The organism is Lysobacter arenosi (assembly GCF_016613475.2).
GTDB lineage: Bacteria > Pseudomonadota > Gammaproteobacteria > Xanthomonadales > Xanthomonadaceae > Lysobacter_J > Lysobacter_J arenosi.
In genome coordinates, this window is sequence record NZ_CP071517.1 from 3,122,921 (window position 1) to 3,179,187 (window position 56,267).

At 67.2% G+C, this 56,267-nt stretch carries 54 protein-coding genes and 1 pseudogene (1 of these 55 cut by a window edge); 37 read left to right on the forward strand and 18 right to left on the reverse strand.

The genetic code is table 11. The features are described from left to right. From HIV01_RS14370 to HIV01_RS14390, 5 genes are all read left to right on the forward strand, one after another. On the forward strand, positions 1-92 hold the end of the coding sequence (locus HIV01_RS14370; RefSeq protein ID WP_200608187.1) for a lysophospholipid acyltransferase family protein. Its footprint begins 715 nt before the window's first position; the window shows 92 of its 807 coding nt (coding positions 716-807); its start codon lies beyond the left edge, outside the window; the stop codon is at positions 90-92. Between the two features lie 77 nt (positions 93-169). Further along, positions 170-1,153 (forward strand): YheT family hydrolase, encoded by a 984-nt coding sequence (locus tag HIV01_RS14375; protein WP_200608596.1) that lies wholly within the window; start codon positions 170-172, stop codon positions 1,151-1,153. A gap of 104 nt (positions 1,154-1,257) precedes the next feature. Further along, positions 1,258-3,324 carry a tetratricopeptide repeat protein gene (locus HIV01_RS14380; protein WP_200608189.1) on the forward strand — a complete coding sequence of 689 codons (2,067 nt, stop codon included), beginning with the start codon at positions 1,258-1,260 and terminating at the stop codon, positions 3,322-3,324. A gap of 121 nt (positions 3,325-3,445) precedes the next feature. After that, positions 3,446-4,072 (forward strand): YbhB/YbcL family Raf kinase inhibitor-like protein, encoded by a 627-nt coding sequence (locus HIV01_RS14385; RefSeq protein WP_200608190.1) that lies wholly within the window; start codon positions 3,446-3,448, stop codon positions 4,070-4,072. Positions 4,073-4,132: 60 nt separating this feature from the next. Continuing rightward, positions 4,133-5,209 (forward strand): sensor domain-containing diguanylate cyclase, encoded by a 1,077-nt coding sequence (locus HIV01_RS14390; protein WP_200608192.1) that lies wholly within the window; start codon positions 4,133-4,135, stop codon positions 5,207-5,209. 13 nt (positions 5,210-5,222) lie between these two features. Here HIV01_RS14390 and HIV01_RS14395 read toward each other — a convergent pair whose 3' ends face one another. Together HIV01_RS14395 and HIV01_RS14400 are read right to left on the reverse strand one after the other, a co-directional pair. Then, positions 5,223-6,059 (reverse strand): META and DUF4377 domain-containing protein, encoded by an 837-nt coding sequence (locus tag HIV01_RS14395; protein WP_200608194.1) that lies wholly within the window; start codon positions 6,057-6,059, stop codon positions 5,223-5,225. Between the two features lie 83 nt (positions 6,060-6,142). Next, positions 6,143-6,997: an undecaprenyl-diphosphate phosphatase gene (locus HIV01_RS14400; protein WP_200608196.1), complete on the reverse strand. Its 855-nt coding sequence runs from the start codon at positions 6,995-6,997 to the stop codon at positions 6,143-6,145. Between the two features lie 301 nt (positions 6,998-7,298). Between HIV01_RS14400 and HIV01_RS14405 the strand changes: the two genes are divergently transcribed. From HIV01_RS14405 to HIV01_RS14425, 5 genes are all read left to right on the forward strand, one after another. Further along, positions 7,299-8,330 (forward strand): fimbrial protein, encoded by a 1,032-nt coding sequence (locus HIV01_RS14405; RefSeq protein ID WP_200608198.1) that lies wholly within the window; start codon positions 7,299-7,301, stop codon positions 8,328-8,330. 288 nt (positions 8,331-8,618) lie between these two features. Next, on the forward strand, positions 8,619-10,028 hold the full coding sequence (gene glnA, locus HIV01_RS14410; RefSeq protein ID WP_200608200.1) for a type I glutamate--ammonia ligase: 1,410 nt from the start codon (positions 8,619-8,621) through the stop codon (positions 10,026-10,028). Between the two features lie 227 nt (positions 10,029-10,255). Further along, positions 10,256-11,014 carry a TorF family putative porin gene (locus HIV01_RS14415; RefSeq protein ID WP_200608202.1) on the forward strand — a complete coding sequence of 253 codons (759 nt, stop codon included), beginning with the start codon at positions 10,256-10,258 and terminating at the stop codon, positions 11,012-11,014. 64 nt (positions 11,015-11,078) lie between these two features. Beyond that, positions 11,079-11,417: a P-II family nitrogen regulator gene (locus HIV01_RS14420; protein ID WP_158732090.1), complete on the forward strand. Its 339-nt coding sequence runs from the start codon at positions 11,079-11,081 to the stop codon at positions 11,415-11,417. 131 nt (positions 11,418-11,548) lie between these two features. Further along, positions 11,549-12,916 carry an ammonium transporter gene (locus HIV01_RS14425; protein ID WP_200608203.1) on the forward strand — a complete coding sequence of 456 codons (1,368 nt, stop codon included), beginning with the start codon at positions 11,549-11,551 and terminating at the stop codon, positions 12,914-12,916. Positions 12,917-12,961: 45 nt separating this feature from the next. Here HIV01_RS14425 and HIV01_RS14430 read toward each other — a convergent pair whose 3' ends face one another. Then, positions 12,962-14,329: an amino acid permease gene (locus HIV01_RS14430; protein WP_200608205.1), complete on the reverse strand. Its 1,368-nt coding sequence runs from the start codon at positions 14,327-14,329 to the stop codon at positions 12,962-12,964. A gap of 157 nt (positions 14,330-14,486) precedes the next feature. Here HIV01_RS14430 and HIV01_RS14435 point away from each other — a divergent pair. Together HIV01_RS14435 and HIV01_RS14440 are read left to right on the forward strand one after the other, a co-directional pair. Beyond that, positions 14,487-15,360 (forward strand): annotated as a pseudogene (locus HIV01_RS14435) (acid phosphatase). 188 nt (positions 15,361-15,548) lie between these two features. Then, positions 15,549-16,394, forward strand: coding sequence for a PIG-L family deacetylase (locus HIV01_RS14440; RefSeq protein WP_207526982.1), 846 nt, complete (start codon positions 15,549-15,551; stop codon positions 16,392-16,394). Positions 16,395-16,407: 13 nt separating this feature from the next. Here the strand turns inward: HIV01_RS14440 and HIV01_RS14445 are convergent, their stop codons facing one another. The 3 genes from HIV01_RS14445 to HIV01_RS14455 are packed head-to-tail and all read right to left on the reverse strand — an operon-like array spanning position 16,408 to position 18,348. Continuing rightward, positions 16,408-16,785 carry an Hpt domain-containing protein gene (locus tag HIV01_RS14445; protein ID WP_200608211.1) on the reverse strand — a complete coding sequence of 126 codons (378 nt, stop codon included), beginning with the start codon at positions 16,783-16,785 and terminating at the stop codon, positions 16,408-16,410. Beyond that, a complete protein-coding gene (locus HIV01_RS14450) occupies positions 16,760-17,404 on the reverse strand; it encodes a histidine phosphatase family protein (RefSeq protein ID WP_200608213.1) in 645 nt (214 codons plus the stop codon). The genes HIV01_RS14445 and HIV01_RS14450 overlap by 26 nt, the downstream gene beginning before the upstream one ends. Continuing rightward, positions 17,380-18,348, reverse strand: a complete 969-nt coding sequence (locus HIV01_RS14455; protein ID WP_200608215.1) for an ATP-grasp domain-containing protein — start codon at positions 18,346-18,348, stop codon at positions 17,380-17,382. Before HIV01_RS14455 ends, HIV01_RS14450 begins: the two co-directional genes overlap by 25 nt. A gap of 159 nt (positions 18,349-18,507) precedes the next feature. On the opposite strand from HIV01_RS14455, the gene HIV01_RS14460 reads away from it, so the two are divergent. From HIV01_RS14460 to HIV01_RS14490, 7 genes are all read left to right on the forward strand, one after another. Next, positions 18,508-19,986: a glycosyltransferase family 2 protein gene (locus HIV01_RS14460; protein WP_200608216.1), complete on the forward strand. Its 1,479-nt coding sequence runs from the start codon at positions 18,508-18,510 to the stop codon at positions 19,984-19,986. After that, positions 19,983-20,123, forward strand: coding sequence for a hypothetical protein (locus tag HIV01_RS14465; protein ID WP_200608218.1), 141 nt, complete (start codon positions 19,983-19,985; stop codon positions 20,121-20,123). The genes HIV01_RS14460 and HIV01_RS14465 overlap by 4 nt, the downstream gene beginning before the upstream one ends. Then, the gene (locus tag HIV01_RS14470; RefSeq protein WP_200608220.1) at positions 20,120-21,427 is read left to right on the forward strand and encodes a tetratricopeptide repeat protein; all 1,308 of its coding nucleotides are present in this window, start codon (positions 20,120-20,122) and stop codon (positions 21,425-21,427) included. Before HIV01_RS14465 ends, HIV01_RS14470 begins: the two co-directional genes overlap by 4 nt. A gap of 194 nt (positions 21,428-21,621) precedes the next feature. Beyond that, the gene (locus HIV01_RS14475) at positions 21,622-21,918 is read left to right on the forward strand and encodes a hypothetical protein (RefSeq protein ID WP_207526983.1); all 297 of its coding nucleotides are present in this window, start codon (positions 21,622-21,624) and stop codon (positions 21,916-21,918) included. Positions 21,919-21,985: 67 nt separating this feature from the next. Beyond that, a complete protein-coding gene (locus HIV01_RS14480; protein ID WP_207526984.1) occupies positions 21,986-23,224 on the forward strand; it encodes a sensor histidine kinase in 1,239 nt (412 codons plus the stop codon). Further along, entirely contained in the window at positions 23,199-23,552 is a 354-nt protein-coding gene (locus HIV01_RS14485; RefSeq protein WP_200608223.1) for a response regulator, read from the forward strand. The genes HIV01_RS14480 and HIV01_RS14485 overlap by 26 nt, the downstream gene beginning before the upstream one ends. Before the next feature lie 36 nt (positions 23,553-23,588). Then, positions 23,589-24,146: a DUF3228 family protein gene (locus HIV01_RS14490; protein ID WP_200608225.1), complete on the forward strand. Its 558-nt coding sequence runs from the start codon at positions 23,589-23,591 to the stop codon at positions 24,144-24,146. 48 nt (positions 24,147-24,194) lie between these two features. On the opposite strand, the gene HIV01_RS14495 is transcribed toward HIV01_RS14490, so the two are convergent. Beyond that, the gene (locus HIV01_RS14495) at positions 24,195-25,127 is read right to left on the reverse strand and encodes an alpha/beta fold hydrolase (RefSeq protein ID WP_200608227.1); all 933 of its coding nucleotides are present in this window, start codon (positions 25,125-25,127) and stop codon (positions 24,195-24,197) included. Positions 25,128-25,182: 55 nt separating this feature from the next. Beyond that, complete coding sequence (locus HIV01_RS14500) at positions 25,183-25,932, reverse strand: SDR family oxidoreductase (protein WP_200608229.1); 750 nt, start codon at positions 25,930-25,932, stop codon at positions 25,183-25,185. 103 nt (positions 25,933-26,035) lie between these two features. On the opposite strand from HIV01_RS14500, the gene HIV01_RS14505 reads away from it, so the two are divergent. Continuing rightward, entirely contained in the window at positions 26,036-26,959 is a 924-nt protein-coding gene (locus HIV01_RS14505; protein ID WP_207526985.1) for a LysR family transcriptional regulator, read from the forward strand. Positions 26,960-27,080: 121 nt separating this feature from the next. Beyond that, the gene (locus HIV01_RS14510) at positions 27,081-27,599 is read left to right on the forward strand and encodes a hypothetical protein (protein WP_200608232.1); all 519 of its coding nucleotides are present in this window, start codon (positions 27,081-27,083) and stop codon (positions 27,597-27,599) included. A 24-nt stretch (positions 27,600-27,623) separates the two neighbouring features. Here HIV01_RS14510 and HIV01_RS14515 read toward each other — a convergent pair whose 3' ends face one another. Continuing rightward, positions 27,624-28,997, reverse strand: a complete 1,374-nt coding sequence (locus tag HIV01_RS14515) for a DUF1214 domain-containing protein (protein ID WP_200608234.1) — start codon at positions 28,995-28,997, stop codon at positions 27,624-27,626. A gap of 234 nt (positions 28,998-29,231) precedes the next feature. Between HIV01_RS14515 and HIV01_RS14520 the strand changes: the two genes are divergently transcribed. From HIV01_RS14520 to HIV01_RS14535, 4 genes are all read left to right on the forward strand, one after another. Continuing rightward, on the forward strand, positions 29,232-30,320 hold the full coding sequence (locus HIV01_RS14520) for a two-component system sensor histidine kinase NtrB (RefSeq protein ID WP_200608236.1): 1,089 nt from the start codon (positions 29,232-29,234) through the stop codon (positions 30,318-30,320). Next, the gene (gene ntrC, locus HIV01_RS14525) at positions 30,317-31,720 is read left to right on the forward strand and encodes a nitrogen regulation protein NR(I) (protein ID WP_200608237.1); all 1,404 of its coding nucleotides are present in this window, start codon (positions 30,317-30,319) and stop codon (positions 31,718-31,720) included. The genes HIV01_RS14520 and ntrC overlap by 4 nt, the downstream gene beginning before the upstream one ends. 207 nt (positions 31,721-31,927) lie before the next feature. Then, positions 31,928-32,494, forward strand: a complete 567-nt coding sequence (locus HIV01_RS14530; RefSeq protein WP_200608239.1) for a superoxide dismutase family protein — start codon at positions 31,928-31,930, stop codon at positions 32,492-32,494. Between the two features lie 8 nt (positions 32,495-32,502). Then, the gene (locus HIV01_RS14535; RefSeq protein WP_245156817.1) at positions 32,503-33,015 is read left to right on the forward strand and encodes a GNAT family N-acetyltransferase; all 513 of its coding nucleotides are present in this window, start codon (positions 32,503-32,505) and stop codon (positions 33,013-33,015) included. A 19-nt stretch (positions 33,016-33,034) separates the two neighbouring features. On the opposite strand, the gene HIV01_RS14540 is transcribed toward HIV01_RS14535, so the two are convergent. Continuing rightward, the gene (locus HIV01_RS14540) at positions 33,035-33,952 is read right to left on the reverse strand and encodes a hypothetical protein (protein ID WP_200608240.1); all 918 of its coding nucleotides are present in this window, start codon (positions 33,950-33,952) and stop codon (positions 33,035-33,037) included. A gap of 117 nt (positions 33,953-34,069) precedes the next feature. Between HIV01_RS14540 and HIV01_RS14545 the strand changes: the two genes are divergently transcribed. Beyond that, positions 34,070-35,347, forward strand: coding sequence for an acetyl-CoA C-acetyltransferase (locus tag HIV01_RS14545; protein ID WP_200608242.1), 1,278 nt, complete (start codon positions 34,070-34,072; stop codon positions 35,345-35,347). A 46-nt stretch (positions 35,348-35,393) separates the two neighbouring features. Here the strand turns inward: HIV01_RS14545 and HIV01_RS14550 are convergent, their stop codons facing one another. The 3 genes from HIV01_RS14550 to HIV01_RS14560 all read right to left on the reverse strand — a co-directional run bounded on the left by HIV01_RS14550 (position 35,394) and on the right by HIV01_RS14560 (position 38,488). Next, positions 35,394-36,644 carry a heme biosynthesis HemY N-terminal domain-containing protein gene (locus HIV01_RS14550; RefSeq protein WP_200608244.1) on the reverse strand — a complete coding sequence of 417 codons (1,251 nt, stop codon included), beginning with the start codon at positions 36,642-36,644 and terminating at the stop codon, positions 35,394-35,396. 23 nt (positions 36,645-36,667) lie between these two features. Further along, the gene (locus HIV01_RS14555) at positions 36,668-37,570 is read right to left on the reverse strand and encodes a uroporphyrinogen-III C-methyltransferase (RefSeq protein WP_245156818.1); all 903 of its coding nucleotides are present in this window, start codon (positions 37,568-37,570) and stop codon (positions 36,668-36,670) included. Between the two features lie 165 nt (positions 37,571-37,735). After that, a complete protein-coding gene (locus tag HIV01_RS14560; protein ID WP_200608247.1) occupies positions 37,736-38,488 on the reverse strand; it encodes a uroporphyrinogen-III synthase in 753 nt (250 codons plus the stop codon). Positions 38,489-38,541: 53 nt separating this feature from the next. Here HIV01_RS14560 and HIV01_RS14565 point away from each other — a divergent pair, with 53 nt between their 5' ends. From HIV01_RS14565 to HIV01_RS14585, 5 genes are all read left to right on the forward strand, one after another. Continuing rightward, positions 38,542-39,075, forward strand: a complete 534-nt coding sequence (locus tag HIV01_RS14565) for a YiiD C-terminal domain-containing protein (RefSeq protein ID WP_200608249.1) — start codon at positions 38,542-38,544, stop codon at positions 39,073-39,075. 67 nt (positions 39,076-39,142) lie between these two features. Next, positions 39,143-39,571 (forward strand): hypothetical protein, encoded by a 429-nt coding sequence (locus HIV01_RS14570; protein ID WP_245156820.1) that lies wholly within the window; start codon positions 39,143-39,145, stop codon positions 39,569-39,571. Between the two features lie 132 nt (positions 39,572-39,703). After that, positions 39,704-40,141, forward strand: coding sequence for a rhodanese-like domain-containing protein (locus HIV01_RS14575; RefSeq protein ID WP_200608250.1), 438 nt, complete (start codon positions 39,704-39,706; stop codon positions 40,139-40,141). 186 nt (positions 40,142-40,327) lie between these two features. After that, positions 40,328-40,849, forward strand: coding sequence for a protein-export chaperone SecB (gene secB, locus HIV01_RS14580; protein WP_200608252.1), 522 nt, complete (start codon positions 40,328-40,330; stop codon positions 40,847-40,849). A 28-nt stretch (positions 40,850-40,877) separates the two neighbouring features. Beyond that, complete coding sequence (locus HIV01_RS14585) at positions 40,878-41,891, forward strand: NAD(P)H-dependent glycerol-3-phosphate dehydrogenase (protein ID WP_425600236.1); 1,014 nt, start codon at positions 40,878-40,880, stop codon at positions 41,889-41,891. Positions 41,892-41,966: 75 nt separating this feature from the next. Here the strand turns inward: HIV01_RS14585 and HIV01_RS14590 are convergent, their stop codons facing one another. The 3 genes from HIV01_RS14590 to HIV01_RS14600 all read right to left on the reverse strand — a co-directional run bounded on the left by HIV01_RS14590 (position 41,967) and on the right by HIV01_RS14600 (position 48,069). Next, complete coding sequence (locus HIV01_RS14590; RefSeq protein ID WP_200608255.1) at positions 41,967-42,602, reverse strand: outer membrane beta-barrel protein; 636 nt, start codon at positions 42,600-42,602, stop codon at positions 41,967-41,969. 257 nt (positions 42,603-42,859) lie between these two features. Then, entirely contained in the window at positions 42,860-43,474 is a 615-nt protein-coding gene (locus HIV01_RS14595; RefSeq protein ID WP_200608257.1) for an outer membrane beta-barrel protein, read from the reverse strand. 191 nt (positions 43,475-43,665) lie between these two features. After that, complete coding sequence (locus HIV01_RS14600; protein WP_200608259.1) at positions 43,666-48,069, reverse strand: transporter substrate-binding domain-containing protein; 4,404 nt, start codon at positions 48,067-48,069, stop codon at positions 43,666-43,668. 147 nt (positions 48,070-48,216) lie between these two features. Here HIV01_RS14600 and HIV01_RS14605 point away from each other — a divergent pair, with 147 nt between their 5' ends. The 6 genes from HIV01_RS14605 (at position 48,217) to HIV01_RS14630 (ending at position 54,881) form a co-directional block, all read left to right on the forward strand. Further along, positions 48,217-48,849 (forward strand): response regulator, encoded by a 633-nt coding sequence (locus HIV01_RS14605; protein ID WP_200608260.1) that lies wholly within the window; start codon positions 48,217-48,219, stop codon positions 48,847-48,849. A 298-nt stretch (positions 48,850-49,147) separates the two neighbouring features. Beyond that, positions 49,148-49,705 carry a fimbrial protein gene (locus HIV01_RS14610; RefSeq protein WP_200608262.1) on the forward strand — a complete coding sequence of 186 codons (558 nt, stop codon included), beginning with the start codon at positions 49,148-49,150 and terminating at the stop codon, positions 49,703-49,705. Between the two features lie 29 nt (positions 49,706-49,734). Next, positions 49,735-50,286: a fimbrial protein gene (locus HIV01_RS14615; RefSeq protein ID WP_200608264.1), complete on the forward strand. Its 552-nt coding sequence runs from the start codon at positions 49,735-49,737 to the stop codon at positions 50,284-50,286. A gap of 152 nt (positions 50,287-50,438) precedes the next feature. Then, positions 50,439-51,131: a fimbria/pilus periplasmic chaperone gene (locus HIV01_RS14620; protein WP_245156821.1), complete on the forward strand. Its 693-nt coding sequence runs from the start codon at positions 50,439-50,441 to the stop codon at positions 51,129-51,131. A 99-nt stretch (positions 51,132-51,230) separates the two neighbouring features. After that, positions 51,231-53,807, forward strand: coding sequence for a fimbria/pilus outer membrane usher protein (locus HIV01_RS14625; RefSeq protein WP_200608268.1), 2,577 nt, complete (start codon positions 51,231-51,233; stop codon positions 53,805-53,807). Positions 53,808-53,822: 15 nt separating this feature from the next. Continuing rightward, positions 53,823-54,881, forward strand: a complete 1,059-nt coding sequence (locus tag HIV01_RS14630) for a fimbrial protein (RefSeq protein WP_200608270.1) — start codon at positions 53,823-53,825, stop codon at positions 54,879-54,881. Between the two features lie 40 nt (positions 54,882-54,921). On the opposite strand, the gene HIV01_RS14635 is transcribed toward HIV01_RS14630, so the two are convergent. Further along, on the reverse strand, positions 54,922-55,401 hold the full coding sequence (locus HIV01_RS14635; RefSeq protein ID WP_200608272.1) for a tRNA (cytidine(34)-2'-O)-methyltransferase: 480 nt from the start codon (positions 55,399-55,401) through the stop codon (positions 54,922-54,924). 59 nt (positions 55,402-55,460) lie between these two features. Then, positions 55,461-56,171, reverse strand: a complete 711-nt coding sequence (locus HIV01_RS14640; RefSeq protein ID WP_200608274.1) for an SDR family oxidoreductase — start codon at positions 56,169-56,171, stop codon at positions 55,461-55,463. Between the last annotated feature and the right edge of the window lie 96 nt (positions 56,172-56,267).

Consider the following 56,267-nt stretch of genomic DNA (forward strand, 5'->3'; position numbering starts at 1 on the left):
TCCTCGCGCCGATCGCCCCGGGCGAGGCCGACGGACGTCGCCGTATTGCCGATCTGGCCCGATCGCGAATTGTCGAGGCCATGACGGCTTGAGTTGTACGTTTACATCGTCATGGCAATCGTAAATTAGTGGGCGCACTCGAAATCGTATGGCTATGGTCCGAGGCATGCTGACCGCCGCCGACTACCGACCGCCACGCTGGCTGCGCAACGCGCACGTCCAGTCGGCGCTCGGTTCCAGCTCGCTGCGCCGTCGCCACGGCGAACGCAGCCTGGCCGAACTGGGCGCGGTCAGCACCGAACACCTGATCGACGCCGGCGATGCCCGCCTGCACGGCCTCCACAGCGCCATGCCCGACCGCGAATCGCGCGGCCTGGTGCTGCTGCTGCACGGCTGGGAAGGCAGCGTCGACTCCAGTTACATGCGCCTGACCGCAGTGCAGCTGCTCAAGGCCGGTTTCGAGGTGTTCCGCCTCAACTTCCGCGACCACGGCAACACCCACCACCTCAACGAGGGGCTGTTCCACTCAAACCGCATCGACGAGGTCCTGCGCGCGGCGGTGGAGGTGTCCAGGCGCTTCCCGGGACAGTCGATGGCCGTGGCCGGCTATTCGCTCGGCGGCAACTTCGCCCTGCGCCTGGCGCTGCGCGCGCCGGCGGCGGGCCTGGAGCTGGCCCACGTCGCCTCGGTCTGTCCGGTGCTGGACCCGGCCCGGACCATGGAGTCGATGGAGAACGGCCTGCCGCTCTACCTGTGGTACTTCGAGCGCAAATGGCGCGACTCGCTGGCGCGCAAGCGCGAGCTGTTCCCGCAGGTCCATGCATTCGACGACCAGGTGCTGGGCCTGCGCATGCGCCCGCTGACGCAGTGGATGGTCGAGCGCCACACCGAGTTCGGCACGCTTGAACGCTACTTCGACGGTTACTCGATCGCCGGCGACCGCCTGTCCGCGTTGCAGGTACCGGCCAGCATCCTGATGGCGCAGGACGATCCGGTCATCCCGGTCGACGGCTTCCATGCGCTGACCCTGCCCGGGAGCGCGCAACTGGAGATCGCCCCGTGGGGCGGCCATTGCGGCTTCCTCGAGGGCGCCAGCCTGGACGGCTTCGCCGAGCGCTGGATCGCCCAGCGCATGCTCGACGCTGCCGGCTAGCCCGCCAAGCCCCTCGAATCAGGCTGAAAACCCGGTCCTGCAAGGCGGGCCGGGCGCCTTGTAGCCGCTACAATCGCGCTTTCGCCTGAATCATCGAGCAGTCCATGTACGAACCGATCATTGACGCCCTGCGCCGCGGCGCGGCCAGCGAAGCGCTCACCGCAGCGCGCGAGGCCATCGCCGCCCAGCCGCAGGACGCCAACGCGCACCGCCTGCTGGCCGCCGCCCTGCGCCTGGACGGCGATCGCGAAGGCGCGCTGGCCGCCATCGGCCAGGCCATCGAACTGACGCCGGACGATGCCAACCTGCACCTGGAGCGCGCCGGCCTGCTGCTGAGCGAACGCCAGATCGACGAAGCCCAGGCGGCGCTGGCGCGCACCACCGGCCTGGACCCGAACCAGTTCCCGGCCTACATCATCCAGGCCCACCTTGCGATTGCCCGCGGCGACCTCGCCGAAGCCGATCGCCTGGTCCGCACGGCCGCCCGCATCGCCCCGGAGCATCCGCACGTGGCCGCGGTCGAAGGCACGCTGGCGCTGCGTCGCGGCGACGCTGACCGCGCCCTGTCGATCCTCAGTGGCGCCGCCGAGCGTGCGCCGGGCGACGCCCAGCTGCGCCATGCGCTCGCCTTCGCCTACCTCGGCAAGGGCCATCACGCCTTTGCCGAGCAGGCCTTCCGCAGCCTGCTCGAAACCGATCCGACCTCGCGTCCGCTGCGCCTGATGGTGGCCAACCTGCTGCGCCTGCAGTCGCGCCCGGCCGAGGCCGCCGACGAGCTGGTTCCGCTGCTGGAAGGCGAGACCGCCACGCCGGGCATGCACCGCCTGGTCGGCGAGCTGGAACTCGATGCCGGCCGCACCGAACTCGCGCTGCCGCGGCTGCGCACCGCCTTCGCCGCGCAGCCGCTGGATCGCCGCAACATCCTGGCGCTGATCGAAGCCTGGCGCCGCCTGGAACGCCTCGACGAAGCGCGTGAGACGCTCGACGCGACGCTGGCCGAGCACCCGCAGGCACCGGACCTGTGGCGCGCGCGCCTGCTGTTCGAGGAATTCGCCGGCGACCAGGCGCGCGAAGTGATCGCGCGCTGGCGCAAGGCGATGCCCGACTACATCCCGGCACTGGAGGCGCAGTCGACCCTGCACGACCAGACCGGCGAGCACGACCAGGCGTTCGCCATCGCTCAACGCATCACCGAGCTGCAGCCGGGCCACACCCTGGCCGAGCTGCGCATCGTCGACCAGCTGCTGCGCACCGATCCCGATGCCGCGATCCTGCGCGTGGAAGGCCTGCTGGCACAGGCGCCGGACCCGAGCGTCAAGCGCAGCCTGCGCCAGCTGCTGGGTCGCTGCTTCGATGCCGCCGGCCAGCCCGATGCGGCGGCCGCCACCTGGGCCGAATTGCACGCCGACGTCGTCAGCGAGCGCTTGCCGCTGCCGGAGCCGAGCAAGCCGATCACGCAGTGGCCGGAGTTGGCGCCGCTGCCGGAACCGGCACCGGGCATGCTGCTGCTGTGGGGCGCACCGGGTTCGCTGGTCGAATACATCGGCGCCACCCTGAAGCACTCCGGCGCGCCGCTATTGGTTGACCGCTTCGGCGCGCAGCCGCCGACCGACCCGCTGCAGCGCTACAACACCGTGGCGGGCCTGGTCGACGGCACGCTCGACCCGGCCTACATGGTCAGCCTGTGGCGTGCGGCGCTGCCCTCGCGCGGCATCCAGGACGGCAACGTCTTCGACTGGCTGCTGTGGTGGGACAACGCGCTGCTGCTGGGCCTGCGCCCGCACCTGCCCGAGGCCGTGCTGATGGTCGCCGTGCGCGACCCGCGCGACATGCTGCTGGACTGGCTCGCCTTTGGCGGCCCGGTGCCGCTGGCCCTGGCCTCGCCGCTGGAAGGCGCGCGCTGGCTGGCCCGGACCATGGATCAGATCGCCGAACTCAACGAGCAGGACCTGTTCCCGCATCGCCTGATCAAGATGGACGACGCCAATCCGACCGGCGTCGCCCAGGCCGTCGCCGATGCACTCGGCGCGCGCGTGGCGGTGGTTCCGCAGGAACAGATCGGACCGCCGCATTTCGCCGCAGGTCACTGGCGCCGGTTCAAGGACGCCCTGGCCGAGGAGTTCGCGGTACTGGCACCGGTGGCGCAGCGCCTGGGCTATCCGGCGGAATAAGGTCGGCCAAACAAGCCCGCCGACGAAGGTCGACTTCGTCGTATGGCAGTCCGGTGCGGTGGTGGCGTAGCCTGCGCGGACATTGCACCCGGACCCGACCGGCCCGGCAAGGAGGACCCCCATGTACATCCGCAGTGACAGCTTCGAGCACCGCCAGCGCATCCCGGCGGAATTCGCCGCCGGCCAGGCCACCGCCGACGGCTTCGGTTTTGCGCCCAACCGCAATCCGCACCTGGCTTGGGGCGATGCCCCGGCGGGGACGAAATCCTTCGTGCTGCTGTGTGTCGATCCGGATGTGCCGACCGAGCCGGAGATGGTCGGCAAGCCCGGCGTGCTGATTCCGTCGGAGCAGCCGCGCTGCGACTTCGTGCACTGGGCGATGGTCGACATTCCGACCAGCGTCAGCCAGATCGTCGCCGGCAGCTGCAGCGACGGCGTCGTGCCGCACGGCAAGACCCGTCCGGCCGGTCCGGAAGGCGCGCGCCAGGGCATGAACGACTACACCGGTTGGTTCGCCGAGGATGCCTCGCTGGCCGGCGACTGGTTCGGCTACGACGGCCCGTTCCCTCCGCCGAACGACCTGCGCCTGCACCGCTATTTCTTCCGCCTGTTCGCGCTCGACATCGACCACCTGCCAGTGCCGGACCGCTTCACCGCTGCGCAGGCAACCAAGGCCATGCACGGACACGTCCTGGACGAAGTGGCGATCTACGGCACGTACTCGCTCAACGCCAGCGTCAAGGATTGAACGTCAGGGACTGACTCCTCACCCGCCAACACGGGCACGCCATCGCACAGGGGAGTTGCGATGCAATACCAGGAAAAACTGGAGTCGCTGGTCGAGGCCGTGCAGCAGCTGTCGCTGGCACGCGACCTCGACAGCGTGGCGACGATCGTGCGCGCCACCGCGCGCACACTCGCCGGCTCCGACGGTGCCACGCTGGTCCTGCGCGATGCCGGCCAGTGCTACTACTACGACGAAGACGCCATCTCGCCGTTGTGGAAAGGCCAGCGCTTTCCGCTGAGCCAGTGCATCAGTGGCTGGTGCATGCTCAACCGCAGCGCGGTCGCCATCGAGGACATCTACGCCGACGAGCGCATCCCGCACGCGGCCTATCGTCCGACGTTCGTGCGCAGCCTGCTGATGACGCCGATCCGCACCATCGAGCCCATCGGCGCGATCGGCAGCTACTGGGCGCAGCACCACGCCCCCAGCGCGGACGAGACGCACCTGCTGCAGACCCTCGCCAATGCCACCTCGGTCGCGCTGGAGAACATCCAGATGCACGCCGAGCTGGAGCAGCGCGTGCTCGACCGCACCGAGGAGCTGGCGCGCACCAACCAGTTGCTGCGCGAGGAAATGCTCGAGCGCGAACGCGCCGAGCGCGAGGTGCGCCTGCTGTCGCTGACCGACGAGCTCACCGGCCTGCACAACCGCCGTGGCTTCCAGGTGCTGGCGACGCAGGAGCTGGAAGTGGTGCGGCGCCTGCACCAGCCGTGCCGGCTGATCTTCATCGACCTTGACGGCCTCAAGCAGGTCAACGACCGCCACGGCCATGCCGCCGGCGACGTGATGATCCGGCAGGCGGCGGAACTGCTGCGCGTGGTGTTCAGCGAAGCCGACGTGCTCGCGCGCTGGGGCGGTGACGAGTTCGCCGTGCTGGCGCTGGACGCGCTCGACGAATCGACCGTGCGACGTCGCGTCGAACTGGGCCTGAAGCAGTTGGCGGCCTTGCACGCCAACCGGCCTTATGCGCTGTCGCTGAGCGTGGGCGTGATCGATCCGGCGGACACACCGGGCGCCAGCCTCTCCGAACTGCTGATGCAGGCCGACGCCGCGATGTACGCGATCAAGGCCGGCAAGCCATCGCGCGTGCCGGCCTGAGTCGCGCTGCGCTTTACTTGGCCTTTGCGGCGGTGACGTTCTCCGATTCGACCACCATGTCGAGTACATACGCGATCGAAGAGCCGTCGGCCGGCGGGTTCTTGATCGTGTAGCGCTTCACCCGCACGACATTGCGCACGCCGTCGGTGTGCTCGTAGCCCTCGATGTCCTGGTACAGCGCCTGCCAGTCGCCGGGCGTGCCGGTCTTGATGCCGCGATCGTCATAGTGGAGCTCGCGCACCTGCAGGCATTGCTTGTTCGGGATCAGCGGGTGGCTGCAGGGCTTGGCCTGGGCGGCGACTTCCAAGAACGCGGTCTCGCCCGAACCGCCATAACGCGTCTCGGCCGTGGGTTCGCCGCGGAACGTCAGTACCTCGCCGTCGGCGGAAGTCAGCGTCAGTTGCGGCTCGGCATCGCTGCGCAGCGCGATCGTCTGCGCTGCCTCCAGGCGCTTGCCGATGGCCTGGTCGAGTGCCATCAGCTTCGGATCGGTGCAGGCCATCAGCGTCGCGGCCATGCGCGCCACCTGCAGGCGGTCACCGCTGATCGTGTAGCCGCCGCCCATGCGGTTGCAGGCGTTGCCGACGCTGACGCGACCGTCGCGGAAATCCAGCTGCAACGGTTTGTCGGCGCGGGCGAACAGCGCCTCGATGCGCTGGCCCTTGGCATCGACCGCCTGCTCAAGCTGCCAGTGTTGGCTGGCCAGCGCGGCCTGGTCGATCGACGCGGCGGGTGCACTCGTCGCCACCGGTGCCTGAGTGGCGGTTGGCGTGGTTGCCTCCGAAGGGGTCGGCGCCTTGGCGCAGGCGGCGAGGGCCAGGGGAAGGGCAAGCAGCATCAGTCGGTTCATTGCGGTCTCCATTGCGGGTGCCAATGGGAACGCAAGACGACCTAAAACGGGGTGAAGGCGCGCGAAGGCGCGCCGGTAAGGATTCAGCTTCCGGTCGGAACCAGCAACAGCAGCGCCGCGCCCAGCACGAAGCGATAGATCGCGAACGCGGTGAAGCGATGGCTCTGGATGTAATGCAGCAGCCACTTCACCGCCACGAACGCGGTGATCGCCGAAGCGACGAAGGCCACCGCCAGCGCGGTCCAGTCCTCGTGCGCGGCCTGGCCGTTGCCGATCACGTCCATCAGTTCGTACGCGGTCGCCGCGAACATGGTCGGGATGCCGACCAGGAACGCGAACTCGGTGGCCGCCGCACGCGAGGTCGTGCCGGCCAGCAGCGCGACGAAGATCGTCGCCGCCGAACGCGACGTGCCCGGGAACACGCCGGCCACGACCTGGGCAATGCCGACCAGGATCGCCACCGTCCAGGTGATCGCAGCGCGTTCGCCGAGCTTGGCCGCGCGCTTGGCGGCGAAATGCTCGGCCGCGATCATCCACAGGCCACCGAGCACCAGCGCCCATGCGATCGGCGTCACCTGGTCGGGCAGTTCGAAGCCGAGCTTCTTGACCACGATGCCGAGCACCGCGGTCACGCCGAACGCGGCGGCGAGCTTGAACGCGTAGTCGCGCGCCTGCGCCGGGGTCAGCGCCATGCCGGCCGGGCTGTGCCCGGCGCTGGCGCCGCGGCCGATGAAGCCCATCGCCAGGTCCCACAGGCGTTGCCGGTAGATCAGCACCACCGCGAGGATCGCGCCGGCCTGGATCGAGATGTTGAACAGATCGCTGCGGTGGCCGAGCCAGCGTTCGGCAATCAGCAGGTGGCCGGTGCTGGAGATCGGCAGGAACTCGGTGATGCCTTCGATGATGCCGAGCAGCAGCGCGGCGAGCAGATCAGTCATGCAATGGGCCGTCGGAAGTGTGTGGGGGCGGGGTTCGCGCGACGCGGCAGCATACCGGATCGGCATTTGCACCCGGTTGAGGCATCGAGAGGCCGGCAAGGCCTGACGCCCAGTCGGTTCGGGCCGTGGCGTCGCGTGAAGAGCCGCGAGGCCTCATATCTCAGAACAATCTGATTCCTCGGTTGGCGCAGAGGTACCACCATGTGACGACTGAATCACACCTTGACCAATGGGCCGGAGCAGGATCAGCCGTGCTTGCGCTGGCTTGCCAGGATCCTGTTCACTTCCAGTGTTAGCCCTCATGACCAATCCCTGCAATCGCCGCTTGCGGGCCTGCTTCGTCGCCTTGTGCCTGGCCATGGTTTCGCAAGGAGCCGCGGCCATCAGCTGTTCCGCTCCACTGCCAATCACGGTCAATATCCCCAGTGTTTCCGTTCCGAGCAGCCTCCCGATCGGGCAGGCCATCCCGGGCGCGCTGGCCAGCTACGCAATCCCGGTGAACTGCATCAACGGCCCCCCTGCTGCCGGCAGTCGCTGGTATCTGACCAACAACGGTGGCCAAGGAGGATTCAACCTGTACCCGGGATTCACCGACGTCTACACCTGGGGCGGCATGAGTGGGGGGCTTGGTTTCCGCTTGCGTGACGCCAGCGGAAACATACTGGCGCCCATCGACTACCAATATTCCAGATCTACATTCAATCTGGGCCCCGCCAGCGCTGGCGCAAACACCCTCCAGGGCTCTTTCGAACTGGTCAAAGCCGCGAGCATCGTCGCGCAGGGCAGCGGCACCTTGCCGACGTCAGCCCATATACCCAACCAAGCATGGGCCAACGGCGGCTCCGCCGGCAACAGTACCATCCGCCTTCAATACACGATTCTGCCAACGCCGGTTGCATCGTGCAGTGTCACCCAATCCAACATCTCGGTGGCGCTGGGCACCGTCAGCGGCTCGTTGCTGCCGAGCATCGGTGCGACTTCCAACGCTGCCCCGTTCAACATCTCGCTGAACTGCGAAAGCGGTAGCAATGTCAGGATCAGCATGACGGACGCGACGCTGCCGTCCAACGAGTCCACCACGCTCACGCTGTCCGCCGCGTCCACCGCCTTAGGTGTCGGTGTCCAGATGCTCTACGCAGGCGCACTGGTCAAGTACGGCCCAGCGCCCAACTCATACACCACCAGCTCGGTTCCAAGCACCAACAGCATCAGCCTGGGGGTGCAATCGGGCGCGGTGCAGATTCCATTCCAGGCTCGGTTTGTCCGGACAGGCAGCACAGTGGGCGCCGGCACGGTGCAGGCGCTGTCAACGTTCACCCTGTCGTACCAATAGGCACACGCAGTCGGTGCGGATTGCGCGTCGGAGTACGGGCCGAGCACGTGCAACAGTTCATAGCGCGACGCGGCGGCATACCGGATCGGCGCCTGCACCGGATTGAGGCATTAGTCCTTCCTGGCGCACCACAATGGTGCGATCTCGTGCCCTCGCTGCCAGCGCCTGCTTGAAAATCAATGCCTTACGATGCTGCAAAAGTTGGCACGGTCATTGCGTTCGTATAGACAAGTGCGGCCCACGCGGCCGGCTTTTCCCGAATTGTCATTCCCCTGTCCCGGAGTACCCATGTCGCTCGAACACGTAGAAAAGCTGATCAAGGACCACAAGGTCGAATTCGTTGACCTGCGCTTCGTCGACATGCGCGGCGTGCAGCACCACGTGACGTTTCCGAAGTCGATCGTCGAGCCGGGCCTGTTCGAGGACGGCAAGATGTTCGACGGTTCCTCGATCAGCGGCTGGAAGGGCATCAACGAGTCCGACATGGTCCTGCTGCCCGACGCCAGCACGGCGTTCCTGGACCCGTTCACCGCCGACCCGACGCTGGTGCTGACCTGCGACATCCTCGACCCGGCGACCATGCAGGCCTATTCGCGCGATCCGCGCGGCGTCGCCAAGCGCGCCGAGGCCTTCCTCAAGTCCAGCGGCATCGCCGACCAGGCCTTCTTCGGTCCGGAACCGGAATTCTTCATCTTCGACTCGGTCCGCTTCGCCAATGAAATGGGCCACACCTTCTTCCACATCGACTCGGAAGAAGCGCACTGGAACTCCGGCCGCGAATACGACGGTGGCAACACCGGCTACCGCCCGATGGTGAAGGGCGGCTACTTCCCGGTCGCACCGCTCGACTCGCTGCACGACCTGCGCGCCGAGATGTGCAAGACGCTGGAACTGGTCGGCATGGAAGTGGAAGTGCACCACCACGAAGTGGCCAACGCCGGCCAGTGCGAGATCGGCACCAAGTTCAACTCGCTGGTGAAGAAGGCCGACGAGCTGATGACGATGAAGTACGTCATCAAGAACGTCGCCCACCGCAACGGCAAGACCGCGACCTTCATGCCCAAGCCCATCGTCGGCGACAACGGCAGCGGCATGCACGTGCACCAGTCGCTGGCCAAGGGCGGCGTCAACCTGTTCACCGGTGACGGCTACGGTGGCCTGTCGCAGATGGCGCTGTGGTACATCGGCGGCATCTTCAAGCACGCCCGCGCGCTCAACGCCTTCACCAACTCGGGCACCAACAGCTACAAGCGCCTGGTGCCGGGTTACGAAGCACCGGTGATGCTGGCCTACTCGGCCCGCAACCGCTCGGCCAGCTGCCGCATTCCGTTCGTGTCCAATCCGAAGGCGCGCCGCATCGAGATCCGTTTCCCGGATCCGATCCAGTCGGGCTACCTGACCTTCGCCGCGCTGATGATGGCCGGCCTGGACGGCATCAAGAACCAGATCGACCCGGGCGCTCCGAGCGACAAGGACCTGTACGACCTGCCGCCGGAAGAAGAGAAGAACATCCCGACCGTGTGCCACAGCCTCGACCAGGCGCTGGAAGCACTCGACAAGGATCGCGACTTCCTCAAGGCCGGCGGCGTGTTCACCGATGACTTCATCGACGGCTACATCGCGCTGAAGATGCAGGAAGTGACGCGTTTCCGCGCCGCCACGCACCCGCTCGAATACCAGATGTACTACACCGTCTGACGCCTTGCTCCCTCCCCTGCGAATGCAGGGGAGGGTTGGGGTGGGGTGCTCTTCGCCTCCTCCCTGCCGTTTCAACCAATCCACGAGGTAACCCAGATCGACGGGCTGCGCCCGCCGCAAGGCGAAGTGCGTCCCAGTGATGGCGCGGGAGACGACACCAACGTCCGCGTTGCAAGAGCACGAAGCAATGACCGGGGAGGGGCCACCGCTTATGAGGAGCCTGCGTCATGTCGTCTCGAACCACTGCAAGCAAGACCTGCGCTGCAACCATCGTCTCCATCGCGCTTGTCGGGATGGGAATGGCCAACGCATACGCCGGCACGTCCGGCTCACTGGCACTGACCAGTGATTACCTTTTCCGCGGCATCTCGCAGAACAACCAGGAACCGGCCCTGCAGGGTGGCATCGAATATGCCGCCGACAGTGGCTTCTACGTCGGCAGCTGGGGCAGCAACGTCAGCTGGCTGTCAGACACCAACGTCTTTCCCGATTCGATCTCCAACAGCGTCGAGCTCGACTTCTACGGTGGCTACCGTGGCAAGTTCGGCGAGAGCGTGGGCTTCGATGTCGGTGCGTTGTACTACTGGTATCCCGGTGACTATCCCTCGGGCTTCAACAGCCCAGACACCGGCGAAATCTACTTCGGCATCAGCGCCGGCGTGTTCGCCGCCAAGTACTCCTACGCCCTGACCGATCTGTTCGGCTACGCCGACTCCGACGGCAGCGGTTATCTCGACGCGGCGGTGAACTGGGAGTTCGTCCCGACGTGGACGCTCAACGCCCACGCCGGCAAGCAGTGGATCGAGAACAACGAGGACTTCGAGTACGTCGACTGGAAGCTCGGCGTCACCAAGTCCTTCGACGGCGGCTTCGCCATCGCCCTGGCCTACCTCGACACCGACGCCGAGGAAGCGCTCTACACCAACCGCTACGGCAACTACCTCGGCGAAGACACCGTGGTGCTGACCCTGACCAAGACCTTCTGAGCGTGCCATCCAACTGACGTGCGATCCAACTGACGAGAGCCATCCAGACCCACGGAGCTGCGAGATGAAACTGATCACCGCGATCATCCGGCCGTTCAAGCTCGACGAGGTGCGCGAAGCGCTCACCGAAGTCGGCGTGTCCGGCATCACCGTCACCGAAGTAAAGGGTTTTGGACGACAAAAAGGCCACACCGAGCTTTATCGCGGCGCCGAGTACGTCGTCGACTTCCTGCCCAAGCTCAAGGTTGAATGCGCGGTCGCCGAGTCGGTACTCGAGGCGGCACTGGAAGCCCTGCAGACGGCCGCGCGCACCGGCAAGGTAGGTGACGGCAAGATTTTTGTTCAAGCGCTCGAGCACACGGTGCGCATCCGCACCGGCGAGCTCGATGACGATGCGCTGTGAGGGGGGCGGCCATGAACAACCGACTTGATCACCTCACCCATGAATCGAAATCGAAAGCTGCCACTGCGGGGACCCACCACGTGACATACCCAGCGACATTCCATCCATCGCGCTTGCTGGCGGCCCTCGCCATGCTGGTTCTGCCAGGCATCGCCTTCGCCCAGGAAGCCGCCGCCGCCGCCGCACCGGTGGCCAACAAGGGCGACGTCGCCTGGTTGCTGGTGTGCTCGGCACTGGTGATCTTCATGACCCTGCCCGGGCTGGCGCTGTTCTACGGCGGCCTGGTGCGCAGCAAGAACGTCCTGTCGGTGCTGATGCAATGCCTGCTGGTGTTTTCGCTGGTGGCGGTGCTGTGGGCGCTGTACGGCTATTCGCTGGCGTTCACCAGCGGCAACGCCTTCATAGGAGGCTGGGATCGCCTGTTCGCCAAGGGCCTGGACGCCACGGCGATGGGCGCGACCTTCACCAAGGGCGTGTACATCCCGGAGCTGGTGTTCTTCGTGTTCCAGGGCGCGTTCGCCTGCATCACCTGCGCGCTGATCGTCGGTGCCTTCGCCGAGCGGGTGAAGTTCGCCGGGGTCATGCTGTTCACGGTGCTGTGGTTCACCTTCGCCTACGTACCGATGGCGCACATGGTGTGGTTCTTCCCGGGTCCGGATGCCTTCACCGGCAACGATGCCGTGCCGGGCGTGCTGGAACAGTCGGGCTTCCTGTTCGCCAAGGGCGCGCTCGACTTCGCCGGCGGCACAGTGGTGCACATCAATGCCGCCATCGCCGGCCTGGTCGGCTCGTACGTGATCGGCAAGCGCGTGGGCTACGGGCGTGAGGCTATCAAGCCGCACAACCTGACCCAGACGATGGTCGGCGCCTCGATCCTGTGGGTGGGCTGGTTCGGCTTCAACGCCGGTTCGGCGCTGGAAGCCAACGCGGTCGCCGCGCAGGCCTTCGTCAACACCTTCCTTGCCACCGCGGCGGCGGTGCTGGGCTGGACGGCGGTGGAGTGGATCAGCAAGGGCAAGCCGTCGATGCTGGGTGCGGCGTCGGGTGCGGTCGCCGGTCTGGTGGCGATCACGCCGGCGGCGGGCTTCGTCGGCATCTGCGGCGCGATGATCATCGGCGCGCTCGCCGGTGCGGTGTGCCTGTGGGGCGTGAACGGACTCAAGCGCCTGCTCGGTGCCGACGACGCACTGGACGTGTTCGGCGTGCACGGCATCGGCGGCATCCTCGGCGCGCTGCTCACCGGCGTGTTCGCTTCGCCGGCGCTGGGCGGTTCGGGCATCTGGGACTACGTCACCGAGACCGCGTTGCCGGAGTACTCCATCGCCTCGCAGGTGTGGATCCAGCTGCAGGGCGTGCTGGTGACCGTGGTGCTGTCAGGCGTGGTCGCGCTGGTGGCCTTCCTGATCGTGAAGTACACCGTCGGCCTGCGCGTGTCGGAAGAGTCCGAGCGCGAAGGTCTCGACATCACCTCGCACGGTGAATCGGCGTACGAGAACTGATGCAGGAGCCCCTCTCCCGTCAACGGGAGAGGGGCAACATCATGCTTATGCCCGCCGCCTGCGCGCGATCTCGCTGATCGCCGCGATGCCCAGCGTCAGTCCGAGCATCGACAGGAACTGGATCCGCGTGTCGGATCCCGACAGCAACAGCAGGAAGATCAAGCCCAGGATCGCCAGCGCGATCACCGTCAGGTACGGAAAGCCGCGCATCCGGAACGGCAGCCGGGTGCCGGTGCGATCGGCGCGACGGCGCAGGATGAGTTGCGAGAGCAACGAGATCGTCCACACCAGCAGGCAGGTCGAGCCGACCACGTTGAGCAGCACCGGCAGCACCTTGCCCGGATAGCGCAGCTCCATCGCCGTGGCGATGAAGCCGAACACCACACACGACAGCACCGCGGCCACCGGCACGTGGCGGGTGTTCACCCGCGCCAGCCAGCGCGGCGCTTCGCTGCGCTCGGCCAGCGAATGGATCATGCGCGAGGCGCCGTAGAGGTTGGCATTGAGCGCCGACAGCAGCGCGATCACCGCGATCAGCGTGATGGCCGTGGCCGCACCAGGAATTTTCGCCGCCTCCAGCACCGCCGCGAACGGCGACGACAGCGCAGGACTCGTCCACGGCACCACCGCGATGATCACGCTGAGCGAGCCGATGTAGAACACCAGGATGCGCCAGGCCACGGTGCGGATCGCGCGGGCAATGCTGCGCTCGGGGTCCTCGGTCTCGGCCGCGGCGACGGCCACGATCTCGGTGCCGCCGAAGGCGAACACCACCACCAGCAACGCCGCACCGACACCGGCCAGGCCCTTGGGCGCGAAGCCGCCGTGGTCGACGAAGTTCGACAGGCCCGGCGATGTGACCTCGGGCAGCAGCCCCAGCAGCAGCGCGACGCCGATCAGGATGAAGGCGATGATCGCCACGACCTTGAGGATCGCGAACCAGAACTCGAACTCGCCGAAGTTCTTCACGCCCATCAGGTTGATGGCGGTGAAGAACAGCATGAACGTCAGCGACGCGAGCGGCACTGACAGCGAAGGCCACACCATGGCCAGCAATCCGGCCGCGCCAACCGACTCGGCCGCGATCACGATCACCAGCTGCGCCCACCACAACCAGCCCACCGTGGCGCCGGCGGTCGCGCCCATCGCATCGGCGGCGTACACCGAGAACGCGCCGCTGGCCGGCTTGGCCGCGGCCATTTCGCCCAGGGCGTTCATCACGATGATCACCAGCGCGCCGGCGACGAGGTAGGAGATCAGCACCGCCGGTCCGGCCGCCTGCACGCCCACGCCGGAACCCAGGAACAGGCCGGCGCCGATCGCGCTGCCCAGCCCCATCATGATCAGCTGCCGGGGTTTGAGCGCGTGGCTGAGCTGGGTCGTCGCAGTGGCGGTAGCGGCAGGAGCGGGCATCAACGATTCCGGGCAGCGGTCGGGCCGCCACAATAACGTGTCCGGCCAGCGCAGCATTGGCCGACCTTGCCGCCGTGCTCGTGATGCGCGCGCACCTCACGGTGTTTTCACCGCGACGCCGGGAAGGTTTGCGCTCTGACTCCACGCGAGCACGGACATGCGCCCCCAATTCGTCGCCCTCTGCCTTGCCCTGAGCGCCACCCTGCTCGCCGGTTGCGCAAGCCAGGCACCAAAAACCGGCACGACCGCTGCCGCAGCGGCGGAACCCGCCACCCCGGCCCCCGCCGCCGTCCCGGAAATCGCCCCGGGCATACCGGCCGGCTACCTGCACAAGGAGCAGTACCTCGACAGCCTCGCGCTGGTCCCGGCGCCACCGGCCAAGGGTTCGGCCGCGTTCGCCCACGACCAGGCCGTGCGCGAGGAAGCGATCACTTTGCGCGGCACGCCACGCTGGCAGCAGGCGATCAGCGATGCCGACCTGCATTTCCCGCACGCGGCGGGCACGTTCGAGTGCGCGCTGGGCATCCCGGTGTCGCAGCAGGCAACGCCACGCCTGTACATGCTGCTCCAGCGCAGCATGGTCGACGCCGGCCTGTCGACCTACGGCGCCAAGAACCACTACAACCGGACGCGACCGTTCGCGCTGGCCAAGGAAGCCAGCTGCACGCCCGACGAAGAAGCCGCGCTGCGCAAGGACGGTTCCTATCCGTCCGGCCACACCACCGTCGGCTGGGCCTGGGCCTTGATCCTCGCCGAGCTCGCACCGGACCGCGCCAACGCGATCCTCGCGCGCGGCCGTACCTTCGGCGAGAGCCGGCTGGTCTGCAACGTGCACTGGCAGAGCGACATCCTCGAAGGCCGCTATGGGCGCCGGCACCGTCGCCCGCCTGCACGCCGACCCGACTTTCGAGTCCGACATGGCCGCGGCCAAGGCGGAGATCGCCTCCGTACGCAGCCAGGGCCTGGCGCCCGCTCGCGATTGCGCGGCCGAAGCGACGGCACTGCAGCGCAAGCTCGAGCGCGTGCTGTAGACGCAGTGTCGTAGCCGCCATGCCCACACGTCCCGCTCCGCCCCTCCAGGTACTGGTGGTGGAAGACAGCCCCGAGTACGCCGTGATCGTGCGGCAGTGGCTGGAGGAGGGCGAGCAGGCGCTGGTGACGCTGGCGACCGATGCGATCCAGGGCCGGGCGGCGATCGCGACGCGCAACTGGGACCCTGGTGATCACCGACGTCGAAATGCCCGGTGGCAGCGGCCTGGAACTGATCCAGGCGGTCAAGGCGGTGCACAAGTGGACCTGCGTGCTGGTGATGACCGGCGTGGTGAGTGCGGAGTACGCGCGCACCGCACTGCAGAACGATGCCGATGGCCTGCTCTTCAAACCCTTCGCCAGGGAGGAGTTCCTTGAGCAGGTGCGCAAGCTGACCCAGCTCACGCGCCGCCGGCGGCAACAGGAACGCCGTTCGGTACTGGCGGTGGGCGCGCATCCGGACGATGTCGAGATTGGCTGCGGTGGCACCCTGGCGATGCACGCGGCCCGCCAGGACGAAGTGACCATCCTCACCCTCAGCCATGGTGCCGAGGGCGGCGACGCCCGCATCCGTGCCCGCGAGGCGCGTGCCGCCGCCGGCCTGTTGCACGCCAGGCTGATCCTGGGGGACCTGCAGGACACCCGGGTGCCTGAAGGCGGCGCCAGCATCGAGTTGATCCAGCAGGCGATCGCCGAGGTCGATCCGACGCACGTCTACACGCACTCGCAGTACGACACCCACCAGGATCATCGCAACACCCATCGCGCGACCATGGTGGCCGCGCGCGGCGTCGGCCAGCTCTATTGCTACCAGACGCCGTCGGCCACGGTGGAATTCCGCCCGGGGCTGTTCATCGACATCACCGATCACCTGCCGCACAAGCTCGAGGCGATCGAGGCCTATCAAAGTCAGACGGCGCTGCGTGAATACCTCGCCCCCGATCTGATCGTCGCCACCGCGCGCTACTGGGGCCGGTTCGCCGGCTATGTCATGGCCGAGCCACTGGAAGTGATCCGGCAGCGGGTAGGGCAATGAAACCGGTCGTGCCTCAGGGCGCGGCCGGGTCTGATCGATTCACCCATTGCGTGGCCTCGCGTGCCAGCGCGTCGAGACGATCGACCAGGGCCAGCGAGCGCGCCTCCCGTTCCGCGGTGCGTGGCGCGCGCCACAACGCGAACACACGCTCGCACTGATCCTGCAGGTCCTGGCTGGCGAGCAGGGCCAGCGTCGGCGTCAGGCGATGCAGGTGCCGGCGCACTTCCGTCTGGTCGTCGGCGAGGACGGACTGGCGCAGTTGCTGCAGCAGCGCCGGGGCGGAACTGGCGAACGCGTCGGCCACCAGCGGCACCAGCTGCTCATCACCCAGCAACCTGGCAGCCGCCGCAAGGTCGAGGTCGCCATTACCGCCCATCGCTGCCACCGCCATGGATCAACTCGCCCGGTGACGGCAGTGCCACGGCGATGATCTCGCCATTGCGTACCGGCACGGTGGTTTCGGCTTGGCGGAAGCGCAGCATCGCTTCGCGCGAGTCGGAAAAGCCTTCGTGCAACCCCAGCACGAAACCACGCAGGAACTGGCCGTGGCCGAACACGACCACGCGGCCGCTGTGCTGCCACAGGCGGCGGTGAAACCGGCGAAGGCGCTCAATGAAATGCGCGAACGACTCCGCGCCCTTGCCATCGACGTAGAGCGGATCGGCGCGATCCCAGTACTCGGCCACCATCGGCTTGCGCTCCGCCGGGCTGGTGCGATCCGCCCGCGCCGGCGCCAGGTACGAGAATTCCTCGATCGGCCAGGTTTCAACCGCCACCGTCGGGTGCGCCTGGATCAGCGGGACGGCGGTATCCAGCGTGCGCCGGAACGGCGACACCACGATCAGGTCCGGCGGCGACTGGCCGATGGCGAGGGCGACATCGCGCGCTTGCTGCTCGCCGAGCGCGGTCAGGCGGATGTCGGCATGGTTGTCCGTGACCTCGCCGGCGTTCGCCGTGGTTTGCGCGTGCCTGACCAGCAGCACACTCAACGGCGGCACAGCGCCTGCCATTCCGCTGGATCCAGATACTTCTCGGTCCAGTAGCGGACCATGAGGATCTCCTTGAACGGCATCGGGCCAGGCGGCAGCGGCCTGCCCTGCAGGTCGTCCATCAGCAGCCGCGGCATGTCGACCCCGGCGGCAACGGTCAGCGGCAAGCTGCCGGGAAACCGCGGATTGATCTCCAGCAGCTTGAAGCGCCCGTCGCTGGCCTGCTTGAACTGGACGTTGGCGACGTAACGAACGCCCACGGCAAGCGCGATGGCGGCGGCCGATTCCATCAGCTCGGGCATGTGCACCGTGCGCGCGGTGATGGCGATGCCCGAGTCGGTGCGTATGCGCTCGCGCGGAACCGCCGCGACCAGCTCGCCGTTCCGGCTCACGTACACGTCGACCGAGAACTCCGGCCCAGGCAGCAGTTCCTGCACGAGGTAGGACCCGTCCTGGGGCAGCGCCGCCAGGTCTTCGCTGCTGCGGATCATCGCGATGCCGCGTGACCCCGACCCTGCGCGCGGCTTGGCGAAACAGGGGAACTGCGTGATCGTCGCCAGCGTGTCCGCGGTCAGCGCCACGCAACTGGGCGTGGCTGGGTTGCCCGACAGGTGCGACAGCAGTGCCCACTTGTCGCGGCAACGGCGCAACACCGGCGCCGGCGACAGCGGCACGCGCGTGCCAATCGCGGCGAACGCCGCTTCGGCCTCGGCCAGCGGCGCCAGTTCGGCATCGACCGTGGAGATCAGCACCTCGACCGATTGCGTCCGGCACAGCTCGAGCAAGGCCGGAACCAGTGCCGGATCCTCACCGCCCGGGATCAGGAACCGGTTGGACGACGGCACCAGGTAGAGACCGGGCGAATCCGGGTCCATGTCGGCCAGCAACAGTTCGTGCTCGCCGGCCAGCGATTTCCAGACGCTGACCGCCGACGGACCACCCGCACCGGTGATGAGCACTCGCATGATTTTCGACTTCGGCAACGGCTGCGACGAGACGCTAGCTGCTTGTTCGTGACGGCGACCTTCACGCAGCGGAGGTTCGCGGGAAGCACTCGTCGATTGTGATAAAGAGCAACGGTCATGAACGGGCGAGTGCCCGCAGACGGTGCGGAGGCGACGCGCATGCAGGAAGTCTGGGTATGGGTGTGCGTGGTCGCCGTGTTCCTTGGCGCGGCGCCGCAACTCGCGGCCTTGATCCAGTTCCTGTTGGTTGGCCTGCACGGCGTGCGCAACCACTACCCGAAGTGCGCGCCGGTGACCCGACGCGTGGCCGTGCTGATCCCGGCCTGGAACGAAGGCCTGGTCATCGACAACACGATCGAGCACATGATGTCGCTCGACTATCCGCGCGACGCGTTGCGCGTGTACGTGATCGACGATGCCAGCACCGACCAGACTCCGCAGCTGGCCCAGGCCGCCGCGCTGCGCTATCCGGGCAACGTGTTCCATCTCCGCCGCGAGAAGGGCGGGCAGGGCAAGGCGCACACATTGAACTACGGACTGGCGCACGTGCTGGACAACGACTGGATGGAGGCGGTGCTGATCACCGACGCCGACGTGCAGTACTCGCGCGACGCCCTGGCCCGGATGGTGCGCCACCTCGCCGATCCCAAGGTCGGCGCGATCACGGCGTACATCAAGGAAGGCAGCGATCCGGGCGGATTCGTCTCGCGTTCCATCGCCTTCGAGTACATCACCGCGCAGGCGGCCTCGCGTCGCGCGCAGAACGTGATGGGCGTGATGGCCTGCGTCGCCGGTGGCGCACAGCTGCATTCGCGCGAGAACCTCATCGCCATCGGTGGCGCCATCGACACCTCGACCCTGGCCGAGGACACCTACACCACCTTCCTCACCGAACTGAGCGGACGGCGCGCGCTGTTCGACCCCAGCGCGGTGGTATGGGCCGAAGAGCCCGATGCGCTTACCAGCCTGTGGAAGCAGCGCCTGCGCTGGGCCCGCGGCAACCTGCAGCTCAGCTGGGCGTTCAGGCATGCCTGGTTCCGTCCGTTCTCGCATCGCGGCATCGGTGGCTGGGTGTTCGGCCTGATCTGGTTCGCGACCGTGCTGACACCGATCCTGATGCTGATGGCGATGGTCGGTGGCCTGAGCCTGTTGTTCCTCGACCCGTCGTGGGCGTGGCATGCCTTCCGCGTGCTGTGGCTGACCAATGTCTTCGTCTACCTGTTCCAGCTGCTGTTCTGCTTCGTCATCGACCCGCATACGGCGAAACGTGCGTGGCTGGAAGGCGTGCTGTTTCCCGGCTTCATGTCGGTCGCCCTGATGGCCTGGTCGGTATTTCCCGAACGACTGCAGCCGCTGGTGCAGGCGTTCCCCTCGATCGGTGCGGACTGGGACTGGCGCACCGTCCTCGTCGTGGTGCTGTATGCCTGGGTCGGCGCGTGCATGGCGGCCGGTTGGGGCCTGTACCGGCTCGAACGCGCCGGCGCCCCGGCATGGCTGGTGCGTCCATTGCTGGCAGTGGTGGGCGTCGGCCCGGTGTTGTGTGCCGTCTCGTTGACCGCCTACGTGTACGAGTTGCGCGGTGCCGAGCGCCACTGGGACAAGACGGTGAAGACCGGCAAAGTGAGGCAGCTGGAATGAACGATCCGGAGACCACGGCTTTTGCGGCGGTCGTCCACGCCGACATGCGGCGCGAGCGACGTTTGCTGTATGCGGAGATCGTCATCCTCGCGGTGCTGGCGGGCCTGGTCGTGCTCCGCTACTGGATGGCGCAATGAACGCCGCCACGCTGACATTGCTGGCCGCTCTGGCTGCGTCGTTACCGGCTCAGGCATCGCAAGCCCCGACATCGCAATGCCAGATCGACCAGGCGCAGCGACTGATGGAGCAGCAACCTCGCCCCGTCGCGCAGATCGATGCATTGCTTGTTCAATGTCGCTCCGCAGGCAGCCACGACTACCGCGTCGACCTGCTCGCTGGCGTGCTTGCACGCGAAGAAGGGCGGCTGGCCGATGCAATCGAGGCGCTGACACGCGCGCACCAGCAGGCGCCGGGCGAACTGGCACCAGCGCTCGAACTGGCCGTGACTTACGAGTTCCAGCAGCGACCCGAACAGGCCCGGGCGCTCTACCTGCAGGTGCTGCAATCGGATCCGGCATCGCGCCCGGCACGCCTCGGTCTGGCGCGTGTCGCCCGCCAGCAATACCGCCCTGACGAAGCCGAGGTCATCTACCGCGAGCTGTTGTCGGCCGATCCGGATGACCAGGAAGCCCAGACCGGGCTGGCGATGGTGGCGCTGCAACAGCGTCGCTACGACGACGCCCGCGAACGCCTGCAGACCCTGCAGGCGGCCCATCCCGACGACCCGGAAGTGCAGGCCGGCCTGGCCGCGCTCGCGCTGGGGTGGCGCTATCGGCTCGACCTGGCCGCAGGACGGGAAGACCTGGCGCCAGGCAACTCCAACCGCGCCGTGGCGCAGCTGGAAATAGCCGCCAATGCCAGGGACACGTTCAACCTGAGGTACGAGCACAACGATCGCGAACTGGCGTCGTCCAACCCGCTCGATCCCAGCGTGCTGCCGTCCAACAGCGGCCGCGTCAGCTGGTTGCGGCGTGTCCCCGGCCAGCACTTCTGGGAGGTCGCCTACGAGTACCGGCAATACGACATCGCCCAGGACACGCAGCGCGTCGAGTTCAACGTCGGCCATCGCCTGGGCGGGAAGGTGCAGGGATTTGCCGGCGTGCGACAGCAGTTCGGTGCCACCTCGCAGGACGACCGGCTCTGGCACGTCGGTCTGAGCGTGCCGACCTCGCAACACACCTACGCCACGCTGATCGGCTATTACGCGCAACCGGACGTTGGCGACGACAACACGGCCTACGTCGCCGATCTGACCTGGGAGCGCGAGCGCCTGCAGCTGACCGGCGGCATCGGCTACGGCGTCGATCCGGACAACTTCATCACCCATCTCCGGGGCGTGTGGCCCTTGCCGCACAGGCAAGCCATCACCTTTGCGATCGAGCACCGCAGCCTCGGCGATGAAACCGAAGCGCTACTGGGCTGGCGCGTGGAGTGGCAGTAGCGTGAACGCGCCGACCGACCGTCGCGAATCGCGGTTGAGACGCCGCCTGAGAAGCTGGTCCAGCCGTGTCGACCCGGCATTGCTGATGCTGCTGATCGGCCCGCTGATGATCTTCTTCGCCTGGGGCGTCACTTACAGCCAGATCTCCAAGGACCGCAATCGCCCTGGTCGAAGGTTACCGCGAGGCCAATGCGATGAGCCGCTCGTTCGCCGAGCAGGCGGTGCACCGGCTCGATGACATCGACCAGATGCTGCGTGTGGTTCGCGCGGCCTACCTGGCTCACGGCAAGGACATCGACATCGATCGCTTGCTGCAGGACGCCGGCTTCCGCAAGCAGGCAAGCACCGAAGTGGCGATCCTTGGATGCCTCCAACCGCCTTGCCGTGGGCAACGTGACGGGCAGCCGCGACTGGTTTCCCGCGGCCATACCCGCCGGGTCGGTCGTGGATCGACCGGCCCTTTCCCCGCCGCTGCCGGCAAGCGCAGGTAGCCCGGACACAATCGTCGTCAGTCGTCCCATCCTGCGGCCCGATGGCTCATTCGTCGGTGACGTGGCGGTGAGAGTGCGGCCCGAACAGATCCTCAGCCGACTGCGCAAGATCGATGTCGGCCCGATGGCCCGCCAGTTCGGCACCATCGAACTGGGCGCCAGGGACGTCGCCGCGATCCTGGGGCTGGATGGACGCGTTCGCGCCGCATTGCTCGGCGGTGTCCAGGTGCCGGTGGCGAGACTGCCGAAGCACCAGGTCATCAAGCGGCTGGAGGACGGCACCATCGAAAAGGTCTCGGTACCGGAAGTCGACGCCACTCCGCGACTGTGGTCGGGCGGGTACCTGGACGACTACCGGTTGATCATCGTCGTCGGGATGTCGCGCCAGGACGCCCTGGTCGACTTCGAGCTGCATCGACGGATCTACCTGATCGGTACCAGCGCCTTCACCGTGGGCGTCGGCCTGCTCACCATCCTGGCGGCAGTTCTGGCCCGTCGTCAGAAGCGCACGCTGCAACGGCTCGCCGCGACCGAACGGCAGTCGAACGAACTCAAGTCCACCTTCCTCGCCAAGATCTCCCATGACCTGCGCACGCCGCTCAACGGCATCCTGGGATTCTCCGAACTGGTGAAGACCACCGCCAATGAGCCCGAACAGCGCCAGTACGGCGAATACATCCATGACAGTTCCAGCCACCTGCTGGACCTGGTCAACATGATCCTCGACCTGGCCAAGCTGCGGAACGGCACGTTGCAGCTGCGGCTGGGCGAAGTCGATCTTCGCCAGGTCGCAATGAGCGTGTCGCGCATGCACGCCATCGTGGCCAGGCAGAAGGGGCTCGAGTTTCGCGTCGACGTCGCCGAGGATTTCCCGGAGCGGATCACCTGCGATGGCGTACGCATCCGCGAAGTCCTCAACAACCTGCTGCACAACGCCATCAAGTTCACCCGCGCCGGCCACGTCACGATGGATCTGTTCGCGCTGGATGGGCAAGCATTCGTGCGCGTGTCCGATACCGGCATCGGCATGACCGACGAGATCAAGAGCCGGCTGTTCCAGCCTTTCAGCGAGGGGCGCGATGAAGCGTCAAGGGGCCAGGCCGGGGCGGGAATCGGGCTGGCGTTCTCCCGGGAGCTGGTCGCCCTCCATGGCGGCGAGATCGAAGCCACATCGCAACCCGGGCACGGCACCTCCGTCACTTTCTGGATCCCGGTGGCGGGGCCTCGCGCGGCACGTGCGGGAGCACCGGTTCACAGCGTAACCAACGAGGGCACAGGCAATGCCACAGGTACTGATCGTCGATGACGACCTGGTCAATCGCAAGCTCGCCCGCGCCATCCTCGAGCGCGTCGGCTGGGAGGCGGTGGAATGCGACAACGGCGAGTCCGCGCTGGACTGCTTCCAGCGCCAGCCGTTCGATGCCGTGCTGCTCGACATCGGCCTGCCCGGCATGGACGGTCGCCAGGTCTGCCTGGAGTTGCGCAAGCTGCAGCAGGGCCCGCTGCGGATCGTGGCGTACACGGCTTCGGTGCTACCGGAGGAGATGGAATCGCTGGTCCACAACGGCTTCGACGACGTACTGCAGAAGCCGGTGAGCATTGCCGCGGTCCAGGCGGCATTTGCGGCGCCCTGAACCATAATGCCGGTGGTCCCGACTTCACCGCCACGCATGTCCATCGTCCTCACCGACTTCGCCCGCCCCCGCCTGTTCCCGCGCGAACCCAGGCGCAACACCATCCAGGACTGCACGCCTGCGCAGTTCGAACGGCACCTCAACGAAACGCCGCCGATGATGGTGCTCGATGGCTATGCGCCGTTCTGCAAGTTGCACGTGCACCGCAACTGGACATCGACGCGTTGCCTGGCGGTGCCGATCACCGACGACAACCGGCACCTGCTGCGATCGGGTTACGAGGAACGCACGCGCGGCGAGTTGCCGGTGCTGGTGCGCTGGTTCGAAGACATCGACCCGCCGCTGGCCGACTACCTGATCGTGATCCTCTACAGCCGCGAGCAACTGGCGAAGGAGGGCACGGACATCACCGCCGATTACGGCGTGGTCGGCTGCATGTACACGGCCGAGCCGGTCGAGACCCCGATGGCCCCCATCACCATGATGCGCAACGCGCTGGGCGTGGAGGAAGGCGGCTCCGGTGTTCCGCTGGACCGTGAGGCCTATCTGCGCAGCGTGGAGTTCTGGCGCACGCATGCGAACTGGCGCGGCTGAAAAACAGGCAGAAGGGCTTCGACCGTCGAAGCCCCTCTCTACGCTTGCTTACCGGTTGAGGAACGACACCAGCGCGGGAATCGTCTGTTCCGGTGCTTCATCCACCAGCCAGTGGCCCGAACCGGTGATGACCACGCCTTCGACGTTCGTCGCCACCAGCTTGCCCTGTTCGATCAGGAACGGGCCCGAGGCCTTCTCGCCGGTCAGCACCAGCATCGGCATCGGCAGCTTGGTCCGCGACAGTTCGGCAAAGTCCTTGGCATCCTGTTCAAAGGCCTTGAAGTACTCGAAGCCGGCGCGCATGCCGTTCGGCCGCGCGTACTCGGCGGCGTAGAACTGGCGGTCGGTTTCGGACACGGAGTGGTTGCGGTCGGCGGCGAAGTCGTTCCAGAAGTGCTCGAAGTAGATCCGCTCTCGGCCATCGACCAGCTTCAGCGGCGTTTCGCCGTAGAAGTGGAAATGCCACAGGTCGCGCAACAGCCAGACCTTGCTCCAGTCGCCGACACCGGGCAGGAACGCGTCCATCAGCACGACGCTCTCGACTTCGTCCGGATACTGCGCCGCGTAGGCGTAGGCCACCATCAGGCCGATGTCGTGACCGACGATCTTCACCTTGGGATAGCCCTTGGCCTTCACCAGGGCGTGGATGTCCTGGGCGAGGTTCTTCTTCTCGTAACCGCCGACGGGCTTGGACGACGTACCGGCGCCGCGCAGGTCCGGCGCGATCACGACGTGGCGATCGGCCAGTTGGCGCATCAACGGGCGCCACATGTGGCTGGTCTGCGCATAGCCGTGCAGCAGCACGACCGGCGTTCCGGTGCCTTTGCCGGCCTCCAAGTAGTGGAGGGTGACGCCGTTGACGTCGGCGGAATGGCTCTGGATCGAATCGCTACTGGCGGCAACGGCGGTGCCGGCCTGCATGGCGGCGAGCATCAGCAGCGCGGTGGCGGCGCGTCGGATCGGACGCAGCAAAGTGTTCATGACGTTCTCCGGGGGTGGGGCGATCGTGTGGGTGAACCATGGATCTGAAAAACGCCTAGAGCTGGCTCATCCCGCCATCGGCGATGATTTCGGTGCCGACGATGAACGCCGATTCGGGCGAGGAGAGATGCAGCACCGTAGCAGCGATCTCTTCCGGCGTTCCGAAGCGGCCCAGCGGGATCTGGTTCTGGATCTGGGCGGCCGTGGTTTCCAGCGTGGCGGCATCCAGGCCCAGCTTGCCGTAGATCGGCGTCGCAACCGGTCCCGGGCTGAGCACGTTGACGCGCACGCCACGCGGCAGCAGTTCGGCCGACAGCGTCTTCGCCAGCGAGATCACCGCGGCCTTGCTGGCGGCATACACCGAGGTGTTGGGCATGCCGATGCGTGCGTTGATCGAACCGTTGATGACGATTGATGCACCCGGGTTCAGCAGCGGCAATAGCGCCTGCACCTGGAAGTAGGGGCCCTTGATGTTGGTGTTGAAGATCTGGTCCCACAGCGCCTCGTCCACGTCCGGGAAGGCGGCGAACTTCGCCGCGCCGGCGTTGACGAAGACAGCGTCCAGGCGCACGTCGCTGGCGGCCAGCGTCGCAGCCAGGGTCTTTGCATCGGCAGTGTTGCCGGCATCGTTGACCACGGCGATGGCCTGGTTGCCCAGGGCGGCACGGGCCTGTTCGAGGGCGGCGGCGTCACGGCCGGTGATGACCACGCGGGCGCCTTCCGCGACGAATGCCTGGGCGGCGGCCAGGCCGATGCCGCTGCTGCCGCCGGTGACGAGGATGGTCTTGTTGGTGAAGCGGTTCATGGGAAGTCCTTCGGAGCCAGCGAATTGCTGTGAGGCCATACTGGCGCGGCTCCTGCGGCTTTCCGTGCCACAATCACGATGAACTCGTTCGAAGGTATCGAACATGTTGTCGGCCGACGAATTGGCGCTGCTGGAAGCCATCCGCGAAAGCGGCAGCCTGTCGCGGGCCGCGGCCCGGCTCGGCAAAGCACCGTCCACGGTGTCGCACGCGGCGCGGCAGCTCGAGGCGCGTTTCGATGCCCTGTTGTTCGACCGCCGTCGCTACCGTCTGCAACTCACGCCGGCCGGCCACCTGCTCGCACAGGAGGCCGCTCGCCTGATGCTGGACGTGTCGCGTCTGACGCAACGGGTCAAACAGGTGGCGGGAGGCTGGGAGGATCGTCTGTGGATCGTCACCGACGAAGTCCTCGAGTTCGAAACGCTGCTGCCGGTGGTTCGCGCCTTCGACGCTCTGAATTCCGGCGTGACGCTGCGCATCACCCATGAAGTGCTGACCGGCATCTGGGACGCATTGCGCGACGGCCGCGCCGACCTTGTCGTGGGCGCCACCAACGAACCACCGGTCATTCCCGGCCTGCGCTGGTTCGAGCTGGGCGTGATGGACTGGGTGTTCGCGGTGTCGCCGCGGCATCCGCTGGCCAAGGCCACCGAACCGGTGGAAGCCGCCGCCGTGCTCCAGCACCGTGCCGTGGTGGTGGCCGACACCTCCCGGCGAGTGGATGTGCGCGGCTACGGTGTTCTTGGCGGGCAGCCATCGCTGGCGGTGCCCAGCATGGCGGCCAAGGTGCAGGCGCAGCGCGAAGGACTGGGCGTGGGCTGGTTGCCGCGCGATCGCGTCGCCGGCCTGCTCAAGCGCGGCGAGCTGGTGGAGAAGCAGATGGCCGATCCGCGCGAACCCAATCTGCTCTACGTCGCCTGGCGCGGCGACCACCAGGGACGGGCCCTGGAATGGTGGTTGTCGCAACTGCAGAACAAGCGTCTGGCGTCGCGCCTGGTCAAGGGCATCGACATCGGCGCCGCTTCCTGACCCATCCAGCTAAGCTCGATAGCCACTTGACCCGGGTTGGCCGTTCGCCGACAGCGCGCATTCAACCCGGTGTTGCTAGCTTGAACGTCCGCAGCGCGCGGTTCCCAACCCCAGGCACGCCATGAAACCGGTCACGACACGCAGTCTCCTGCTCATGTGCGGCCTGCTCGCCTGCACTCCGGTCATCGCACAAGACAGCGCGGACGCCGCCCGTACGCTCGACCTGAGCGTGCCCGCCGCGCCGATCGCCTTCGTCAACGCCGCCGACTACCAGAATCCGCCGCCCGGCGGCTGGCACGGCAACCTGCCTGTCCCTGGCCAGGACGGCGATGGCCCCTGGCAGGTGCACGGCAGCATGGAGGTGGGCGTGGGCTGGTCCGAGCACGGTGGCAACAGCAACTACCAGGCGGCGGACATCAACATGACCCGCACCTACACCACCGACGACGGCGATACCGGCCACCTCGGCCTCAACATCAGCATCGGCCAGTTCGACGGGCCGGTATTCGGACCGGGCTACGGCTCCGGTTACTACAACGGGCCGGGCTATTACGGGCCGGGCCCCGGGCCGATGTCGGCGCCGATGCCCATGCGTGGGCCGATGCCGGGCCAGTTCGGCCCCGGGCCGCTGCGCCGCTGAGCGCAGCAGCCCAAACCTGACTCCTCAGGACTTCTTGACCAGCGGCGGCGGGAAGTAGCTTCCATCCGCGACGCCGCCCTTGGGTCCATAGAAGCGGAAGGTCAGGCGATAGTCCTTGCCGGCCGGCGTCGGCAGCCAGTTCGGATCAGGCGCGTCCGCCGGCTTCTCCGGCGCGAAGTACAGCGTGAGCGAACCGTCGGCGTTGTACTTCAGGCCCGACTCGCGGTTGAGCAGGAAGCGGTTCTTCGGATTGGGCAGCACGCGGGCGAACACAGGGTCGACCGCGATCACCGACCAGAAATAGTTCGCGAACTTCGGCGGCAGGTCGTCCTTCGGGAACGTCAACGTATAGGTGTGGCTGCCGTTGAGCTGCACGCCGTCGCCGTCCAGGTTGCCCTTGTAGTAGACGACCTCGTCCATCCGGTTCGCCCAGATGCCGCCCAGGTTGATCAGCGTGCGACCGAGCCAGTCGTCGTTGTACGTGCCTGCCACGCTCGGCCGCACCCAGTGGTTGCGGACCGTGCCGTGACCGATGGTGGGCGAGGCCTTGCCGAGGTCGGCCTGTGCCTTCTCGCGGATGACCTTGTCGACGCGCGCACGCTCGGCCGGATCCTGGATCCCGGCCGCTATCGCGCGCACCTTCGCCGCGACGGCTTCCATCCCGGCATTGATGTCCTTCTCGCTGTCGAGTACGGCGGGGGCGTTCTCGAATGCTTCCACTCCCGGCAGGTGCTGGACGTCGAAGGCCGGCGTCTCCGGCAGGCTCGGCGTCGTCGTTTCACCGGTCGCGCGCATCGAGAACTTGTGCTGCAGGGCGACGGCCTGGTCCCAGTTGTCGCCCAGTTCCACCCGCGCCAGCACGCGCATGTATTTCACCGGTACGTCGATCCGCGTCGTGTTCGCCGGCAACGTCACGTTCGCGCCTTGCAGGCACACGGCGAAGTCGCCTGACGGGCGCGCGGCCTGGGTGCGCTCGTTGATGTTCGCCACCGTCTCGCCCCAGCCGTTGAGGAACTGCACCGTGTAGTAGCGCTTGCTGACCTTGGGCACCGTCACTATCGTGCAGCTGTCCTCGTCGACGGCGACCCACGCTTCGGAGTAGGCGACATCGAGGTTCGGATTCGGCCAATCGACCGCGCCGGGCTTGCGGTGGACCATTTCATTCCACTTGAAGCCTTCGGCAAGGTCGGCCTTCTGCTGGCGCAGTACCAGCAGCCGGCCAAGCAGGTAGATCCAGGCATCGCTGATGTCCTGGTCGCTGTAGGCGGCTTTCGCGGGCGCGGGAGTCGACGCCGTTCCCGAAGCCGGCGGCGCCGTTGCTTCCGGCGCGGTGCGATTGCAGCCGGTGGGCACGAACGCAATTGCGACAAGGCACGACATCAAGGCGATACGGTTCATGGCCCACTCCTTCGGCGACAAGCCCACGTCATTGGCGATGGCGGCTGCGGCAGATGGCGTTCATGCGCCGCCCGCGCGCCGGACACCACCGGCGCCTTGGCTTGATGCGCTCGCAACCGTTGCTGCAGCGTGAAAGGCCTTCGCCTGTCGATGCGTCGGGCGCGCGCTCTCTACCGGTCGTGAAGCGACAGGGCGAAGGAGCGTGGAGCAGGCCTCTTGCACTAACATGGTGCAATGTCCGCGCCCGTACCGACTGGTTCCAATCGGCCCGACCTCGACCGGCCCGACCTCGACGGCCTGACCACGCCCCTGGCGTGGAGCGACGAGGAAGGCGCGATCGTCGGTTGCAACGCCGCCTTCTCGCGCTGGCTCGGGGTCAGCGCCCGGCGCCTGGTGGCCTGGCCGCTGGCCGGGCTCGACGGCGGTGACGGCCACCTCGCCCATGCCATGCGCCGCCTCGATGCGGCCGCCGATGCCCCCCTGCGCCTGCGCCGCAGCCGGCTGCGCTTCGCCGATGGCGACGAGTGCTTCGCCGATGTCTGGCTGAGCCGGCGCGAGGACGGCGGCTGGTTGCTCGAGGCGCATCCGGTCGACGAGTTTCCCGGCGACGATCCGGCGCTGCTGTTGCCCTCGGCGTTGTCGGCCTCGCTCAAGGGCCTGGCGCACGAGCTGCGCAATCCGCTGGCCGGGCTCAAGGGCGCGGCGCAGTTGCTGGCGCGACGGATCGATGCCGACAGCGGCAACGGCGGCGACGCCGGTGAGCTGGTGGCCCTCGTCGGCAGCGAAGTAGAGCGCCTGACCGCGCTGGTGGACCAGCTGCTGACGCCGGCGCCACCGCGCCCGCATGCGCCGCTCAACATCCACGCCGTGCTCGAGCGCGTGCTGCGCCTGGCCGAAAGCGACGCCGGCTGGGCCGTGCGCCTGGTGCGCGACTACGACCCGAGCCTGCCCGAGTTCGGCGGCGACGCCGATCGCCTCGTGCAGGCGGTATGGAACCTGGTGCGCAACGCGATCGAAGCCGGCGCGGCCAACATCACCCTGCGCACGCGTGCCGAGCATGCGGTGCGGATCGGCGATGCCGTGCATGCGATCGCGATGCGACTGGAGATCGTCGACGACGGCCGCGGTGTTCCCGAGGAACTGGCCGAGCAGTTGTTCCTGCCGCTGGTGTCCGGCCGCGCCGAAGGCAGCGGGCTGGGCCTGGCGCTGGCGCAGCAGGTCGCGCGCGAGCACCGCGGCTCGCTGGCCTACCGCTCGCGCCCGGGCCACACCGTTTTCACCTTGTTGTTGCCGCTGCAGATCGATGAAGAGGAAGGCGCGTGAAAAGGGTCTGGGTGGTCGATGACGATCGCGGCGTGCGCTTCGTGCTCGCAACCGCACTGCGCGAAGCCGGCTACAAGGTGGACGGGTTCGAAAACACCGCCGATGCCCTGGCCGCGCTGGCCGAGCGCGGCGCCCCGGACCTGTTGTTCACCGACGTGCGCATGCCCGGCGACGACGGGCTGGTGCTGCTTGAACGCCTCAAGGCGCAGGTGCCGCAGCTTCCGGTCATCGTCATGAGCGCCTACACCGACGTCGCCAGCACCGCGGGCGCTTTCCGCGGCGGTGCCCACGAATTCCTGTCCAAGCCCTTCGATCTCGATGAAGCCGTGGCGCTTGCCGCGCGCACGCTCGCTGCGGTGGGCGAAAGTGCCGCGCCCGCGCAGGTCGAGCTGCCTAAGGACGACGCGCTGATCGGTGACACGCCGGCGATGCGCACGCTGTTCCGCGCCATCGGCCGCCTCGCGCAGGCGCCGCTGTCGGTGCTGATCACTGGCGAGACCGGCACCGGCAAGGAGCTGGTGGCGCGCGCGCTGCACCGCGAGTCGCCGCGCGCCGAGCATCCTTTCGTCGCGCTCAACACCGCCGCGATTCCGTCGGAGCTGCTGGAAAGCGAACTGTTCGGCCACGAGGCCGGCGCCTTCACCGGTGCCCAGCGTCGCCATACCGGCCGCTTCGAGCAGGCCCATCGCGGTACCTTGTTCCTCGACGAGATCGGCGACATGCCGCTGCCGCTGCAGACGCGGTTGCTGCGCGTGCTGGCCGAGGGCGAGTTCTTCCGCGTCGGCGGCCGCGAACTCATCCGCGTCGATGTGCGGGTCATTGCCGCCACCCACCAGGACCTGGAGGCACTGGTGGCCGACGGCCGCTTCCGCGCCGACCTGCTGCATCGCCTCGACGTCGTGCGCCTGCACCTGCCGCCGCTGCGCGAACGACGCGACGACATCCCGCGCCTGGCGGAGCGCTTCCTCGCTTCAGCCGCGGCGCGATTCGAAGCGCCGGCCAAGCGGCTGGCCAAGCCGGCGCTCGAACGCATGCTCGGCTACGACTGGCCCGGCAACGTGCGCCAGCTGGAGAACCTGTGCTGGCGCCTGGCCGCGCTCGCGCCAGCCGAGATCATCGCGCGCGCCGATGTCGACGAAGCGCTTGCCGCCACGCCGGGCAAGGACAGCACGGGCAGCGACGACGATGATTGGGACACGCGGCTTGCCGCATGGGCACGCGCACAGCTCGCGCTGGGCAGCGACGACATCCACGCGCAGGCGCGTGAACGCTTCGAGCGTGTCCTGTTCGAGGCTGCGCTGGAGCACACCGGCGGTCGCCGCACCGAGGCGGCGGCACGCCTGGGCCTGGGTCGCAACACGCTCACGCGAAAACTTGGCCCGGGAAGGCGCAGAACCTGAGCAGATGCGGCAATGAAGCGCTCGAACATCGTTGTAGTCGATGCGGGAAGCTTCACTGTAAAGCGCCGGCTCCGTTTGCAAGGTTCGCGTGAACAACGGCCGGGGCGTCATTTCACCGCTGGATGACCGGCACGCGGCTAGGCTGCGGGACGATCCGGCTTTGCACAGGGGTCCGCTCGCCGGGTCCGTCCACACATGGAGAGGTCGATGAACACCACGCTGAATACCCTGCTCGCCGCCACCGTGGTGGTGGCCGTGGCCGCCTGCAGTTCCGCGCCGAAGACCAAGGCACCTGCCACGCCCACCGCCGTGTCGACGGCGAAGGCGGCGACGGTCAACCTCGCCTCGGCGTCGGCCAGCCTGGTCAGCGGCAAGCTCAGCGTGGTGCCGATGGGTGACGGCGTGCATCTCACCGGCGAGATCGGTGGCTTCGCGCCCTACAGCACGCACGCCATCCACATCCACGAGAAGGGCGACTGCAGTGCCGCCGATGCCAGCAGCGCCGGCGGTCATTTCAATCCGTCCGCTTCGCCGCACGGCAAGGTCGACAGCGGCGCGCACCACGGCGGCGACATGAACAACATCGTCGCCGACGGTGAAGGCGTGGCCAAGGTCAACGTGCACGCCAAGGGCGTCACCCTCGGCGGCGGCGCCGCGAACGATGTCGCCGGCAAGGCGGTGATCGTCCACGCCAGTGCCGACGACTACAAGACGCAGCCCACCGGCAATGCAGGCGGCCGCATCGCCTGCGGCGTCATCACCGTCACCCAGTAATCGCCACCGTGACCGACCATCAGGTGCAGGCGCCGCTGCGGATCAGGGCGGCCATTGCCCACGACCGCGACCTGCTCACGCAGTGGGCGCTGGCGATGGCCTATGAAACCGAGCACAAGCAACTCGACCCGGACACGGTCGCGGCCGGTGTCGAGGCGGCCATCGCCGACCCGGGCAAGGCGCGCTACTTCCTCGCGGTACGCGAAGCCACCGTCGCCGGACGCGAGACCATCGCCAGCGCAGCCGGCACGCTGATGCTCACGCGCGAATGGAGCGACTGGCGCAACGGCGACTGGTGGTGGATACAGAGCGTGTACGTCGCCCCGGCGCATCGCCGCCAGGGTGTGTTCGCGGCGCTGTACCGCCACGTCGAGACGCTCGCACGCAACACGCCGGGCGTGGTTGGCCTGCGCCTGTATGTCGAACGCGACAATGCCAACGCGCATCGCACCTACCAGGCGCTGGGCATGGTCGATGCGGGTTATGCGATCTATGAAACGGAGTTCGGCCGCACTTCGTAGTGCGGCACTCCGTAGCGGCTCAATCCAGCGCTTCGCGCGCCTGTTCGCCCGCGCAATGCACGAAGTTCACCGTCACGCCGTGCGCGCCCAGCACCGCGGCGATCTGGCGCTGGCGCGACTGGAAGTGCTGGTGCAGCCGCTCGAGCTTTGCGCGGCACTCCGGCGTCTCGCAGGGCGCCTCGGTGGCATAGCGCGCTTTCCAGGCACGCGGTTCGAACAGCGCGATGCGGGCCTCGCCGTTGGCGTAGTGCACCAGCGGTTCGGGTGGCGCATCCAGCCAGTGCTCGCCCTCGGGCTGCAGCAGCGCGGTTTCCAGCAGCGGCCACAGCGGGCCGAGGCCGGCGTGGTCGTACTGCATCGCCATCATTGCGGCGAGGTCGTGCACGGTGAGGTAGCGCGCGTGTTCGACCTGCAGGCCGAAGGCCTCCTGCGCCGCCAGCGCGGTCGCCGCGCCGGCCATGCCGCGTTCGAGCAGTTCGCGTTCGAATGCGTCGCCGACCCGGGTGGCGACATCGGCATCGCCGCCGAGGACGAACGGCACCAGCCGCAACGGTCCGCCGGCGAAGTCCGGCGAAGGCGTCAGCGCGCCCGGCAGCTGCGCATCGTGCGCGCCGAAGGCGATGATCCGGCCGCCGGGCTGCGTCGCTGAACGCGGTGCCCGCGCCGCCAGCTGGTCGAGTTCCTGGTGGAGCGGCCAGCCCGGTCGCAGCAACTCGACCGGATCGTAATGGGCGCCGACGGTCACCAGCTCCAGCGCCGCCGCCTCGGGGGCGAAACCGGCCAGGTCGTGGGCGACCAGCTCGGCCAGCGCGCCGACTTCGGCCTGCGCCAGGGTCTGGCGCGACACCGGGGCGTCGCCGCGCAGCTCGAGCGCCAGCGCGCCGAGCACGTGCAGGGTGGTGGATGGGGCAGTGGGGGCGGGGCCGGCAAGACTCATGGATACGGTGGCGTTTGGTCGCACGCGAAGGCGGCGCTACACTGCGGGACATTATGCCCGTGCCGCCGTTAAGGCCCGGGTTTTCATCCCCTTCTGCTCTTTGCGTGAGGTGTAACGATGCGTCCTGCCCGTCCCGTTGCCGTGCTCGGTGGCGTCCGTATCCCGTTCTGCCGCCAGAACACGGCCTATGCGGACGTCGGCAACCTGGGCATGTCGGTGCGCACGCTCGGCGCCCTGGTCGAGAAGTACGGCCTGCATGGCCAGCAGCTGGGCGAAGTGGCCATGGGGGCGGTGATCAAGCACTCCAGCGACTGGAACCTCGGCCGCGAGGCGGCACTGTCCTCGGGCCTGTCACCGCTGACCCCGGGCATCACCCTGCAGCGCGCCTGCGGCACCTCGCTCGACTCGATCGTGCACATCGGCAACAAGATCGCCGCCGGGCAGATCGAAGTCGGCATCGGTGGCGGCTCCGACACCACCTCCGACGTGCCGATCGTCTACGGCCAGAAGCTGCGTCGTCGCCTGCTCGAAGCCGCGCGCGCCAAGACGCCGCGCGACAAGCTGGCCGCGTTCAAGGGTTTCCACTTCCGCGAACTCAAGCCCGAGTTCCCGGGCGTGGCCGAGCCGCGCACCGGCAAGTCGATGGGCGACCACTGCGAGGACATGGCCAAGCAGTGGAACATCTCGCGCGATTCGCAGGACGAATGGGCGCTGTCGTCGCACCAGAAGCTCGCCGCCGCCTACGAGCGCGGTTTCTTCGATGACCTGGTGGTGAGTTTCCGCGGTGTCTCGCGCGACAACATCCTGCGTCCCGACAGCACCCTGGAAAAGCTGGCCTCGCTCAAGCCGGCCTTCGACAAGACTTCCGGCCGCGGCACGCTGACCGCCGCCAACTCGACGCCGCTGACCGATGGCGCCTCCGCGTGCCTGCTGGCCTCCGAGGAGTGGGCGCGTTCGCACGGTCACGAAGTGCTGTGCTACCTGCGCGACGCGCACGTCGCCGCGGTCGACTTCGTCCATGGCGAAGGCCTGCTGATGGCGCCGACCGTGGCCGTGCCGGAGATGCTCAAGCGCAACGGCCTGACCCTGCAGGACTTCGACTTCTACGAGATCCACGAAGCCTTCGCCGCACAGGTGCTGTGCACGCTGCGCGCGTGGGAGAGCGAGGAGTACTGCCGCAACCGCCTCGGCCTGGAAGCGCCGATGGGTCGCATCGACGTGGCCAAGATCAACCCGAACGGGTCCTCGCTGGCAGCCGGCCATCCGTTCGCCGCGACCGGCGCGCGCATCGTCGCCACCGCCGCGAAGGAGCTCAAGCAGCGTGGCGGCGGTCGTTGCCTGGTGTCGATCTGCACCGCCGGCGGCATGGGCGTGGTGGCGATCCTCGAGCGCTGAGGCGCAACGGGAGGCGCGTCAGTGCCTCCCCCCTCAACAAGTTTCCTCAGCCGCGCAGTCGCGGTACGCCGTGCTCGTTGCGTTCCTCGACCACGGCCTCGTCGAAAATCTTCTGGCGCATGTCGCGCCCGGGCAGTTCCTGCGTCACGGCGCCACGCGCGGCGATGAGCGCATTGGCGTAGCAAAGGCGCGCAAGCTTGTCGTCGCCGGCCTGGCTGAAGCCATGCCCGAGTTCTTCCCAGGCTTCGCTGTTGGCACCCTGAGCCAGCGCGCGATGCAGGTACGTCTCCGCCTGTGGCCACTGTCCCTGTGCACGTGCCAGGCGGGCCAGCGTCAGCAGCAGCGCCGGGCTTGCCGGATGTGCTTCCAGCCAGCGCTCCGCGTTGCCACGGCGCGCGTCGAGGCGGCCGATCGACAGGCGTCCGTACAGCCCGGCAAGTGATTCGTCCCAGCGCGCATCGAGCGCCTGCTCGATGCTCTTCGCCGCGGCCTCGTCCCAGCGCAGCGCCGCCGCACGTTCGGCATAGGCGGCCACGGCGGCCGGATCGCTGCGCAATGGCTTGGGCAGTGCTTCCCAGCGATCGGCCAGGACGTTGGCATCGCCGGCTTCGCGCAGCGAGGCTGCGCCCCATTGCGCTTCGGCAGTGGCCAGGCGGTCGGCCGGCCAGACCTGCTGCTGGCGCAGGGCGCCGAGCAGGCCGTAGGCCTCGCCACTGCGTCCCAGCGCGACCAGCGCCTGTGCCCGCAATGCCAGGCCACGCGGCGGCAACGGCGCGGCAGCGACGGCGTCGAGCGCGGCCAGCGCCTCGGCGGGACGTCCACGCTCCAGCGACAGTTCGGCGTTCGCCAGCGCGCGCGCCGTGGCATGGCCGCCGTCGAGTGCGTCCAGATGGCGTTGCACCGCGGCGTCGTCACCACGAGCCGCGGCGGCCCGCGCCGCGCCGGCATGTGCCAGTGCCCGCACCTGGTCCTGCGCGGAGGCCTGGTCGAGCAGCTTCTCGGCGCGGCTCCACTGGCCCTGGTCGAGTGCGGTCAGGCCATCGATCAACTGGGCGCGCGCCTGGCGCTTGCGGTGCCGGCGCATCGCCACGAACGGCAGGTTGAGCAGTTTCCACAGCAGCCACAATCCGGCGGCCACCAGCAACAGCATCAGCGCGCCCTTGGGCACGTTGGTGATGTAGTCGTTGCCGCCGTAGCGCACCAGCACGTAGCCTGGATCCTGCAACAGCACCTGGGCAACCAGCGCTCCGGCCAGCGCCAACACGATCCAGAACAGCAGGTTGCGGAAGATGTTCATGGGCGCGAACTCCTTTGCGTCCGTCAGTCTGCCGCGCGTAGCTGGCGCAGCTGCTGCAGTGTGCTGCCGAGGGTTGGAAGCGTCAGTGAAAGCGGCCGCTGTGCCAGTGCGCGCATCTGCTCGCGTTGTTGCTGCAACGATGGCGACTCCGGCCACAGCCTGGCCAGCCAGCCTTCGGCGCGCAGCAACGCGGCGCGGAATCCGGCCTGGTCGCGGCGCTCGGCGGCAGCGCGCGCCAGCGAGATCTCCAGTTGCAGGCCGGCCATCGCAGCGACGCGATCGGAGGCCTGCACGGCGACGGCACGATCGCTCGGACGCACGTCGATCAGCGTGGCAAACGCGCGGCGCCACCAGGGTGCCTCCGGTTCGGTCTGCGCGGTCGTGTCGGTCGGCGCCACCATGGCGGTCTGCGCAAGCGCATCGAGTTCGGCCATGGCCTGCACGCGCGGCTCGGCACGCAGTGCCTCCAGTCCCGCGCTTTCCTGTTGCAGCGTCTGTCGCAGGCTGAGGTAGGCCGGGTCGTCGACGCCGTCGAGCACATGCCCGGCCAGCGCGTACGCACGGCGCGCACCATCGAGGTCGCCGGCAATCAACAACCGCTGCTGGCCGAGGCTGAGCAGCAGTTCGGTTTCGTCCAGTCGCAGCGCCTGGGCGCCGTGACGATCCGGATCGGCCAGTTTCGACACCGAGTCCTCCAGCAGCGCCGCGCGCTGGCCGATGCCGAGCAGCTCATCGCGCAGGACACGGTTGGTGGCGTCGGCCTGCTGCAGTCGCTGCACCTGCGCGCGCTGGTCGCGACGAATCGCATCGATGCGACCATCCAGTGCGTCCAGGCGCTGACCGGCATCACTGGCCTGCGCGCGTTCGCGCTCGAGCCTGGCCTGCCACTGCATCCAGCCGTAACTGCCGGCGCCGGCAACCAACACCAGGACCACCAGCCAGGGCCAGCCGCGCGATCGCCGCGGTGCGGTCGCGGCAGGAGCGGTTGCGGGGTTTGATTCAGGCGTGGTGGACACGGCAACGGTCAGGGCAGGTGGGGACGGGCGCCATGCTACCGGATGCGATGCGCCCTGCCGCCGGCAAGTCGGGCATTACGGCTGCACGGCGGCGAGCAGGTCGCGTGGGCGGGCGCTGGCGGCGACCGCTATTGCGCCGAAGCCCGATTGCCGCGCCAATTCTGCGAGCCGTTCGCTCGCCGCCACCACCCGCGATTGCGTCAGCCGTTCCCGGGCCGATGCCGGCAACGACGTCAGGATCGTCTCAAGTGCCTCGCCACTCGAAAGCGCAATCACCGTCGGCGCAGTCACCGCGAGCAGTTGTTTGACCGAGCGCGGTGACGGCGCGATCGCGACACGTTCGTAGACGTCGACCCGCAACACCTGCGCACCGCGTGCCTGCAACGCCGGCACCAGCACGCCACGACCGCCCGGCGCGCTGATGAAGCCCAGCTCGACGCCGGACAGATCCTGCAATCCCGGCAGTGCCAGCAGGCCTTCGCTGTCCATCCGCGACGGCGCCTCCACCGCGGTCACGCCGGCACGACGCAGTGCCGCAGCGGTGCCACTGCCGACGGCGAACCAGCGCTGGTCCTGGCGAGTCTGCAGCGGGCCGTGCAGTGAACGGGCAGCACGCACCGCGGTCGGACTGGTGACGACGACGCGCGGCGCGTGCAGCGCGAGACGCAATGCCTCGCGGGTGCGATCGTCGTCACGCAACTGCAGTTGCCAAGGCGAAAGTGCGATGAATCCGGCACCCGCGCGGGCCGCGGCGCGACGCAACGGGGCATGCTCGCCGCGCGGACGCAGCGAGATCACGTACCATCCGGGCGGCGCAGGGGTTGGCATGGCAACAGCATAGCCGCCCCGCCCGCATCCCCCATTGCTCGTACGTACGCCGGATGAATCACGACCCCCACGCTCTTGAACAGCACGCTTCCGAGTTCCGCAGTCCCGAACAGGATTACGAACACGCTCCCGCACTCGAGCGGCTGCATCACCACTACCAGTCGATGCCGCCCGTGGCCGCGATGGACGTGCGGATTGCCGGCTACGACGGTCAGCGCCTTTGCCTGCACGCGCCTTTGTCGCGCCACGTCAACGACAAGGGCTGCGCCTTTGGCGGCAGCCTGGCGTCGATGATGACCCTGGCCTCCTGGGGTGTGGTGTCGCTGCACATCGAGGCCGCCGGGCTGGAGGCCGAGGTCTTCGTCGCCGACAGCCAGATCCGCTACCTGGCGCCGCTGTTCGCCGACCTGGACGTGCAGGCCGAACTGGCGCCGGATTCGAACTGGCCCGGTTTCATCGCCACCCTGCGCGAGCGCGGCCGCGCCCGTACCGGCCTGGTGGCGCGGGCGATGCTGCCCGACGGCGGCGTCGCCACCGAGTTCACCGCCCGCTATGTCGCGATCCTGAAGCAACCCCCGCGGGTGTGATCCCGACCGCGGCCACTCGCCGCGGTTTGCCCTTAGGATGGCGTCGGAACCCGGGGGAACTGTCTCAATGCGCCGTCTGACCCAACTGATGAGCCTGGCCTTGCTGTTGGGCCTGCTGGCGGTCGCCGGCAGTGCCGCAGCCAGCCGCAAGACCGATTCCCTGGACCGTAACCAGTACGCATGGGCCGGTGCCATCCGCTGGGGCGATTTCGACGCCGCCCTGACCTTGATCGACCCGGCGTTCCTCGCCGAGCACCCGGTCAGCGACCTCGAGCTGGCGCGCTACGAGCAGGTCCAGATCACCGCCTACCGCGACCGCGGCAGCAGCGTCGACTGGAAGGCCGGGGTGGCCGTCCGCGAAATCGAGATCGGCGTGGTCAACCGCCACACCCAGGCCGAGCGCACCGTGCGCTTCCGCGAACAATGGCGCTGGGACGAGGAAGCCAAGACCTGGTGGACCACCGGCGGCCTGCCGGACCTCTGGGACGGCCAGTAACCCACTTCGCCTCCGGTCTTTGCCCGTGAAGGCGAGGGCCGGACACCCGCTGGAAGGGCGCCGGCCGCGGAATTTTGCGCCGCCGCCGGCACTGGGAGACAATCCCGCCCCCGTTTCAGCTGCCGTGATGCCGTGACCTTCCAAGAACTGCTGGCCTTCGCCGAACGCCACACCTACCTGTCGCTGGCGCTGGTCGGCCTGACCATTGCGATCATCTACGTCGAGATCGCCCGCCTGTTCCGTGGCTACAAGGCACTGCGCCCGGCCGAGCTGACCGGCCTGATCAACCGCGACAACGCGCTGGTCATCGACCTGTCGGCGAGCAACGATTTCGAGAAGGGTCATATCGCCGGCAGCAAGTCGGTGCAGCCCAGCCAGTTCGATCCGGAAAACAAGCTGCTGGCCAATGCCAGGGAGCTTCCGGTCGTGGTCGTGTGCCGCACCGGCCAGGGTTCGGCCGATGCCGCCAAGCGCCTGAAAAAGGCCGGCTTCACCAAGGTTTTCTGGCTCGACGGCGGCATCGCCGCCTGGCAGCAGGCCGACCTGCCGCTGGTGAAGGGCCGCGCCTGACGAGAGTTTGTCGCGGCGGGCTTGATAGCCGTCGCGGCGCCCCAAACACAGCCTTTGGGGATTGAATGGGGAAGGCGATGACGGCTTGCCGCAGACACTTCACCTCGCGCAATCTGAACAGCCGGCCGCACCCAGGGTGCGTGCCATAATCGACCACTTTCCGCATTAATTGTCTGGAGTTACGAGATGTCCGAAGAAAACGTCAACGGCGGCGCAGCGTCTGCCGAAGCCAACACCGGCCCGGCATTCACCGTCGAGAAGATCTACGCCAAGGACGTCTCCTTCGAGGTCCCCGGTGCACCGGCCGTGTTCAACGAGCAGGCCCAGCCGCAGCTGCAGATGAACCTCAACCAGAGCGTTCAGCGCCTCAACGAGAACGCGTTTGAAGTCGTGCTCGGCATCACCCTGACCTGCAACGCCGGCGACAAGACCATGTACGTGGCCGAAGTGAAGCAGGCAGGCGTGTTCGGCCTGGCCGGTTTCGACCCCCAGACCCTCGACGGCATGCTCGGCACCCATTGCCCGAACGTGCTGTACCCGTACGCACGCCAGCTGATCAGCGAGCTGATCCAGACCGGTGGTTTCCCGCCGTTCTACCTGCAGCCGATCAACTTCGAAGCGCTGTACGCCGAAGGCCTGCGCCAGCGCGCCGCCCAGCAGGGTGGAGACGCCGGCCTGGCCGACGCCGAGACCGCCGGCAACGCCTGATCGCGACCGCGGCATGGAGGCGAACGCATTGCCCACCGTCGCGGTTCTGGGAGCGGGCTCCTGGGGCACCGCCCTCGCCGCCCTGATCGCACGGCACGGTCATCCGACCGTGCTGTGGGGTCGTGACGCCGACGGCGTCGCGGCCATCGACGGCGCCCACGAGAACCCGCGCTACCTGCCGGGCATCACCCTGCCCGAGTCGCTGCGCGCGACCACCGACCTGGCCGCCTCCCTGCAGGGCGCCGACCTGGTGCTGGTGGTGGTGCCGTCGCACGCGTTCGCCGAAACGCTGCGCAAACTCGCACCGCACCGTCCTGCCCACGCCGGCGTGGCCTGGGCGACCAAGGGCTTCGAGCCCGGCAGCGGCCGCTTCCTGCACGAGGTCGCCGAGGAAGTACTCGGCGCCGACGTGCCGCTGGCGGTGGTGACCGGCCCGTCGTTCGCCAAGGAAGTCGCACAGGGTTTGCCGACCGCACTGACCGTGCACGGCAGCCACGCCGACTTCGCCCAGGAAGTGGCCGATGCGCTGCACGGCCCGGCCTTCCGCGCCTACACCGGCAACGACATGCTCGGTGCCGAACTGGGCGGCGCGATGAAGAACGTGCTGGCCGTGGCCACCGGCGTTGCCGACGGCATGCAGCTCGGCCTCAACGCGCGCGCCGGCCTGATCACGCGCGGCCTCAACGAGATGCTGCGCCTGAACCACGCCATCGGTGGCAAGGCCGAAACCCTGATGGGCCTGGCCGGCCTGGGCGACCTGGTGCTCACCTGCACCGGCGACCTGTCGCGCAACCGCCGCCTGGGTCTTGCACTCGGCCGTGGCCAGTCGATCGCCGATGCCGTGCGCGAAATCGGCCAGGTGGTCGAATCGGTGCAGACCGCCGACGAAGTCATGCGCCAGGCCGAGCGTCACGGCGTGGAACTGCCGATCTCCAGCGCGGTGCAGGCGGTGTTGCACGGCGAGATCACGCCGGCCGAAGGCCTGCGCCTGTTGCTGTCGCGGGAACAGAAGCCCGAGTATCCGCGCGACCTGTTCGGTTGATCGCACCCGCACGCATCGGGCAGAACAAAAAAACCCGGCCTGAGCCGGGTTTTTTCTTGCTGCGTTTGGCTTCGCTCAGAAGCTGGCGCGCATGCCAACGGTGACCTGCGTGAACTCGTCGCCCAGCTCGGCTTCGCCGACGATGCCCCAGACCGGCGTCAGGTGGTACTGCAGGCCGAGCGTGGCGCTGAAGGCGCTGTCGTAGACATCGCCATCGGTGTAGTTGCCCTTGGCCCAGATGTCGACATTGTCGGCGATCAGGTGGCGCACGCCGACCGCAACGCGGAAGTCGTCGCCATCGACACTGCCTTCGCCGTCGTTCTCGACGTCGATCTCGGTGCTCAGGTAGCTCAGCTCGGTGATCAGGTCCGTGCGCTGCGACAGGCTGTGGTGATAGCCGAGGCCGACAATCGCCTGGTTCATGTCGATGCCGGCGTCGCCGAGGTCACCGAAGACCGGCGAGGACACGCCGATGTCGTCATCGCCGTTGCGATAGCTGCCGAACACATGGAACGTCTCGCCCAATGCGGCCGAACCGCCGATGAAGAATCCCGCGGCCTCGGCGTCATCGATGCGGAAGCCTTCGACCTGCGGCAGCTCCTGGTTGAGCTGGGCGTAGCCGCCTTCGATGTAGGTGTAGCTGTGACCGTCGGCGCTGGCGGCAAACGGTGCGGCAGCGATCGCGAGCGCAAGGATGAGTTGCTTCTTCATGGTGTCCCTTCTGTGAATTCCGGCCCGCTGGCTGCGGGGTCGCGGCATTATCGCCAAACTTCACGAATTCGTAACAATTCGCCGAGACCCGAAGCCTGAAGTGCAAAGCAGGTCCCACTTGCAAGCGCGCACAAAAAAGAAGCCCGGCTTGATGGCCGGGCTTCCAGATCGCGACTTGGGGGAGAGAGAGCAATCGCGATGAAGCACTTGCTGGTACATCGCATCCTCCCGCAGTGCGGGAGAATGCCAGGTGCCGCTTAGAAGCTCATGCGCGGACCGACGAAGTACGAGGTGTAGCCGTCGACGAACTTGACCTCACCGTTGACGCCCCAGGTCTGGTTGAACTTCACCTGGGCGCCGACACGGCCGTAGAACTCGCCATCGACGCGTTCGTAGTCTTCGTAACCGGCCATCGCGTAGCCTTCGATGTTCGGCGTCAGGCCGGCGCGCACGCCAGCTTCGACATTCCAGCCGTCGGCATCGTTGCCACCGAAGTTCAGGCCGCCGACGGAATAACCATCGGTTTCGGCCTTCTGGTAGCCGACGCGGGTGACCAGGTCGACCTGCGAGTTGAGTTCATGGTTGTAGCCGACGCCAACGTTCCACTGGTCGACGTCGATGCCATCGACGCGGCCGAGCGCGGTGTTGAAGTCGTCGGTCTTCTGGCCGCTGTAGCCACCGAAGATGTGGAAGTTCGGCGCGATGGCGGCAGAACCGTTGATCGCCCAGCCGTCGGCATCGAGGTTGTTGTTGTCGGCCGAAGTGGCGGCGTAGCCGGCCTCGACGTAGTTGTACGACACGCCTTCGGCAGCCGAAGCGGCGATCGGGGCGGCAGCAAGCAGGGTCAGGGCGGCAAGCAGGGAACGCTTCATAAGGTCTCAGCCTCGTTATGGTTGGATCCGGTGCCGCACTCTCGACATCAGAGTCATTCGGGGGAAACGATTTCCGGCACCGGTGGCGACAGTATCCTGACGTAACCGAAATTTAACCTGAATAGTAAACTCAGCCGTGCAGGAACTAACCGCGCGAAGCTGCGGTCGCGTGCGCTTCGTGGAGCGATGCGCTAGTTGCAGGCGCCGTTGGCGTCGACCGGAATCACGTCGGATGCACGCAGCAACCTGTCGAGTCTGTCGAGCCGAAGCAGCAACGCGTCGCGCTGGTTGACCAGCGGGATGATCAATTCCTCGTCGGTGTTCGCTGGCGACACATCGCGCAACAGTGCCAACGCGCCCTTCATCCGGTGCAGCAACTTGCATTGCATGCGCGTGTCGCCGGATGCGAGCGCGAGATCGAACGCGCTCATGTCATCGCGGCAGGTTGATAGCAGTTCGTGCAGCAGGCGTCGTGCTTCTTCAGTGCTGCCGAGTGATTCGGTCAGTAGCGTCATCGGATCGGCAAGCACCGGCGCCACCATGACCGGCGCGGCAATGACCGGTGTTGCCCCCGGTCCCGCCGGCAAGTGCCTGGCCAGCATCGTTTCCAGTTCCTGCAGCGTCATGGGCTTTGCCAGGAACCCGTCCATGCCGGCGTCGCTGCAGCGCTCCACATCCGAGGGCAGCGCACTGGCCGACAGCGCGATGATCGGCAGCCGCCGCCCTTGGCCGGCTTCGTCCGCGCGGATCCTTCGGGCCAGCGTGTAACCGTCCATCTTCGGCATGTCGCAATCGGTGATCAGCAATGCGAAGTCGCCAGCGCACAACGACGCCAGCGCCTGCTCGCCGTCACCGGTCAGCACGCACTCGAAGCCCAGATGGTTCAGCTGCAGCGAAACCACCGCCCGGTTGACCGGATGGTCTTCGGCAACCAGGATGCGCGCGGCCTGCAGCGCGTGTCGTGTCGGGCCGCGCTCGGTTTCGATCGCCGTGGGTTGCTCGAACACCGCGCGGCAGGCATCGCGCAGCGCGCGCCAGAGCAGCGGGTTGCCATGCACGACCGCTTCGGGTGCCTGGGCGCGATCGGCCGGCAGTCGCTGGTTGGCGGCGTCGTCCAGCAACAGGCAGCGCCCGCGTGGCGGCAATTGTCCCGCTTCCTCCATGTGGCGATCGACCAGGAACAGTTCGGCACGATCGCAGTCCAGCGTTGGCAGGTCCGACGCCTCGACCTCGACGACGCTGAAGCCCATCGACGACAGTGCGTTGGCCAACTCCACAGCGAACGTCGGGTCCTTCGTGCACACGACCGCCGGCTTGCCGGCGAACTCCGGCAAGGGCTGCAGCTTCGCGACGACCGGCAGGCTCAGTTCGAAGATGGCGCGCGTGCCCTTGCCGGCAGTGCTCTCCAACTGCACGGTCCCACCCATCAGGTTGGCCAGCCGCTGGCAGATGATCAGGCCCAGGCCCGAGCCGCCAAAGCGACGGTTCGTGGAGGACTCCGCTTGCGTGAACGGTCGGAACAGCCGCAGGAACTGTTCGCCGGAAATGCCGATGCCGGTATCGCTGACGGTGATGCGGAGCTTCTGCAGGTCCACGCTTTCGGCACAGTGCTCCTCGACGAGTTCGATTCGCAGCTCGACCTGGCCGCGATGGGTGAACTTGACCGCGTTGCTCAGCAGGTTGGTGATGATCTGGCGCACGCGCACTGCATCGCCGGCGAACTCCGCCGCCAGTCGCCAGTCGAGCACGCAGTACAGTCGCAGGTCCTTTGCATGTGCCTTGGCGGTGAACAGGCCGATCACGCCGTCGACAAGCGAGCGCAGGTCAAAAGGAGTTCTTTCCAGTGCGAGGCGGCCGGAGTCGATCCGCGAGAAATCCAGGATGTCGTCAAGCAATTTCAGCAGCGTGCGTGCCGAGTCTTGCGCCATCGCCAGCATCTGTCCCTGCTCGCGATCGGTTTGCGTCTGTGCCAGCAGTTCGACCAGTCCCAGCACGCCCGCCATCGGCGTGCGGATCTCGTGGCTCATCATCGCCAGGAACGCCGCCTTCGCCGCCACCGCCGCCTTGGCTTCGGCATTGGCGCGGGCCAGCGCCTGGGCCTGCTCATGGCTGTCGGTCACGTCGACCCAGTAACCGCTCCACTCCACCGAACCGTCGGGGCCGTGCCGAGGCGGACCGCCCGCCGTGCGGATCCAACGCAGTCCCCGCACCGAGTGCAGGCGTATGTCGAACTGCGGCATCGGCCGCATCGCAGCTGCGGCAGCAGCGACGTTGTCGGCGACCAGCTGGCGATCGTCCACATACACGTGCGAGAAGGCCAGCGCCTCGTCGGCCATCATCTCTTCGGGCGTGATGCCGATGGTCGACAAGGTGTCACCGTCGGCGTAGGTGAACTCGCGCCTGCCATCGGGCCACACCCGCAGCTCGAACACCGCCGAGGGAAGGGTCCGCGCGATCTGTGCCAGGCGCAGCTCCGAGGCCCGTGCACGCGCTTCGGCGGCGCGGATCTCGGTGATGTCGACCGCCGTGCCGAGCAGGCCGGCCGGTTCACCGTCGCCGAGCTCGAACATCTGGATCCACAGCAACTCATGGCGTTCGCCACCGTCGGGCGTCTCGGTGCGAAGCTCCTTGCTCAGCTGCTGGCCGGTCGTGAAGACCGACATCTCGAAATCATGGATGGCCCCGGTCTCGACCTGCGGCAGGTGCCGGGTTTCCAGCAGCGTGCGCCCGACCAGGTCGCTCTCCTCGACGCCGTATCGCAGCGTATAGGCCAGGTTGACCGCCAGGTAGCGGCCCTGCGTGTCCTTCACGAACACCGGATAGTGGATGTTGTTGAGCAACCGTTCCTGGAACTGCAACTGGTCGGCCAGCTTGCGTTCGGCCGCGGTGCGCGCGCGCATCTGGCGACGCATGCTCAGTTGCGCAACCGCCATCACGCCGACAATGGCCAGGCCGGCCAGGACGATGCCGAGCACCCAGCCCCAGGGCGCGCCGACGCTGTACTCGTTACTCAGCCAGCGCGTGCGGATCGCCTGCTTCTGATCCTCGTTGATCCCCGCCAGTGCGCTGTTGACCAGAGGCAGCAATGCCGAGCGCGAGTGGCGTACACCGAACGCCAGTTCGTGATCGAGACCGGTCGGTCCGACCATTTGCAGGCGCGCAGCGTAACGGTCGCGAATCAACGCATCGATCGCCGGAAACGTGCCAACGAACGCATCGGCCTTGCCATCAGCGACCAGGGCCAGGCCGTCCTCGTTGCTGCCCACCGGCACCAGCGTGCTCTGGTCGAGCACGATCTTCAGGCGTGCCAGCAGAGCCGCTTCGGCGCGCGCGGCGACGCGCCTCCCGCGCAGGTCTTCGGGACCGGCCACGGTGGGTCCGTGGACGCGCGCGACAATGACTTCCGGAAAACGCTCGTACGGCCTGCTGAACATCAGGTCGTCGCCGCGGAAGTCTTCGGCCATGGCCGCTGCGACCAGGTCGATCTCGCCGGCGTGCACCATTCGCTGCAGGTCGGTCCAGTCCTTGGCAGGCACCAGCTCGAGCCGCAGCCCGAGCACCCTGCGCACAACCTTGACGTAGTCGGCCGCCATCCCGCTGAAATCGCCGTCGACATTGACGAACGAGTACGGCGGACGATTGGTCTCGTAGCCCAGCCGCAATACCGGCAGCCCTTCCAGAACGCGACGCTCGTGACTGCTCAGGACGCCGGGCGTAACCGACGCCGATGGCAGCATGCCGACGCCCCAGCGTTCCTGCAGGCTCTGCAGCTCTTCCGGCTTGACCGCCGCTTCGGCCTTGCGCAGCACGCGCAGAAGCATCGTTTCGCGCGCCGGCACCGCAAGGCCGACCTGCAGCGGCGGCATGTCCAACGCACCAAGCAGCACCAGGTCATCGACGGTGCGCTGGTGCAGCAGCGTGCGCGTGCGGTATTCGGTGTTGCCGACGTAAGCATCGGCTTCGCCGTCGGCGACCATGCGCAGGGCCTCACGTCCGTCCTGCGCGTACAGGATGATCGCCCGCGGAAAATGCTTCGACACCAGGCCGGCCGATTCGACGTAGCGGCGCTCCACCACGATGCGCGCCCGTGCCAAGTCGGCTTCGTCGCGGATACGCGCGTCGCCGCGGCGCGCCACCAGCATGATGCAGCCCTTCAGGTAGGGGCGAAGGAACGCGAAGTGGCCGCGCCGCGCAGGCGTGTCCGGCTGTCCCAGCAACAGGTCGTAGCGCGGGGTCAGCGAAGCGGCCGGCCAGGAAATGGTCTCCCAGTCGGTGAAAGGATCGAACGACAGGCGCAGGCCGACCTTTGCCGCGAGCAACCGCGCGTAATCGGGCCCCAATCCTTCCGGGTGGCCGGCGACCCAGGTTTCAGCAGGCAGGTGGTCACCGGCGAACACACCCACCCGCACGACAGCGTGATCGCGTCGCCATTGCGCTTCCTCGGCATCGAGCGTCGCCACGGCGCCGGGCTGCGCGCCAAGCGGGAACGCCACGCCGGTCAATGCGATGATCGCGGCGAACCGCAATGCGGCGAGCAGCAACGCGGCCAGTGACGTTGCACTCGCCAGGCAAAGGGTTTCGACTCGGGATGGCACGACCAATCCCTTGAATGGGGCCCTGAACGAACCACCCTAGTGAGCGAGGGGTCGCGCCTCCATCAGAATCGTCTCAATGTGATTGTCGAGTTGCGGATGCCGATCCTGCGAGCGATGATCGAAGCATGAACAGGCCGCAATGAAGTCATGACGCTACGCATAATTCTGGCCGACGACCATCCGATAGTCCGCAGCGGCGTTCGGGCCTTGCTGGAACGCAACAACCTGCAGGTTGTTGCCGAGGCCGGCAGCACCGATGAGCTGTTCACGGCGCTCGCAAATCATGAATGCGATGTGCTCCTGACGGATTTCAGCATGCCCGGTGGCCAGCTGGGCGATGGTCTGGCGATGCTGGAGGCCCTTCGCGGCCAGTGGCCGCAACTGCCGATCATCGTCCTGACGATGATGAACAATCCCGGCGTGCTCAGTTCGATTCTCGCCACCGGCGTGCGCGGCCTGCTCAACAAGTCCGACGCCTTGTCGGAGTTGCCCTTGGCGATCCAGGCCGTGTCCCACGGCCGCGAATACGTCAGCGCCAGCGGTGGCCTTCAGCTGGAGCAGATGGAAGGTCATGATTCCACCCGGCTGCCGTTGTCGCCGCGCGAGACTGAAGTTCTCCGACTGTTCGTTTCCGGATTGACGGTCTCGCAGATCGCCGAGCAGCTCGATCGCAGCATCAAGACCGTAAGCCGTCAGAAGATGGACGGGATGGCCAAGCTCGGCCTCAAGACCGATCTCGAGGTCTACGCTTACGCACGCGAGCACGGTTTGCTGGCCTGATCGCGCGTCGCAACGGCGCGACGAGACAGCAGCAACGGCGCCAGATCGCGCGCAAGCCCATGTGGTTTGCCAAACCGGCAAACGTACCTTCTGCAGATATTGGCCAGGCGTCCGCCTTCCCTCAGCCAGCTGCGAATTGTCGGGAAAATAGGACGATTCTCATACCCCCCGTACGGGTGCGTGCCTAACCTTGCGCCGTTCTGCAAGCAGGCGGGTCACTGACATGCCCGGGCCTGTGGTTCGAAAACGACTCCCGCAGACACGTCGTCATCCCCTGACCCTCTCTACCTGGACCCGTATGAAAACCAAGATCCTCGGCACCTTCGCGCTCGGCGCGATCGGGTTGGCCTCGCATTCGGCATCCGCCTCGGACGGCACCATCAACTTCTCCGGCTCGATCACCAGTCAGACCTGTTCGATCAACGGCGTCGCAGCCGACGGAAACCGGAACATCTCTGTAGCCCTGCCGAAGACGCCGCAGTCGAGCCTGACGGCGCTCAACTCCGTCGCCGGCGAGACGCCGTTCTCGATCGCCTTGACCGGCTGCACTCCGGCCTCTGGCACGGTGGCCACTCGTTTCGAACCGGGCAGCAACGTCGATGCCGCGACGGGCGAGCTGATCACCAGCGGCGTCGGCGGTACGTCCAGCCTGCATATCCAGCTGCTCAACGAGACCCGCGGGGTCATCAATATCGGCGCGCCGGACGTTTCGCAGAACTCCACGGCCAAGACCATTCCTGCCGGCGGTGCGGTCACCCTGAACTACTTCGCCCGCTACAAGCGCGCATCGACGTTGCCCGCACTGGGCACGGGCGTCATCGCGTCGAACGTGACCTATTCGCTGGTCTACAACTGACCGCACCACCTTTCCGGAAGTACTGACACATGAAAAGCACTCTCCTCAAGGCCATGGCGATCAGCGCCATCGCGCTGGCATCGCAGGCTGCGTTCGCCTCCGACGGCACCATCAACTTCACCGGTGAGCTCACTGCCCAGACGTGCTCGATCAACGGCACCGCCGCAGACGGCAACCGCAACGTCAGCGTGACGCTGCCGGCCGCGACGCAGTCGAGCCTGGCCATCGTCGGCGCGACCTCGGCCGAAACGGCGTTCCAGATCGCACTCACTTCCTGCACGCCGGCTACCGGCACGGTCCGCACGCGCTTCGAGTCGGGTCCCAACGTCGATGCGGCCACCGGAGAGCTGCTCACCAGCGGCGCCGGTGCCTCTGCGGGCCTGCGCATCCAGTTGCTCAACCAGGACCGCTCGGTGATCGCCGTTGGCACCAGCGACGCCTCGCAGAATTCCGCCCCGAGCACCATCACCACCGGCGCGGCGACGCTCAACTACATCGCCCGCTACCACCGCGTCTCGACGACGGCGCTCGTGGCGGGCGCGGTGACCTCGAGCGTCACCTACTCCATGGCCTACAACTGAGTTGAGGTCGCGGCTGACGGAGGAGGGTACTCCTCCGTCCACTTGCGGATACCAATAAATCCATGAATGCATTGAAGGACCTCAGGACACTCACTTCGGCCTGCCTGCTGGCGGTCGGCGGACTGTGCGCGTCCAACGCTGACGCCTCTGTGGTGATCGCCGGGACGCGCGTCGTCTATCCCGCGCAGCAGCAAGAGGTGACGATCAAGCTGACCAACGACGGGCAGACGCCGGCCCTGACCCAGGTCTGGCTGGATCGCGGAGATCCCGATGCGGCGCCATCGACCATCGATGTTCCCTTCACCGTGACACCGCCGGTTGCACGCATCGATCCGGGCAAGGGCCAGGCGGTGCGGATCATCTACACGGGCGAAGCGATGGCGCAGGACAAGGAGTCGGTGTTCTGGTTCAACCTGCTGGAAGTGCCTCCCAAGCCCGGCGCGGATGCAGCCGGGACCAACCTGCTGCAGATGGCATTTCGCACACGCATCAAGCTCTTCTTCCGACCCGCGTCACTGAAGGCTGCCGACGCGGCGACGGCGCCGGCACAGATACGCTGGAGCCCGGTCAAGGACGCAGGTCGCGATGCCCTCCAGGCACACAACCCGACGCCGTACTTCGTGTCGTTCGCATCGATTGATGTGAGCGCAGGCGGCAGAACCGCGCGCTTCACCGACGGTGGCATGGTCGCCCCGGGAGAAACCCGCGCATTCGCTTTGCAGGGAGACGTGCCAACGACCTCCATGGCAAAGGTCAACTACCACGCCATCAATGACTACGGTGGGCCGATCGATGGCGAGGCCGCACTGAGCGGACAGGGGGCTTCAAAGGGCCTCGCGCCCTGACCATCCACGGCGGCGCCGAGTTGCGGCCCGCATCCCATGAACTTCCCGTCGATGCCGCGTACTCGGCAGGGGCGCGGTTTGCCCGGTCGAACCAGAAGCATGCGCAAGCAATACTCCAATCGTCAGCGTCCACGTCATCGGCCGATCAGCCTGGCCGTCGCGGCACTGCTGACAAGTGGCAATGCCGGCGCATGGGCAGGCGGTCCGAACCCGGATGATTCGGGCAGCCTGGTCGAGTTCAACGAAGCCTTCATGCACGCCTTCGAGGGTGGCGGCGCCGGCGTCGACCTGAGTCGCTTTGCCAAGGGCAATGCCGCGCTGCCGGGCACCTACCTGGCGGACCTGCAGGTCAACCAGCAGGTCCTCGGCAAGGTCGATATCACCCTGCGAGCGCTGGCACCCGGCGGCAACGACATCCAGCCCTGCTTCGACCTGGAGTTGATCGGTCGCCTCGGCATCGACATGGCCAGGCTCACGCCGGAAAGCATGGCGCGCCTGGAGAGCGCCACCACCGAAACGTGCGTCACCTTGCCGACGGTCATCGAAGGGGCTACGGCCGTATTCGACAACGGCGAGCAGCGACTGGACATCGGCATCCCGCAAGCCGCCCTCGATCGACACGCACGTGGCTACGTCGATCCCAGGTTCTGGGACGAAGGCATCAACGCCTTCCGCCTCCAGTACAACGCCAACGCCTATCGTGCCGAATTGCAGGGAAACGCGATCACCCAGGGCTATGTCGGCATCAACGCCGGCGCCAACATCGGGCCGTGGCGCCTGCGGCACATCGGCAACTCCAGTTACGACGACAACAAGGGCGGCCACTACGACGGTGTGCAAACCTATGCACAGCGTTCACTCATCCCGATCAAAAGCCAGCTGACCATCGGTGATGCCTACACCGATGGCACCATCTTCGACAGCTTCGGCTTCCGCGGTGTGCAGCTGGCCAGCGATGACCGGATGTACCCGGAATCCCAGCGTGGCTACGCGCCGACGATCCACGGCATCGCCAACAGCAATGCGCGCGTGCAGGTCCGCCAGGGTGGCAGCATCCTGTACGAAACCAACGTCACCCCCGGTGCGTTCGAGATCAATGACCTGTACCCGAGCGGGTACGGCGGCGATCTGGAAGTCGTGGTCACCGAAGCCGATGGCCGCGTCAATGTTTCCAAGGTGCCTTACTCCGCCGCGGTGAACGCGCTGCGGCCGGGTGTCGGACGCTACAGCCTGACGGCCGGACTGTACCGGCATCCGACGGTCGACAGTGAGCCGGAGCTGTTGCAGGGCACCTACCAGCGTGGTCTCAGCAATCGTGTCACCGCCTATGGCGGCACCACGCTGACCAAGGACTACCAGGCCGTTGCCGCCGGTGCCGCGCTCAACACCCGGCTCGGTGCACTCGGCCTCGATATCACCCAGTCCAGCGCCAAGCTCGACCATGAGCCGGACCGCAGTGGCCAGAGCGTCAGGCTGAGCTACAGCAAGCTGCTCGCTCCGACCAATACCAACCTCACGCTTGCGGCCTACCGCTACTCCAGCGAAGGCTTCCTGGATCTGGAGGATGCGGTCGCGCTCAACGCCCGCGCCCCGGACGATCTGCTGCCCACGCCGGACCGCGAACGTGGCCGCCTGCAGCTGACGGTCAACCAGGCATTGCCGGCCGGGTGGGGCACGTTCTACCTCACCGGTTCGCGCCAGGACTACTGGAACCGCAACCAGACCGACACGCAGTACCAGTTCGGCTACAACAACAGCTACAAGCGCATCAACTTCGGTCTCTCCGCCGCGCGCCAGTTCGACCAGAGCCGTGGCCAATGGGACAACCGGGTGATGTTGACCGTGGGCATCCCGCTGGGATCGTCCCCGCGCGCGCCGTACTCGCAGACCAGTCTGCAGCGCGACTCGACAGGCGCAGCGACCTTCCAGGAGTCGGTGACCGGTACGTTGGGGCGCGACAACGCTTTCACATACGGCGTCAACGCCAACCACAGCCGTGGCGGTGGCGCGGAAAGCTCAAGCATGTATGGCGCGAACGCCTCCTACGCCCTGCCGACCACGACGATTACCGGCAGCGCCAGCAAGTCCAACAACTACAGCCAGGTCAGCGCTGGCGTTTCCGGCGGCGTCGTTGCCTATGCCGATGGCGTCACCTTCACGCCGACTCTCGGCGACACCATCGCCATCGTCGAGGCGAAGGGCGCCAAGGGCGCAATCGTCTCCAACGGCAGCGGTCTGCGGGTCGACCGCTGGGGCCATGCCGTGGTCTCGAACCTGTCGCCCTTCACGCGCAGCTCGATCGACCTCGATCCGGCGGGCCTGCCGCTGAACGTCCAGCTCGACTCGACGCAGGAGCAGACGATACCCACATCGGGTGCGATCACGCTGGTCCGCTTTGCCGCTACCAGCGCGGGACGCGCGGCGATCCTGCGCACCAGCCGTGTGAACGGCCAGCCCTTGCCGTTCGGCGCTGACGTGCTCGACGACCAGGGCATCAGCATCGGCACTGTTGCGCAGGCCGGCAAGGTCATCGCGCGAAATCTGGGGTCCGACGAGGGCGAGTTGACGGTGCGTTGGGGGCCGGCGGTGGACGAGACCTGCAAGCTCCGCTATGCGCTGCCCAAGAGTGTCAACACCAGGATGAGCTACACGACGGTGGATGCGAAATGCCAATGACGATCATCGTCCGCATTGTCGCGGGCCGTCGCCGAACACCGGCCCGCGTTTGACAACTTTTCCACGGTGGCCATGATGAAAACCTGCCGCAGCGTCGTTACATCGCTTCTGTCGCTGGTTCTCCTGGCCTATGCGCTGCCGTCGTTTGCCATCTACAACGATTGCACCGCGCCATTGCCGTTGACTTTGAGCCTGCCAAGCGTGCACGTGCTGTCGAACCTGGCTGTCGGAGCAACGATTCCAGGGGCCTCGGTCGGGTTCAATATTCCGGTGACCTGCACGAACTACACGTTCACAGCCGGGAGCCGGTGGCTGATGTCGACCAGTGCTGGCAGCGCCAACGCCACCGCTTCTCCGGATGTCTTCACGCTGGCGCCCGGAAACACCGGAATCGGATTTCGCGTGAGGGGCGGATCTGACGCTGTCCTGACAGCTCAGCCCTATGGCGGCGGTTGGGGCTTTGACATGGGGCCCGCGCCGAATACTGGGACCACGCTTGTCGGGACGTTCGAGCTGGTCAAGATAGCGGCTACCGTTCAGTCAGGCGCCTACTCGATTCCATTCGAGTTCCACGTGCCAAGTCAGGAATACGCGAACCAGTCAGGCCCCGGAAGCAGAATGACCCTCTCCTATTCGGTCGCGGCGATTCCGACGTGCACTGCCGCGGTTCCCTCGATGCAAGTCCGCCTGCCTACGGTTTCGAGGGCATCTCTCAACAGCCTCAATGCCACGTCGGCGCGAACCGGCTTCAACCTCGGCTTGTCCTGCGAAGCGAATGCTGCGCCGACCGTGACCATGAGCGACGGCAGCAATCCGGCCAACGGGACTGACCGCCTTTCGCTTACGGCTGATTCGACCTCCTCGGGCATCGCGCTGCAGTTGCTCTGGGCGAAGCAGCCGGTCGTCTTCTCGTCAAGCGGATCGCCGGGAAGCGGTACTGCAATCAAACCTGCCAGCTCGGCTGTGGCTGGGCAGGTGAACGTTCCGCTGGAAGTTCAGTACATACGAAACAGCGCGAGCATCTCCCCGGGAACCGCCAACGCAATCGCCACCTTCACCCTGTCGTACCAGTAGCGGCGATGCCCTGCCAGCAGCGCCTCAAGCGGCAGGGCATTCACTGACCGCCGGAAAATCCGTGCTGGCGCCACGCCTCGAACACCACCACCGCCACCGCGTTGGACAGATTGAGACTGCGGTTGTCCGGGCGCATGGGCAAGCGCAGGCGTTGCGCCGCCGGCACGCGTTCGAGCACGTCGGCCGGCAGGCCGCGTGTTTCCGGGCCGAACAGGAATACGTCGCCGGCGCCGTAGGCAGGGCCGTCGAAACGGGTCGTGCCGCGCGTGCTCAGCGCGAACAATCGCGGCGGGACGCCGTTGGCCTGGGCGATGGCCGCCAACGCCGCATCGAGGTCGTCGTGCACCTGCAGCGTGGCGTACTCGTGGTAGTCGAGACCGGCACGCTTGAGCTGGCGGTCCTCCAGGTCGAATCCGAGCGGCCGCACCAGGTGCAGCCGCGCGCCGGTGTTGGCGCACAGGCGGATCACGTTGCCGGTGTTGGGGGGGATTTCAGGCTGGAAGAGGATGACGTCGAACATCGCGACAGTGTGTGGGTTCTTCCGGTACGGTCAACCGGCGCTTTCAAACGTGATCGAGCTCACCAGGGCAATGCATTGCCCTGCCAGTCGATGAAGCGTCCGCTGTCGGCCAGCGTCGCCGAATCGATCACGCCCAGCAGCCCGCGTGCGGAGTCGGCCGGCGTCACCTGCGCGCCCTTGCCGCCCATGTCTGTCTGCACCCAGCCCGGGTGCAGGGCGATCACGGTGATGCCACGTTCGTGCAGGGCCTGGGCCAGCAGCACCGTCGCCATGTTCTGCGCCGCCTTGGAGATCGCGTAGGTCGGCGTGTGGAAGCCGTCGACCGAGGAGATCGAGCCCAGCATCGACGACAGGTTGGCGACCTTGGCAGCGTCGGCCAGGTGCGGCGCCAGTGCCTGGGTCAGCAGGAACGGGCCGGCGGCATTGGTGCGCAGGCTGTCGTCGAGCTGCGTGGCGGCGACGTGGCCGAAGCGTTCGCCCGAATGCAGCACGCCGGCGTTGTTGATCAGCAGGTCGATGCCGTCGGTGACCAGCGGCAGCTCGCGGGCGAGTTCGGCATGCGTCTTCGGCTCGGCCACGTCCAGCGGCAGCACGTGCAGGCGTCCCGGGTTCTGCCCGGCCAGCTGGTTGAGGGCGTGGGCGCGGCCCGGGTGGCGGCTGGTGGCGATCACGCGGTCGCCGCGGGCGAGCAGCTGGCGAACGAACTCCAGGCCGAGGCCGCGGTTGGCGCCGGTGACCAGGCAGCGACGGGGAAGCGGGGCATCACTCATGGCGGTCATCCCTGCGCGACGAAGGCGCCAGTGTATGGCCCGGGGCCGAAGTGTGCCGCGTTGGCCGGATGATGGGTCGGCGCCCGCCCAATACCG

Bases quoted from the DNA above. Each gene is read 5' to 3' on its own strand.
- HIV01_RS14515 (WP_200608234.1), bottom strand. From the start codon at position 28,997: ATGAACCGTATCGCCTTGATGTCGTGCCTTGTCGCAATTGCGTTCGTG.
- HIV01_RS14545 (WP_200608242.1), top strand. From the start codon at position 34,070: ATGCGTCCTGCCCGTCCCGTTGCCGTGCTCGGTGGCGTCCGTATCCCG.
- HIV01_RS14550 (WP_200608244.1), bottom strand. From the start codon at position 36,644: ATGAACATCTTCCGCAACCTGCTGTTCTGGATCGTGTTGGCGCTGGCC.
- HIV01_RS14470 (WP_200608220.1), top strand. From the start codon at position 20,120: ATGAACGCCGCCACGCTGACATTGCTGGCCGCTCTGGCTGCGTCGTTA.
- HIV01_RS14605 (WP_200608260.1), top strand. From the start codon at position 48,217: ATGACGCTACGCATAATTCTGGCCGACGACCATCCGATAGTCCGCAGC.
- HIV01_RS14430 (WP_200608205.1), bottom strand. From the start codon at position 14,329: ATGCCCGCTCCTGCCGCTACCGCCACTGCGACGACCCAGCTCAGCCAC.
- glnA (WP_200608200.1), top strand. From the start codon at position 8,619: ATGTCGCTCGAACACGTAGAAAAGCTGATCAAGGACCACAAGGTCGAA.
- HIV01_RS14465 (WP_200608218.1), top strand. From the start codon at position 19,983: ATGAACGATCCGGAGACCACGGCTTTTGCGGCGGTCGTCCACGCCGAC.
- HIV01_RS14395 (WP_200608194.1), bottom strand. From the start codon at position 6,059: ATGAACCGACTGATGCTGCTTGCCCTTCCCCTGGCCCTCGCCGCCTGC.
- HIV01_RS14385 (WP_200608190.1), top strand. From the start codon at position 3,446: ATGTACATCCGCAGTGACAGCTTCGAGCACCGCCAGCGCATCCCGGCG.
- HIV01_RS14455 (WP_200608215.1), bottom strand. From the start codon at position 18,348: ATGCGAGTGCTCATCACCGGTGCGGGTGGTCCGTCGGCGGTCAGCGTC.
- HIV01_RS14475 (WP_207526983.1), top strand. From the start codon at position 21,622: ATGAGCCGCTCGTTCGCCGAGCAGGCGGTGCACCGGCTCGATGACATC.
- HIV01_RS14640 (WP_200608274.1), bottom strand. From the start codon at position 56,171: ATGAGTGATGCCCCGCTTCCCCGTCGCTGCCTGGTCACCGGCGCCAAC.
- HIV01_RS14390 (WP_200608192.1), top strand. From the start codon at position 4,133: ATGCAATACCAGGAAAAACTGGAGTCGCTGGTCGAGGCCGTGCAGCAG.
- HIV01_RS14610 (WP_200608262.1), top strand. From the start codon at position 49,148: ATGAAAACCAAGATCCTCGGCACCTTCGCGCTCGGCGCGATCGGGTTG.
- HIV01_RS14460 (WP_200608216.1), top strand. From the start codon at position 18,508: ATGCAGGAAGTCTGGGTATGGGTGTGCGTGGTCGCCGTGTTCCTTGGC.
- HIV01_RS14450 (WP_200608213.1), bottom strand. From the start codon at position 17,404: ATGGCAGGCGCTGTGCCGCCGTTGAGTGTGCTGCTGGTCAGGCACGCG.
- HIV01_RS14400 (WP_200608196.1), bottom strand. From the start codon at position 6,997: ATGACTGATCTGCTCGCCGCGCTGCTGCTCGGCATCATCGAAGGCATC.
- HIV01_RS14520 (WP_200608236.1), top strand. From the start codon at position 29,232: ATGTCCGCGCCCGTACCGACTGGTTCCAATCGGCCCGACCTCGACCGG.
- HIV01_RS14530 (WP_200608239.1), top strand. From the start codon at position 31,928: ATGAACACCACGCTGAATACCCTGCTCGCCGCCACCGTGGTGGTGGCC.
- HIV01_RS14510 (WP_200608232.1), top strand. From the start codon at position 27,081: ATGAAACCGGTCACGACACGCAGTCTCCTGCTCATGTGCGGCCTGCTC.
- HIV01_RS14380 (WP_200608189.1), top strand. From the start codon at position 1,258: ATGTACGAACCGATCATTGACGCCCTGCGCCGCGGCGCGGCCAGCGAA.
- HIV01_RS14485 (WP_200608223.1), top strand. From the start codon at position 23,199: ATGCCACAGGTACTGATCGTCGATGACGACCTGGTCAATCGCAAGCTC.
- HIV01_RS14570 (WP_245156820.1), top strand. From the start codon at position 39,143: ATGCGCCGTCTGACCCAACTGATGAGCCTGGCCTTGCTGTTGGGCCTG.
- HIV01_RS14625 (WP_200608268.1), top strand. From the start codon at position 51,231: ATGCGCAAGCAATACTCCAATCGTCAGCGTCCACGTCATCGGCCGATC.
- HIV01_RS14420 (WP_158732090.1), top strand. From the start codon at position 11,079: ATGAAACTGATCACCGCGATCATCCGGCCGTTCAAGCTCGACGAGGTG.
- HIV01_RS14445 (WP_200608211.1), bottom strand. From the start codon at position 16,785: ATGGCGGTGGCAGCGATGGGCGGTAATGGCGACCTCGACCTTGCGGCG.
- HIV01_RS14490 (WP_200608225.1), top strand. From the start codon at position 23,589: ATGTCCATCGTCCTCACCGACTTCGCCCGCCCCCGCCTGTTCCCGCGC.
- HIV01_RS14500 (WP_200608229.1), bottom strand. From the start codon at position 25,932: ATGAACCGCTTCACCAACAAGACCATCCTCGTCACCGGCGGCAGCAGC.
- secB (WP_200608252.1), top strand. From the start codon at position 40,328: ATGTCCGAAGAAAACGTCAACGGCGGCGCAGCGTCTGCCGAAGCCAAC.
- HIV01_RS14505 (WP_207526985.1), top strand. From the start codon at position 26,036: ATGTTGTCGGCCGACGAATTGGCGCTGCTGGAAGCCATCCGCGAAAGC.
- HIV01_RS14405 (WP_200608198.1), top strand. From the start codon at position 7,299: ATGACCAATCCCTGCAATCGCCGCTTGCGGGCCTGCTTCGTCGCCTTG.
- HIV01_RS14635 (WP_200608272.1), bottom strand. From the start codon at position 55,401: ATGTTCGACGTCATCCTCTTCCAGCCTGAAATCCCCCCCAACACCGGC.
- HIV01_RS14415 (WP_200608202.1), top strand. From the start codon at position 10,256: ATGTCGTCTCGAACCACTGCAAGCAAGACCTGCGCTGCAACCATCGTC.
- HIV01_RS14495 (WP_200608227.1), bottom strand. From the start codon at position 25,127: ATGAACACTTTGCTGCGTCCGATCCGACGCGCCGCCACCGCGCTGCTG.
- HIV01_RS14425 (WP_200608203.1), top strand. From the start codon at position 11,549: ATGCTGGTTCTGCCAGGCATCGCCTTCGCCCAGGAAGCCGCCGCCGCC.
- HIV01_RS14615 (WP_200608264.1), top strand. From the start codon at position 49,735: ATGAAAAGCACTCTCCTCAAGGCCATGGCGATCAGCGCCATCGCGCTG.
- HIV01_RS14540 (WP_200608240.1), bottom strand. From the start codon at position 33,952: ATGAGTCTTGCCGGCCCCGCCCCCACTGCCCCATCCACCACCCTGCAC.
- HIV01_RS14595 (WP_200608257.1), bottom strand. From the start codon at position 43,474: ATGAAGCGTTCCCTGCTTGCCGCCCTGACCCTGCTTGCTGCCGCCCCG.
- HIV01_RS14565 (WP_200608249.1), top strand. From the start codon at position 38,542: ATGAATCACGACCCCCACGCTCTTGAACAGCACGCTTCCGAGTTCCGC.
- HIV01_RS14560 (WP_200608247.1), bottom strand. From the start codon at position 38,488: ATGCCAACCCCTGCGCCGCCCGGATGGTACGTGATCTCGCTGCGTCCG.
- HIV01_RS14590 (WP_200608255.1), bottom strand. From the start codon at position 42,602: ATGAAGAAGCAACTCATCCTTGCGCTCGCGATCGCTGCCGCACCGTTT.